Annotated in this window: 38 protein-coding genes (1 of these 38 running past the window's edge); 17 read left to right on the top strand and 21 right to left on the bottom strand. The window is 55.5% G+C overall.

The annotated features are described in order from the left end of the window. Both Pla100_RS18520 and Pla100_RS18525 read right to left on the bottom strand, forming a co-directional pair. Positions 1–97, bottom strand: partial view of a TatD family hydrolase gene (locus tag Pla100_RS18520; RefSeq protein ID WP_146579180.1) — the 5' portion only. Its footprint begins 713 nt before the window's first position; the window shows 97 of its 810 coding nt (coding positions 1–97); the start codon lies at positions 95–97; its stop codon lies off the left edge, out of view. A 1-nt stretch (position 98) separates the two neighbouring features. Next, entirely contained in the window at positions 99–383 is a 285-nt protein-coding gene (locus tag Pla100_RS18525) for a hypothetical protein (RefSeq protein WP_146579181.1), read from the bottom strand. Between the two features lie 521 nt (positions 384–904). Here Pla100_RS18525 and Pla100_RS18530 point away from each other — a divergent pair. From Pla100_RS18530 to Pla100_RS18540, 3 genes are read left to right on the top strand one after another with little or no spacing between them, the layout of a single operon-like run. Beyond that, a complete protein-coding gene (locus Pla100_RS18530) occupies positions 905–2233 on the top strand; it encodes a metallophosphoesterase family protein (RefSeq protein WP_146579182.1) in 1329 nt (442 codons plus the stop codon). Continuing rightward, positions 2230–6198 carry an AAA family ATPase gene (locus tag Pla100_RS18535; protein WP_146579183.1) on the top strand — a complete coding sequence of 1323 codons (3969 nt, stop codon included), beginning with the start codon at positions 2230–2232 and terminating at the stop codon, positions 6196–6198. Before Pla100_RS18530 ends, Pla100_RS18535 begins: the two co-directional genes overlap by 4 nt. An 11-nt stretch (positions 6199–6209) precedes the next feature. Further along, entirely contained in the window at positions 6210–6695 is a 486-nt protein-coding gene (locus Pla100_RS18540; protein WP_146579184.1) for a DUF1569 domain-containing protein, read from the top strand. A 314-nt stretch (positions 6696–7009) separates the two neighbouring features. On the opposite strand, the gene Pla100_RS18545 is transcribed toward Pla100_RS18540, so the two are convergent. From Pla100_RS18545 to epmA, 3 genes are read right to left on the bottom strand one after another with little or no spacing between them, the layout of a single operon-like run. Then, positions 7010–9373, bottom strand: a complete 2364-nt coding sequence (locus Pla100_RS18545) for a S9 family peptidase (RefSeq protein WP_146579185.1) — start codon at positions 9371–9373, stop codon at positions 7010–7012. Between the two features lie 27 nt (positions 9374–9400). After that, entirely contained in the window at positions 9401–10678 is a 1278-nt protein-coding gene (locus Pla100_RS18550) for a nucleotide pyrophosphatase/phosphodiesterase family protein (protein ID WP_146579186.1), read from the bottom strand. A gap of 18 nt (positions 10679–10696) precedes the next feature. After that, complete coding sequence (gene epmA / locus Pla100_RS18555) at positions 10697–11677, bottom strand: EF-P lysine aminoacylase EpmA (RefSeq protein WP_146579187.1); 981 nt, start codon at positions 11675–11677, stop codon at positions 10697–10699. Between the two features lie 189 nt (positions 11678–11866). Between epmA and Pla100_RS18560 the strand changes: the two genes are divergently transcribed. The 5 genes from Pla100_RS18560 (at position 11867) to Pla100_RS18585 (ending at position 18740) form a co-directional block, all read left to right on the top strand. After that, on the top strand, positions 11867–13003 hold the full coding sequence (locus Pla100_RS18560) for an acyl-CoA desaturase (protein ID WP_146579188.1): 1137 nt from the start codon (positions 11867–11869) through the stop codon (positions 13001–13003). A gap of 751 nt (positions 13004–13754) precedes the next feature. Continuing rightward, entirely contained in the window at positions 13755–14828 is a 1074-nt protein-coding gene (locus Pla100_RS18565) for a hypothetical protein (RefSeq protein WP_231603201.1), read from the top strand. Between the two features lie 105 nt (positions 14829–14933). Next, entirely contained in the window at positions 14934–15785 is an 852-nt protein-coding gene (locus Pla100_RS30935) for a DUF952 domain-containing protein (protein ID WP_197168062.1), read from the top strand. Continuing rightward, a complete protein-coding gene (locus tag Pla100_RS18580; RefSeq protein ID WP_146579189.1) occupies positions 15782–17101 on the top strand; it encodes an APC family permease in 1320 nt (439 codons plus the stop codon). Before Pla100_RS30935 ends, Pla100_RS18580 begins: the two co-directional genes overlap by 4 nt. Before the next feature lie 523 nt (positions 17102–17624). Continuing rightward, positions 17625–18740, top strand: coding sequence for a DUF1570 domain-containing protein (locus Pla100_RS18585; protein ID WP_390620627.1), 1116 nt, complete (start codon positions 17625–17627; stop codon positions 18738–18740). 3 nt (positions 18741–18743) lie between these two features. Here the strand turns inward: Pla100_RS18585 and Pla100_RS18590 are convergent, their stop codons facing one another. From Pla100_RS18590 to Pla100_RS18595, 3 genes are all read right to left on the bottom strand, one after another. After that, on the bottom strand, positions 18744–20270 hold the full coding sequence (locus Pla100_RS18590) for a hypothetical protein (protein ID WP_231603241.1): 1527 nt from the start codon (positions 20268–20270) through the stop codon (positions 18744–18746). Further along, complete coding sequence (locus Pla100_RS31705; RefSeq protein ID WP_231603203.1) at positions 20248–20385, bottom strand: hypothetical protein; 138 nt, start codon at positions 20383–20385, stop codon at positions 20248–20250. The genes Pla100_RS18590 and Pla100_RS31705 overlap by 23 nt, the downstream gene beginning before the upstream one ends. Positions 20386–20474: 89 nt before the next feature. Then, on the bottom strand, positions 20475–22427 hold the full coding sequence (locus Pla100_RS18595; protein ID WP_231603204.1) for a multiheme c-type cytochrome: 1953 nt from the start codon (positions 22425–22427) through the stop codon (positions 20475–20477). 409 nt (positions 22428–22836) lie between these two features. Here Pla100_RS18595 and Pla100_RS18600 point away from each other — a divergent pair, with 409 nt between their 5' ends. Then, positions 22837–23274 carry a hypothetical protein gene (locus Pla100_RS18600; RefSeq protein WP_231603205.1) on the top strand — a complete coding sequence of 146 codons (438 nt, stop codon included), beginning with the start codon at positions 22837–22839 and terminating at the stop codon, positions 23272–23274. A gap of 26 nt (positions 23275–23300) precedes the next feature. Here Pla100_RS18600 and Pla100_RS18605 read toward each other — a convergent pair whose 3' ends face one another. The 4 genes from Pla100_RS18605 to Pla100_RS18620 all read right to left on the bottom strand — a co-directional run bounded on the left by Pla100_RS18605 (position 23301) and on the right by Pla100_RS18620 (position 28300). Then, a complete protein-coding gene (locus Pla100_RS18605) occupies positions 23301–23894 on the bottom strand; it encodes a DNA-3-methyladenine glycosylase I (RefSeq protein WP_146579191.1) in 594 nt (197 codons plus the stop codon). Between the two features lie 6 nt (positions 23895–23900). Further along, a complete protein-coding gene (locus Pla100_RS18610; RefSeq protein WP_146579192.1) occupies positions 23901–26225 on the bottom strand; it encodes a multiheme c-type cytochrome in 2325 nt (774 codons plus the stop codon). A gap of 33 nt (positions 26226–26258) precedes the next feature. Continuing rightward, entirely contained in the window at positions 26259–27548 is a 1290-nt protein-coding gene (locus Pla100_RS18615; protein ID WP_146579193.1) for a DUF1573 domain-containing protein, read from the bottom strand. A 92-nt stretch (positions 27549–27640) separates the two neighbouring features. After that, on the bottom strand, positions 27641–28300 hold the full coding sequence (locus Pla100_RS18620) for a metallophosphoesterase family protein (RefSeq protein ID WP_146579194.1): 660 nt from the start codon (positions 28298–28300) through the stop codon (positions 27641–27643). A gap of 309 nt (positions 28301–28609) precedes the next feature. Between Pla100_RS18620 and Pla100_RS18625 the strand changes: the two genes are divergently transcribed. The 5 genes from Pla100_RS18625 (at position 28610) to Pla100_RS18645 (ending at position 37547) form a co-directional block, all read left to right on the top strand. Beyond that, positions 28610–30613: a VWA domain-containing protein gene (locus tag Pla100_RS18625; RefSeq protein ID WP_315853487.1), complete on the top strand. Its 2004-nt coding sequence runs from the start codon at positions 28610–28612 to the stop codon at positions 30611–30613. Between the two features lie 50 nt (positions 30614–30663). Continuing rightward, entirely contained in the window at positions 30664–31128 is a 465-nt protein-coding gene (locus Pla100_RS18630) for a putative molybdenum carrier protein (protein WP_231603206.1), read from the top strand. A gap of 10 nt (positions 31129–31138) precedes the next feature. Continuing rightward, a complete protein-coding gene (locus tag Pla100_RS18635) occupies positions 31139–32530 on the top strand; it encodes a sulfatase (RefSeq protein WP_146579196.1) in 1392 nt (463 codons plus the stop codon). 155 nt (positions 32531–32685) lie between these two features. Beyond that, complete coding sequence (gene amt, locus Pla100_RS18640) at positions 32686–36519, top strand: ammonium transporter (RefSeq protein ID WP_146579197.1); 3834 nt, start codon at positions 32686–32688, stop codon at positions 36517–36519. Next, positions 36516–37547 carry an HD-GYP domain-containing protein gene (locus Pla100_RS18645; protein ID WP_197168063.1) on the top strand — a complete coding sequence of 344 codons (1032 nt, stop codon included), beginning with the start codon at positions 36516–36518 and terminating at the stop codon, positions 37545–37547. The genes amt and Pla100_RS18645 overlap by 4 nt, the downstream gene beginning before the upstream one ends. Before the next feature lie 156 nt (positions 37548–37703). On the opposite strand, the gene Pla100_RS18650 is transcribed toward Pla100_RS18645, so the two are convergent. The 9 genes from Pla100_RS18650 to Pla100_RS18685 form a co-directional block, all read right to left on the bottom strand. Beyond that, positions 37704–39086, bottom strand: a complete 1383-nt coding sequence (locus Pla100_RS18650) for a sulfatase-like hydrolase/transferase (RefSeq protein WP_390620628.1) — start codon at positions 39084–39086, stop codon at positions 37704–37706. Positions 39087–39314: 228 nt separating this feature from the next. Beyond that, positions 39315–40304 (bottom strand): gas vesicle protein GvpG, encoded by a 990-nt coding sequence (locus Pla100_RS18655; protein WP_146579198.1) that lies wholly within the window; start codon positions 40302–40304, stop codon positions 39315–39317. Next, a complete protein-coding gene (locus tag Pla100_RS18660) occupies positions 40301–42715 on the bottom strand; it encodes a glutamine amidotransferase (protein ID WP_231603208.1) in 2415 nt (804 codons plus the stop codon). The genes Pla100_RS18655 and Pla100_RS18660 overlap by 4 nt, the downstream gene beginning before the upstream one ends. A gap of 8 nt (positions 42716–42723) precedes the next feature. Beyond that, positions 42724–46431: a hypothetical protein gene (locus Pla100_RS31710; protein ID WP_231603209.1), complete on the bottom strand. Its 3708-nt coding sequence runs from the start codon at positions 46429–46431 to the stop codon at positions 42724–42726. After that, positions 46412–48496 (bottom strand): BatA domain-containing protein, encoded by a 2085-nt coding sequence (locus tag Pla100_RS18665; protein WP_146579200.1) that lies wholly within the window; start codon positions 48494–48496, stop codon positions 46412–46414. Before Pla100_RS18665 ends, Pla100_RS31710 begins: the two co-directional genes overlap by 20 nt. Then, entirely contained in the window at positions 48493–49407 is a 915-nt protein-coding gene (locus Pla100_RS18670; RefSeq protein WP_146579201.1) for a DUF58 domain-containing protein, read from the bottom strand. Before Pla100_RS18670 ends, Pla100_RS18665 begins: the two co-directional genes overlap by 4 nt. Beyond that, positions 49400–50395 carry an AAA family ATPase gene (locus tag Pla100_RS18675; RefSeq protein WP_146579202.1) on the bottom strand — a complete coding sequence of 332 codons (996 nt, stop codon included), beginning with the start codon at positions 50393–50395 and terminating at the stop codon, positions 49400–49402. The genes Pla100_RS18670 and Pla100_RS18675 overlap by 8 nt, the downstream gene beginning before the upstream one ends. Before the next feature lie 345 nt (positions 50396–50740). Further along, positions 50741–51568 carry a DUF4159 domain-containing protein gene (locus tag Pla100_RS18680; protein WP_231603210.1) on the bottom strand — a complete coding sequence of 276 codons (828 nt, stop codon included), beginning with the start codon at positions 51566–51568 and terminating at the stop codon, positions 50741–50743. A 29-nt stretch (positions 51569–51597) separates the two neighbouring features. Continuing rightward, complete coding sequence (locus tag Pla100_RS18685) at positions 51598–54201, bottom strand: tetratricopeptide repeat protein (RefSeq protein WP_231603211.1); 2604 nt, start codon at positions 54199–54201, stop codon at positions 51598–51600. 1095 nt (positions 54202–55296) lie between these two features. On the opposite strand from Pla100_RS18685, the gene Pla100_RS18690 reads away from it, so the two are divergent. From Pla100_RS18690 to Pla100_RS18700, 3 genes are all read left to right on the top strand, one after another. After that, entirely contained in the window at positions 55297–55752 is a 456-nt protein-coding gene (locus tag Pla100_RS18690; RefSeq protein ID WP_146579204.1) for a hypothetical protein, read from the top strand. A 73-nt stretch (positions 55753–55825) separates the two neighbouring features. Continuing rightward, positions 55826–56293, top strand: a complete 468-nt coding sequence (locus Pla100_RS18695) for a hypothetical protein (protein WP_146579205.1) — start codon at positions 55826–55828, stop codon at positions 56291–56293. Positions 56294–56427: 134 nt separating this feature from the next. Beyond that, positions 56428–56676 carry a hypothetical protein gene (locus tag Pla100_RS18700; protein WP_146579206.1) on the top strand — a complete coding sequence of 83 codons (249 nt, stop codon included), beginning with the start codon at positions 56428–56430 and terminating at the stop codon, positions 56674–56676. The last annotated feature ends 201 nt before the right edge of the window (positions 56677–56877 follow it).

Below are 56877 nucleotides of genomic sequence, written 5' to 3' on the forward strand. Positions count from 1 at the left end.
CGGGTTCGCTGATCGCGACACAACCCATCCGGGCGAGCGTGGCGTAGTCATCGGTCGTGCGGCTGACCATGTGGATGTGCGGGTCGATGAAGTCCATCTTAATTGCCTCCTTTTTCAAGCCCGAACTGCGAGCGCCAATCCGATGCGTAAGGGCGCGAAAACAATTGCTGAATTCGCTCGGCCCGATCGGGTTCATTTTGCAACAAAATCTCGATCGCTCCGATCAGTTTTTGGCGTGCTTGGACCGAATCCGCCGGCAGCGAACCGCGTGAAGTGCTCGCTGCCCGATCGATCCGGTCCAAAACCGCAGCGACTTCGAGCAGTTTGGCACGGGTTTCCAGATACGACTCTTGCAGAACGGCTTCGGCGGGACGCGAATTCATGAGCGATGGGGTGAGGTTGTCGGGCGGGTCGGGGTGTTGATTAAATTAGCCGTACCGCGTTAGCGGCGTGTTGATTTAATCGTAACCCGAAGCATGAGCGAGGGATTCAGCGCCATTAAGGCCTCTGTATGTATCCCTCGCTCACGCTTCGGGTTTCGATGAGGACTAAATCAACACGCCGTTAGCGGCGGTTTGCACGGCCGTTAACCGGGGCTAACGCCCATCGGCTAATTGTTGTCATTCGGTAGACGATTAAATCAACATCCCGCTAGGCAAGTTCGAGATCGACTCAGGTAACTATAGAAGCCCAGCGCCCCCGCTTGAAGACCTTTAAGGCGGGAATCTTTTCATCCAGTTTCACTTTTCTTGCAAATTGATTTTGCGAGAAACTCTTAGATTCGTTAAAGTTTCACGGCACGACGCAAATCCATATCCCGCCAAGCGGCCTATTCGACGATCCGTCGAAACGACTCGAAGTCACCAGGACGTGAACGCGGACATCGGTTTTCAGGGAAGATACGATGCCGGGAGAATCATTCCGCTTTATCCACGCCAGCGATTTCCATTTGGAAACGCCGCTCGGGGATCTCGACCAATTGCCGCCCAACCTTCGCGACGCGATGGCGACGGCCCCAAGGGACGCTGCGGCAGCGGTTTTCGAAGCCGCGTTAGCGGACAATATCGATTTCTTGGTGCTCAGCGGTGATTTGCTGCATCCGGTCGCCGCCGGTCCTCACGGCATGTCGCTACTGTTGGATAATTTCGAAAAACTCAACGACGCAGGGACGCCCGTCTATTGGGCCGCCGGCATTGCGGATGATGCGAAGCAATGGCCTGAGGCTGTGCCACTGCCCCCGAACGTGACCCTATTTCCCCGCGATCGAGTACTGTCGGTTCCGTATGAGCGAGCGGGCCGCGTCGTTTGCCGGATCGTCGGACGCAGTAGCGAAGGTCGGGCCTCGCTGCACGTTCCCGGATTCCAAACCGAGGCCACCGACGAGTTTACCGTCGGCGTCGGCTACGGGACCGCCGATGCCGGTGCGCTCGCATCGGGTCGAATGGATTACTGGGCCTTGGGTGGACCTCACAACCACACCGATTTTGACGGTGGGGCATCTGCAGGAGCCTTCGCACCCGGGTCGACCCAAGGGCGATGTTTGGACGAAACCGGGCCGCACGGCTATCTCGTCGTCGACGTCGATGCCGATCAAACCGCTCGGGTTCGCCGCGTCGAAGCGGACCGTTTTCGATACGCCCATGTCTCAATCGACGCGGCCGAAATTCGTGCCGTCGGCAGCCTGAGAAATCTTCTGGGCCAAAAGATCACGTCGTTGGCCAATGAGAACGGCGGTCGACATCTGTTGATCGCTTGGGACGTGACCCTAACCGATCCAGAAATGCTATCGATGGTCGGTGACCCGATCGAACTGCTTCGTCACCTTCGCCGAGACCACGGTAACGGCAATCCGGCCGCTTGGACGACCCGCCTGACGGTGCGTCCGCCGCGCAACTATCCCAAATCATGGCGAGACGAAGACACCATTTTGGGCGACTTTTTGCGGGCGTCCGAAAAGTTCCGCAAGTTCGCCGCCGGGGTACCTGTCGAATCGGTATCCAACGCCGGAACCAATGACTCCGGTGCTGCGGCTGGTAAGCCCGCCGCAACCGCCCGTCTCGGTGGGTTGCGTTTGATGCCCTACACCGAAGAGCATTCCGATCTTTCCAGCACAGCGGCCACGTTGCTCGGCGAATTGCCGGCCGGCGACCGCGACGCCACACTCGATGAAGCGACCCTCTTGGGGGCTCAGTTGTTGCGCGGCGACAAACCGTCTTGGGGACGCAAATCATGAAGATCAAAGACATTCAAATCGACGGCTTCGGAGTTTGGACTGGCCTTTCGGTCGATTCGATGAACGAAGGCATGACGTTGTTCTACGGCCCCAACGAAGCGGGCAAGACGACGTTGATGCAATTTCTCCGAGCGATGCTTTACGGATTCACTCCCGAACGACGTTCGCGATACCTGCCACCGGTTTACGGTGGCACTCCGGGCGGCGCGATCCGAGTGACCGGCCCGGGCGGCGGCTATGAAATCCGACGACACAGCCAACTGACCGATGTGGACACGACCGGGCGATTGTCCGTCACCGGTTCGGACGGACTGAGCCAAGGTCAGCACCGCTTGCAAAGCTTATTGGGCGGAATCGACGAGGCGATTTTCTCGAACGTCTTCGCGATCGGCATCCGAGAACTTCAGGAACTCAGCACACTCGACGACACTTCGGCCGCCGACGAACTTTACAAACTCAGCAGTGGATTGGATCGCGTTTCACTCGTCGACGTGCTTCGCAGTTTGCGGGCCGGCCGGGGCGAAGTTGTCGGTCGTGGCGCGGCGTCGGCCGATGAAGAAGATGCGGCGGTCAACAAGCTCGCAGGCATGATGACCAAACGCGAGAAATTACGCGATGAAATTCAACGACTCAGCGGTCAGACGCGGCGATGGAGCGAGTTGGCCACCCAGCGACGCACCCAAAGTCAAGAGATCGATAACCTTCGCGAGCGAATGACCGCTTGGGAACGCGAAGCCCGATGTGTCGAAATTGCAACGGGTGTTTTCGAGCCATGGCAAGAGCGCGAGGCGATCCGAGAAGAGATCGCGGCGATCCAAAACGAAGCCCATCTTCCCGATGAGGCACCGTCGCAACTTGTTCAGATCGAAGCGATGATCGAAGAGCGACGCGGCAAGGTCGAGGAGATCAAAAACCGTCGCCGAGGCCTGCGTGACAAGGCCGAACAATTGCCGGTCAACAAACGATTGTTCGACTTGCAAGGACGCATCGAAGCGGCAACCCAACAAGCGACCTGGGTGGAGGCATTGCAGGAACAGATCGACCGTTTGGACGTACAGATCGAAAAAGCACGTAAACAAGTCGAAGCCGACGCCGACCGTTTGGGCCTCGATGAGAGCGAGCGCGAACAAATCACGAAGGGCGACCTTGTCGGAATGCCCGACCTTTCCAAACAAACGCTTGCGGCCCTGAGTTCACCAGCCAAGCATTGCAAAGAGCAATTGTTCTTGCTCAAGCAATACCGCGCTGAAGGCAAGACCCACAAAGTTCGCGCCGAAAAGTATGGCGAGAAGTTACAAGAGATCTTGCAGCGCGCCCACGCAAGTGATCTGCAGCTTGCGATCAAGCGCGAAAACGATCACATCGCGTCGCTGCGTCAACGTATCCAGCTCGGCCAGCATCTTGAGAAGCTGACTCGCCACTATCGCGACTTGGAGCGTGAATCGATCGAACTGACAACCGATGAGGCGTTGCCGATCGATCGTTTGTTCGTGCTCGGTTTGCCGTTCATCTTCGGCGGCATGGCCGTGCTATACGGCATGTTCAACGTCTTTCAGATCACGACCTTTGTCGCTCGCCCCAACCCGACGACGGGGATGATGTTCATTTTGTTCGGTGCGATGGCGCTGTTGGTTTACTACCTCAGTCGCGAACGTGGCCAACGCAGCACGGTCCTGGATCTGGAAGATTGCGAGCGACAAATCGAAAGCGTTCGTCGTCAGATCCGCGAAGTCGAATCGGAGCGTCAGGACATCGATTCGCATTTGCCGACGAGCAACGAATCGCTCGAAGCCCGTTTGCGTGAATCCGAGTCGTTGCTCGCCGAACTCGAAGAGTCGCTGCCGACTTACCACGCACACGAGGCCGCCAACCAATCCTACAAAGCCTCCTACGTTCGCGCCACGAAGGCTGCGGAAGGTCTCAAAGCCGCACGTCGAGAATGGACCGCGACGCTGGACCGTTTGGGTTTGTCGACGACGTTGTCACCAAAGAGTGTTCGCACACTCGGCGACGGATACGAGACGTTGCAGGCGAGTTTGCGACGACTAAGTGATTTGCGTGAGGAACGTGAGCAGCGTCGCCGTGAACGACAAACCATCTCCAAGCGAATCGAAACGCTGTACCTCGAAGCACTCGATGCGTCGGGCGAAGACACGCTTCCGCTGGTGTCCGGACACGATCCAGAACGGCTTTCCGCTCGCAATTCCGAACGAGAACGAGCGCGTCGGGATCCACGGGACTCCAAACGAGATGCAAAAAGCCGCAAAGAGTCCTATCGAACCCACGGGCCCAACGGATACGAAGACGATTATACCGACTACGACGTGGACGCTTACGACGACGTCAACGCCGACGCGATTTCATCACGAGTGAAAGTGAACGTCTCCAGTCAAGCACAAAAGCTTCTCAGTTCCCGCGCCAATCCGCTCGATCAACTCAATCACCTTCATGAAGAATTGGCCCGTCAACAGCACTGGATCAAGCAGCGTCGCGACCTGAAGCTACAAGACGCCCAATACAAAAAACAACAGGCGATGCACGCCCAAGCGATCGAACGCGGTGAACAACAGCGTCGTGCTCTATGGGCGAAATGTGGCGTGGCAACGCCGGAACAGTTCTACCAGTTAGTCGATCGAAAATCCTTGCTTGCTGAGCATGAACAGCATCTTGATAAACTGAACAAGCAGATCAAAACGATGATCGGCAACTCCGTCCAGTACGACGACGTGGCTCGAGAAATCGATGGTGCCAAGGCGACCGACCTGGAACGACGCTGGGACGCACTGACAACTCGGATGAGCGAAACCGAAAATCGGATTGCTCAGTTGCAAACCGCCCAAGGTGAACTCGCCGCGAGCATGAAGCAACTCGGGGACGATGATCGCTTGATGACCGCCCGGCTGGAACTCGGTTGCGTCGAACGTCAGCTCAATCAACTCGCCCGACGTTGGCAAATACTCGCCACGGCGAGCTGCCTGCTCGAGGACGTTTGCAATACCGTCGAGAATGAACGCCAACCCGAAACGTTGCGGGAGGCGTCATCGTTCCTGAATCAATTGACCGATGGAAAGTACGTGCGAATCTGGACGCCGCTCGGATCGAACCAATTGAAGATCGACGATCACGACGGCAAGTCATTGCCACTGGAAGTTCTGAGCCGTGGTACGGGCGAAGCCGTCTTCATCGCGTTGCGACTATCGCTCGCTGCGGCATACTCCCGACGCGGGGTGATGTTGCCATTGATCTTGGACGACGTGTTGGTCAACTTCGACGGGTCCCGCGCCGAACACGCCGCTCAAACCCTCAAAACGTTCGCCGAACTCGGGCACCAAGTCATGATGTTCACCTGTCACGATCACATCGTGGACATTTTCCACCAAATCGGCGTGGAAGTTCGAGAGATGCCGACACAAGGGGTTCCAGGTCGCGCCGGAATCCTAAGCCCGCCGGAGGAAACGTACGAAGAGGAATACGAGGAAGAGTACGACGAACCTGAATACGAAGAAGAGGCCGCGCAAGCGGAGCCAGAACCGGTCGTCATCGCCGCTCCGGTACCGCAGCCCTTACCGGTCGTCCCCGCCGCAGCATTGGTCATCGATGATCGTCGAGTGATCCCATCGCGCCCCACGCCGCCGAAGTCGAAATACCGATTCGCGTTTCAGCGTTTGGCTCGCCAACACCGTCGCAAACGGGCTCCCAAAATTTCGATCGAAGAGCGGGTCGCGCCCAAACCGACCCCGGTTGCACGCGTCGTGATGGAGAAGAAGCCCAAGCGGAAACCCGTTGAAGAAGTGCTGGAGACTCGCGAAGTCGAAGATTCGATCCAGTGGGCATGGTTCCAACGCGAGCCCGCCGATGGTCGGATTGATGCCGAAGAGGCCGCCGCCGAAGCTGCCCGGAACCAATGGCTACCCGAAGAAGAACGTGATCCAAATCTCACCGCTGCAGACCCGTCTTGGTGGTAGGAGCCACGATCATGTCCAAAATTACCGGGAACCGCTCGCTCCGTTTCGACACCCTCGCCGAGGGAGTGTCCGAGGCGGAACGGCTGGCAAACTTACCGACGACCACGGCCGGACAGTTCTCGCATGCCCAGAATGTCGATCACTTGGCGAAGACATTGCGGATCGTTGTCGGTGACGAGTCAATCCCGAAGTTCCCACGTTGGTTGAAGTGGCTCGTTCGTTTGCGTTTGAACGCGATCTTGACGCAACCAGCGAAGCCGGGCATCCGATTACCCGCGAGTGTCCAGCCGCGTTTTTGGACCGAGGATGACATCAGCATGAACGAGGCGATGGACTCTCTGCGTGAAGCTTACCAGCGTTTTGAAGAAACCAAATCCAGTGGATTCCCCACTCACCCGCTCTTCGGCAAGCTCACCAACTTGCAACACGAACAGCTGCAGTGCCGCCATTTCGAGTTGCACCTGGGAATGATCATCCCTCATCCAAACCGACCGTAGGCAGTAGGCAGTAGGCTGGGTGGAGGAGGCTCGGCGACGAACACCCGGCACCTTCCCGTTTGTTCCAAACTTAAGCTTAAACCTAAACCTAAACCTAAACTTCTGAAGCAAGAAACGTTCGTCAGCTGTCCTCATCCTACGGGAACGCTAAGGCGAGTTTAGGTTTAAGTTTAAGTTTAAGTTTAAGTTTAAGTTTAAGTTTAAGTTTAAGTTTAAGTTTAAGTTTAAGTTTGCGCAGAAATTGCTTCGTTTGCCGGGTCTCCGCTATCGCTGCGACCCAGCCTACTTTTGACCCGGCCTACATTTGAGGGCGGTTACTTGGGGAGGAGGTTTCGTAGGAGGAAATTCGTCATCGTTTTTCTCAGGTGCATGACCGTTCCGCTGCCTTCGGTGATCGAGTGCGAACGTCCGGGGTAGGCCATCATCTCGAAAAGCTTTCCTTGCGCGACCAACTCGTTGATCAATCGCTGCGTTGACGCGTAATGAACGTTGTCGTCGGCGGTTCCGTGGATGATCAACAGAGACCCTTCCAAGTTCTTCGCATAGGTGATCGGCGATCCTTCGGTGAACTTCTCGCGGCCGTCGTCGATCAGCCCCATGTATCGCTCTTGGTAGATCGTGTCATAATCCAATTGATCCGAAACCGGTGCCACCGAAACGGCGGTCTTGAACAGATCCGGATAGCGGAAGATCGCATGAAGCGAACTCGAACCTCCACCGCTCCATCCCCAAACGCCGACGCGAGAGGAATCCAAGATCGGAAAACGTTCGAGCAAGCGGCGGACAGCGGCGGCTTGATCGGCGGGAGGCAGGATACCGATCTTGCCGTAAACCGCTTGGCGAAACGCTCGCCCTCGCGGCGACGCGGTTCCTCGGTTGTCGATGCTCGCCACCGCGATGCCGTTTTGAACCATCATTCGATTCCACAGATATCCTTTGCCGCCGTAAACGTCACGGACCGTTTGCCCGGCGGGCTCGCCGTAAACGTAGACCAACAAGGGAACACTCCCTTGGCTAACACGCTCGCCGTCAACGTCGGCAGGAAACATCACCCAAGCATCCAACGCGACTCCGTCATCGATCGTCAGTTGGATGAACTCTTCACGTACTGGTTTGAGCTCTTTCAATGCTTCTCGGACCGACTGATTATCATCGATCGTTTCGATGATCTCGTAAGTATCGATGTTCACCAAACGCTTCACCGGAGGCGTTTGGAAGTCTGACCAAGTTTCGATCGCGTACCGCCCCGACGGACTGATTTCATACTGATACGTCCCGCCAGTTTCCGGAGACACTCGCGATTCTTGCGGGTCTGGTGAGTTCGCCTCGACGCTGTAAAGACCTCGCGTTGTCGGATTGTTCGGCGAAGCGGTCAGGAAAATGCGAGCGGTCTGCGAATCGACATGATCGATTTCGATCACATCCCAATCACCACGCGTGATCGGCGTGAGCGTCGTTTCGGTCAACGACTCGTTGAACGACAACCGGTAGAGTTGATTCCAGCCGGTCTGTTCGCTTTGCCAAACATAATCAATCGTTGAAGGATTCGACTCCAACGATGGAATGCGGTGAAGTTCCGCTTGATGCATTACCCAACCAGGACTGGTTTCGGTGTGAACAACGTGCGCCGATCCGGATTGTGGATCAGCGATCCACAAGCGGTTCTGGTTTTGACGTCGATTGAGTTGTTGGATCATCAAACGTTCGCCCTCCGTTGGGCTAGCGTCTGTTTGTTGCTCCGACGGTTCGATCCACTGTAATGCCGCGAGATAGTTTTCTCGAGGATCACCGTCGATGTTCATCCAAACGGTCTGGTCGGTCGCCAAATCGTGGACTCCGATTCGGACCGCCGAATTCGTTTGGCCTACCTTGGGATAGGCGAACTCTTTCAGCGTCGGATAACGCTGCGATGCGTTGTCGATCAGCGTTTGAATCGGAACACCGGATTGATCGGTTTGCCAAAAAGCAACCTTGGTCCCGTCGTGATTGAATTGAAATCCTTTGGTCAGCCCGAGTTCTTCTTCGTAAACCCAATCGAACGTTCCGTGAATCGTGTCGACTTGGTCGCTCGACGCGATCGTCTGTTCCTGGCCGGTCGAAATGTTTTCGATCATCAGATCGCCGCCTCGAGCATACGCCACTGATTCACTATCGGGTGACAACGTCGCATACATGATCGCTTGTCCGCCCGCGATCGCCCGCCAGGACTTCAAGTTCAGGTCGTAGATCCAGTACTGCGCCAACGAAAAGTGACGCCAAACACGTTGTGACCGGGTTTTCACCATCAGCCACCGCCCGTCGTGGGAAAACTCGTAATGATCGACCGATCCGATCGGATCGGCGGGAATCAAAAGTGTGGTTTCCCCAGCCGCATCGGACGGACCGACCGGGCGACGGACGATTTGGACGGTTTTGCTTTGGTTTTCGTCTTCGGAGTTCGGCTCTTGTCTTAACAGCACATCGTCGACGTCGTCCCACTTCAGCGAAGTATTCTCCGTATCAAAATCCTCGCCCTGGTAGATGCGAGATAATGTCAGCGTTGTGCGATCGTGCACCGCCGGCGGTGGCGGTCCTTGATCAGCCGCAGGCGGATAGGCATGGCAATGATTCGACGATGAAATGGCCCCTGCCGCAAACGTACAAACGAAGGTGAGCGAGATCGTCAATCGCGTTTTCATGAAATGACTTTGTCTTGGCGAAATTGTCTACAGAAGTGAATGAACGTAATCGGGGAAATCTGTCATCATTTCGGGTGGATGACCAGGACCGATCACGAGCGGGCCACGTTCAGGTTGATCGGCGAGTAACCCATGGCTGCCGCGGACTAACGTGGCGTCGAGCGGAATGACGTCCATTTTGTATCGCATCCCGAGCTTCTTTTGCAGCAGACGCCCGCCCGCCCGCAGTTTGCTGGTCATGAACAGTTCGCACGGGTCGTAGCCTGGTTTGCGGTGGATATCGACCGTGCGGGCGAAATCAGGAGCCAAAGCGTCATCCAGCCAATAATAATAAGTGAACCAAGCATCCGCTTCCGAAAGTGCAATCAATTGACCGCTGCGAGGATGGTCCAAGCCCAGCTCGCGCGGGCGAACGACGGCGGCCACGCCTGGCGTTTCGCCGAGCAGCTTAGCAACGACATCGATTTGTTTGGGATCACGAACATAAACATGGGCGACTTGATGATCGGCCACGACGAACGCGTCGCAGTCGGTCGGCAATAACATCTCGCCAAAGGGGCCCTGTCGGACTTTGAGATGACCGCTTTGACGCAGCACACGGTTGAGGTGCACGGGTTGATCAACGGACGTCAATCCGTACTCGCTCACCACAACGACCTGCGCATCGATTTCGCCGGCCGCCTCGATCACCCGACCGGCCGCCGCATCGACTTCGGCGACCCGCTCGGCAGATTGAACGGGAAACCGTTGGAAGTCGTAATCGAGGTGGGGCAAATAAGCCATCGTCAATTGCGGTTGCACGCGTCGCATCACCAACGCCGTCGCATCAGCAATCCAGTCGCTCGACGCGATGCCCGCCGCCGGTCCCCAAAATGCAAAGAACGGGAACGGCCCCAAGTGCCGGGTTAATTCGCATCCGGTCCAGTCGAGCACGTCGAACGCTTTGGAACCATCGCAACCATAGTGAGGTTTAGGCGTGGCGCCGTACTTCGCCGTCGATGCTTGGTTGAACCACCAAAACATCTTGGCCGTTTCATAGCGATCATAAAAAATATCGCCTTGAATCAACGTGCGAGCCTGTTGCCAAAACCGAACTTCTTGAGTGTCGGGATATAGCCAGCCGTTGCCGACGATTCCGTGCTCGCGAGGCATCGTTCCGGTCAGCATGGTCGCTTGGCTGGTGCAAGTCACTGCCGGCACGGGGCTTGCCCAAGCCTGTGCCTTGCCGACCGCCGCCAAATGTGGAGAGTGGGGCAACCATTCCGGTGTCAAACCCACAACATTGAGGATGCATAAACGTTTCATGAGCACCGCACCTTATTCCTAGGCAACGTCGATCGTCAACGGAGCGACTTCGCGAATGTGGGCGGCTCCGCATTGCAACATGGCGAGTCGGTCGACCCCCACGGCCACACCGCTGCATTTGGGCAATCCTTTCCTCATCGCCCCGACCAACGTGGTCTGTGTTGGCAAAGGGTCACGACCGTTCTGTCTTCGCGTTGCGTTGTTGATCTCGAAGCGTCGGACGAGTTCGTCGGCGTCGAGCAATTCGTCGTATCCGTTGGCCAACTCCATCCCGCGATAAAACAATTCGAAACGTTCGGCAAACCGAGGATCGTCAGCACAGGGCCGTGCCAAGGCCGCTTGAGTGACCGGATAGCGAGTCAAAATAGCGGGGACAGTTTGCCCGAGGGTGGGTTCAACGTGATGGGAAATCAAGACATCGAGCAACGCGTCCCGGTCTCCTGCCATCGATTCAGCCAGCCCCGCGTCGATCTCGGCAACCCGGTCTCCCAGTTGTTCGACCGCGCAGGTGACCGGATCGAGATCCAAGACTCGCACAAACGCGTCTAGGTAGCTAACCGTTTCAAATCGATCGGTTTCGAAAACCGTTTGGGCGAGTCGTCCTAGCAACTCGATCGCCGACGCCGCGTTTCCGCCGACTTCGTACCATTCCAACATGGTGAACTCGACATTATGTCGCACCCCGATCTCCGCACGCCGAAAAACTGGGACGATCGCGAAGACTGACGGGGCTCCATCGGCAAGCAGTCGCTTCATCGCGGACTCAGGCGAGGTTTGCAAAAAGTAACGATCGCTCGAAAAATCCTCCGCGCCGCCCCCCACTGCAAGCCCAATTTCACTTCGGGGGATCGAAATCGGATCTAAAAACGCGTCCACGACACAGTCCCGGCTCAGGCACGGGGGTTGGACTTCGATGAAGCCTCGCTCGTGAAAAAAACAGCGGATTTGACGCAACAATCGGTCTCTTTGGATCAGACGGCTGGCTAGTTCCGAGGACATCAAATGGGCTCAATCGCGGGGACATCGGGGTGTCGCAAAAAACAATTACAAATCCGTTACATGTCCGTGTCCAGGCGGTGACATGAATTGCTCGGGCGTTTGATACGATTCGGGCGGAAAGACGGCACTTCGGTGGCGTTTAGGATTGTCACCCATTTTTGTCACCACGAGACTAGGACCCGTTCTCTGATGTCGACTGTTATCGAACCTTCCCGCTCACGCGGCGGAACCACCCATACTCACCCCGCCCCCGCCGACGTTGACGCCAACGTTGAAACGCTCGACCCCAAGGACGCTGAGATTTGGAATCGTCCTGGACTGGAGGGTTATACGAGCCCCGAAAGCGAATCTGAAACTTCCTTGGATCATCCGGCCGATGAAGACGCGGACGCTTTGTCCTCGCTCGTCGCCCAGAAAGCAGCCAAGAAGCTGGACATGGCTCGCCCGACCGTTGCCGATCGCAAACGAATGGACAACCTAAGCTACTGGGCAATCGGATGGCTTGTCGTTGCCCACGTGGTTTGTCTGGCGGCTCCGTCGTATTTCACTTGGTCGGCGCTAGGCGTCGCGTTAGTGATGCACTGGATTGCCGGTAGCCTCGGGATTTGCCTGGGTTATCACCGCATGCTGACGCACAGCGGAATGAAGACGTACAACTGGGTCCGTTATCTGTTCGCCGGAATCGGATGTTTCGCCGGCGAAGGCTCGCCGTTGGACTGGGTCGCCGACCACCGCAAGCACCACGCGCACAGCGATCAAGAAGGCGATCCGCACTCGCCCAACGACGGAAGCATCTGGAGCCACATGTTCTGGTTGGCGTTCCACACCCACGGTGGCGATCGCAAAACATACTTGGAACGTTGGGCACCGGACCTGTACAAAGATCCGATGATGCGTGCGTTCGACATGTTGTTCTTGCCGATTCACATCCTTGTCTCGGTCGCGCTGTTCGGAATCGGCTACGCGATCGCCGGTTTCGACTATGGCATGTCGTTACTGTTGTGGGGCATGTTCGTCCGTTTGGTCGCCGTGTTGCACGCGACTTGGATGGTCAACAGTGCCTCGCACATGTTCGGCTATAAGAACTACGAAACGACCGATGACAGCCGAAATAACTGGCTGGTCGCGATCGTCGCCTACGGCGAAGGTTGGCACAACAACCACCACGCCTACCCACGGATGGCCAAGCACGGCCACAAGTGGTGGGAGTTCGACATCACTTGGCAAGCGATCCGCTTGCTGCGTGCCGTCGGATTGGTTTGGGACGTAGTCGATTACCGAACCGCCGCCGAAAAACGAGCTGCCGCCGCCGCCAAGCAGGCCTAACGCGTTCTGAACCATCGGCTGGGGCGCAGCCGCTCAAGTAGGCTGGGTCGCCGCCGCTTCGGCGGAGACCCGGCATCGCGCACCGATTAACCCGCCCGCAACTTAGCGAGCGTCGCTACATCGTTCATCGCCGCGTTTCGTGTTATTTGAACCCGGTTGATACAAGCCCGAAGGGCAAGGGCGTGTTGATTTGATCGTAACCCGCTGCGTGAGCGAAGGATTCATCTCCTTGAAGTCCTTTGTATGTATCCCTCGCTCACGCTTCGGGTTGCGATGAGGACTCAATGTACAGCCCTTTGCGCATCGGGCTTGTATGGTTGTTGCAGAGCCGCATTAAGGCTCAGATCAGGCCGAGGAAAACGAAAAAAGGCGAGGCCGGCTCCGAAGAACCGACCCCGCCTCGCACGGGGGGACGCTTAATATCTTGGTGTAGTTTTCATGTTGTCGTTGGCGTTCCCTCGACAAACTAACCATAGTCCGAATCCCGGCCGGTTCGAGCCGCTCGGTCCGATTTCTTAACGAATCGCGCTCCCCTCTTCCCCAACGCTTCCGGTCGTGGCACTGGTAGCGGTTTTGTGTGCGCGGATGAAACACCTGGACACTATCTTCGGGTTTTTCATGAAGATGTGCTCGGCTTTGGATTGAGTCCTGGCGAACTTATGCCGATTGAAACGGTTGGAGGGGGGCCTCCGTCACAAAGGGATCATCCTTTGTGTCCATTTCATCGAATACTGAAACGGAAGCGACGGATATGTCACGGACAAACAGGAACGGGAATCAGGTGGATTGGGTTCGAGCCGGAGTATTCCGGGTCGGCCGCTGCTCAGCATTGGTCGCTGCTTGTGCCGCGTGGCTGGTCACGACCGTGACGGCCGATCAAGCGGTCGCTCAGCGGCCTGTTGTACCTGGAACGGGCGTGGAGCTTTTGGGCGTGTCGGATGATTTCGAAGACCCGAATTGGCGATACATCCCCAACAATCCCAAAAGTACCGAGGACATCGACGATAACCAACGAGCTCCGTTGGGAAAAAGTAGCAATGGTCGTTGGTACGAGGGCGTCAAACGGGGCCACCCTGATGTTGTTCAACGGGTACCAACACCCGCCGGCGGTTTACCCGGAAGCCAAGGTTCGTTGTTGATGCGAAGCAAATTCACCGGCATTCCGGGGATGTCCAGCGGCACCATGCACCAAGACGATTTCATCTGCAACGTACAGTATCGGTTGAACCGACGTATCGACATCTCTGAAGTGCCCAGCGTCACGACGCGTGTGTTCTTACCGCCGGTCGCCGAATGGGAGAACCGATCCGGGCCGCATTTCGGATTCCGTCTCGCGTTGGAAACTACCGCAATGATCGAAGAGGAAGTCGGTTTCTTTAAAATGAAACGAGAAGAGCTGGGTAACGAAATCTATTGGCCGGGCATGTTCATCGAGTTCGAAAGCAAAGACCAAACTCGCAAGCCACACGATTATGCCTACTTGCGAATCCGCAGCAACAAGAATGGCGGCGACTTCCGTGGACCGCAGATCACGACGACCGGATGGTGGACGTTGGGACTTAGCTGCACCCCCGACGGAATGGTGCATTATTATGCGGCTCCTGGAATCGATGAACTGACCGAGGAAGATTACATTACCAGTCAATTCCCCTACAGTTACCAAGCCGAACGGATGCGAACGTTCTTCTACAATGTATGCAGTGCCGACGACGGTCAACGTTGGAGCACTTCGTTCATTGTGGATGATCCGAAGGTGTACGTCGTCCGTCCCAAAGGCAATATCCAAACCGCGGGACGACCGAAAACCACCAGTCGCAGTCGTTAGGTGTGTCAGCGTCTTGAGTAGCGGGAGTCGCAAGACTTCCGATTTAACTGGTGGAATCTGAATTCTTGCGAATCCAGCTACGATAGTCAGAGTTAGAAAGAACGCATGAACTCCACTTCCATCTGCAAGATCGTTTCTCGAGAACAACTCAACGCGGCAATCGCGAGCGGGCGGTTCGACGGATCAACGCACGATCAGGCTGACGGTTTTCTTCATTTTTCCACGCCGAGCCAACTCGCCGGCACGCTCGCGGCTCATTATGCCGACGCGCAGGAACTGTGGTTATTGCGGTGCGACGTAGTTGGATTCGGAGACGAACTCCGTTGGGAGGCGTCACGCGGGGGAGAACTGTTTCCGCATCTCTATGCGGACTTGGAGATGCAACGAGTCACATCCATCCAGCCGATCCGTTTGTCGCATTCTGGTGCGGCACATCCGCTTTCGATTCGGCGGCGGATTCTCTATCTACATGGATGGCAAAGTGTTGTCGGTGGCGTCAAGCCATCGAGCTTGCGAGCGGCCGGCCACGAAGTCATCGAACCGGAACTCGACGACGATGACTTTGAATCGGCATGGCAATCCGCGCAAGAAGCCTACGATCGACATCGGCCGGAACTCGTTGTCGGGTCTTCCCGCGGAGGCGCGTTAGCGGTCAACCTGAACTTGCCGGCTCGCGTTCCTCGAATCGTCCTCTGTCCGGCTTGGAAGAAGTGGGGCGTCGCCACCCGCGTACCGGTCAACACGTTGGTATTGCATTCCAGCCAAGACGATGTGATCGCGTTTGCCGATTCAATGATGTTGATAAAGAATAGTGAGATTCCGATGTCTCATTTGATCGAAACCGGCTCGGACCATCGCCTGGCGACACCGGATGCGATTGACCAGCTCAACGCCGCATGTATCGAATTTCCTGATCGGATGTTTCGCCCGTGGTCTTCGATCGAGTTGATCGAATGACCGAAACCGAACCATCTCGCGAGCGTCCACTGAACCAACTATCGTTGGTGGCAATCGTTGTCGCGAGCATGATCGGGGCGGGCGTTTTCACAACGAGCGGCTTTGCGGTTGCCGACTTGCGAAGTCCGCACTGGGTCATGGCGGCATGGTGCATCGGCGGCCTTATCGCCTGCTGCGGGGCCGTTAGCTATGGACATTTGGCTAGGTTGCTGATCGATAACGGCGGCGAGTACTTATTCTTGACTCGCTTCGTCCATCCTGCGGTCGGGTTCATCGCCGGTTGGGTATCGTTTCTCGCCGGTTTTACCGGCGCAGGAGCGCTCGCCGCGATCGCTTTGGAAGGTTACGCGCTGCCGCCGGATCAACGACCAGACTGGCTGCCTACGGGATCGATTGCCATGGCAGCGGTCTTGATCGGGACCTTGGCACACGCATTTCATACCCAACGGGGAGCTGGCACTCACAACTTGCTCGTGTTCGGCAAGTTGATTTTGGTCGGCTTGTTCATCGTGATCGCGTTATCGTCGTTGCGAAGTTGGACCGGATCGATCGGTCGGTTCGATGAACAACCCACGCCGACGGTCTTTGCGTTGGCAACGTCAGTGATGTGGATCTCGCTAAGCTATTGCGGATTCAACGCGGCGATCTATGTCGCGGCCGAAGCTGAGGGCGGTTGGACGGTGGTCGCCGGTTCAATGATCAAGAGCACCGTCGGAGTCACGATCATCTATTTGTTGCTCAACGCGATCTTCCTCTACGGCCCACCAGTCGATGCGATCGCCGGGGAGCAAAATATCGCGGTGATCGCGGCTCGCTCGATCAGTGGTGAGCCGCTGGCGATGTTGGTTCGTGTGGCGATTTGTTTGGCACTCGCGTCGAGCGTTTCGTCAACGATCATGGCCGGGCCAAGAGTATACGCAAAGATGGCTCAAGACGGCGTCTTTCCCGCTTGGTTCGAGTCATCCGTCTCGCCGCCGACTCGATCGGTGTGGTTGCAAGGCATTGCGATGGCGATGGTCGTTTCCGTCTCGCAATTGCAGGACCTGCTCGGGTATCTCGGATTAACGTTGTCGTTATGTTCAGCCGCCACGGTGGCGATACTGGTCACGCGATCGCACGGCGATTTTCGAATCGGTCGTATCGGATCGATCGCGGCGTGGATTTATGTTTTGGCGACGTGCGTGATTGCGGGTTTGGCCGCGTGGCACCGCCCTGGGCAAGCCACCGCAACCATCATGACGCTCGTTTCCGGCGGACTCGTTTACTGGATCATCGTTCAGGTCCGCCAACGTCGTCAGCCGAATGAGCTACAATAGCGGAAGTCCTGATTTTCGGTTTTCGCTAATTCAGTTATCGCCGCATTCGGTTTTCACTCGTTTGCCGGCGTGTTGATTTAGTGCGTTCGTCATTTTTTGTGAGCCGATGGCGCTAGCGGCGTGTTGATTTAATCGTAACCCGAAGCGTGAGCGAGGGATTAAACGCCATTAATTCCTTTGTATGTATCCCTCGCTCACGCTTCGGGTTACGATGCAAACTAAATCAACAGCCCGCTAGCCACGGGTTCCGAATGGTGGCTTATTTGCCGTAAAGCCTGCGTCTAGCGGTCTGTTGATTTAATCGTAACCCGAAGCGTGAGCGAGGGATTAAACGCCATTAAGTCCTTTGTATGTATCCCTCGCTCACGCTTCGGGTTTCGATGAGGACTAAATCAACAGCCCGCTAGCGCCGTCGGCTCACTAAATCAACACGCCGTTGCGCGTTGGGCCTGTATGTTTGCGGCGTAGCCGCCTTAAAGAAACTCGATTGCAATCACAATCATTAAAGCGTCTGTTGACAAAAATGCCCCGTCGATCGTTCCCATTCAGTTGCCTGGTCATCAGCGCCATGATCGGATTGCTCGGAAGCGTCGTATTAACTACGACACCGAGGTTACTCGCCGACCAAGTCGTCTTTCGCAGTTTGCGCGAAGGGCAACCGATCGGGCCAAAGCGATCCGTCAACGGTGAGGTCTTGGTCGAAGCCGCCGACGGGGGTCTGTTGTTACGTGGCGATGACGGACGAATTTGGTTGATTCAGCCTGACGAGATTCTTAACCGTGAACCTGGACCGCCGCCCCCTCCGGTCGATCAAGAAACGATCACGCGACGGATGCTCGAAGAGTTCCCAGAGGGTTTTGAAGCCTTTCAAACGGCACACTATGTGTTGCTGTATCAGGGCGACGACGCTTATGCTCGGGACGTCGCGACGCTATTTGAAGCTTTGCACCGAGCGTTCTTTGCCTATTGGAAGAATCAGCGGGTCGACATCGACGAACCGACCTACCCTCTTGTCGCATTGGTGCTCGCCGATCGTTCTTCATTCTTACAACATGCTGGACAAGAGATCGGTGAAACGGCAGCGAATGTGATCGGTTACTACCATTTGGAAAGCAACCGGATGACGACGTTTCGTGTCGGGAACATCGAACGCAACATCGCCACAATCATTCACGAAGCGACCCATCAACTCGCTTACAATTGTGGTTTACAAACCCGGTTCGCTGACAACCCGATGTGGCTCAGCGAGGGATTGGCGATGTTCTTCGAATCGCCCGATTTGAGTAACCCGCGTGGATGGCGGGGTGTCGGTCGTGTCAACCAAGTCAATCTGAATCGATGGCGACGATACCTGCCAAGTCGCCCTGATGACTCGTTGCTGACATTGCTATCCGATGACACGCGATTTCGGTCCTCGGCCACAGCCGAGGCGGCCTATGGCGAATCCTGGGCGTTGACCTATTTTTTGATCCGGACGATGAAGCAGGAATACATCGACTATCTCAAGAGACTCGGTGAATCCAAACCCTTGCGGGAGTATTCCGGTCGAGAACGAATCGAAATCATGGAATCGGCAATGGGCATGACGATCGGCGAGTTGGATGCCAAGTTCGTCGCCTACATGCGGCGAGTTCGATGATCGTCAGAACTTCCAACGGTATTCCATTCGCGTTCCATAAACGTTGTCGAGTTCGCCACGCCAACCGTGCATGACGTCGAAACGAAGCAAACGAGCGTTCGAAATCGGGAATTGATACCGAGCGCCGACACCATATTGGTCCCCTTTGACCTGCGGGTTCAAGTCGCCATGTTCGGTCAGGTAGGAAACCTCGAGCAGTAGTTGTCGGTCCAGATCACGACCGAGCAAATCGACGCCCAAGGAACCACCCGTGGTGTCGAATCCGTTGGGGTCGAGCGTTGCAAAACCGTTGATTCCATCGGTGTCAAAGTTGATGCCGGTGTTTCGAAGGATTCCCCCACTGCCGCCTGCTCGGGCGACCGATTGCGGACGTCCCCATCCGTAGAACATGTTCAGGTAGGGCACGACCGTCAGCGGTGCCGCCGTGATCAAGCTATTTTCCCAGAGGAAGATGCCGCCGTCGGCGGTTCGATCGTCCTTGGCGAGATCCTGACCCGCGTTGATGATCACTCGCAACGAATTGCTGATGCGATCGAAGTACCGTCGCGTGTAACTGATCGTCATGTTGTGATAGCTTCGCTCGGATTGATTGCGATCGCGAAGATATGCATAGCCTGCCTCGATGTATCCGTCGTATGCCTCGATGAACCACGCGTTGCCGAACGCTTGTGCGGCGTGCTGGTCATTACCAAACGCGTTGCTGTTGAGCTGGTCGACGATGGCGAAGAATGTCGTATCGAAGTTAGACCAATTCAATAGCCGGCTGTGTTTGGCCGGGATTGCGAACGCGGCTCCCGTCACGGCGTCTTCCATCCAGATTCCGTTTTGGAACAGCAACGGGATCAATCCGGCCGTGAATGGCATTTCGGCCGGAGAGGACTTGTTGTGAAAACCGCCCCACATGGCGCCCAAATCGCCTTCGAAGAATCCGGTGACCAAGTTCGGGTTGAAGACCTGTTGATAGTTCAGCTCTCCGTTTTCGAGTCGAACGCCGGTCACGTCACCGCCACGAGCTAAGGGCCCGACGAAAGCATGGAAACGCTCGCTGTCGGTCAGTCGTAAGTCCAGATCCAGGTTCAGAATCGTGCCCAAGTTATCCGTTCGTCCGGCGGCATTGCGGCCGCCGATGATACCGGTTCGCTGATCACCGTAGACATAAAATTGAGGCCGAACCATATTCATCGGCCCGAACCAATCGCGACCTCGGGGGGTGATTCCACCGCCGTAGAACTCTCGACCCCACTCAACCCAGGGGCTCTGTGTTTTGACGTATTGCTTAGAGTCATAAACCCACTGCGCCGCAAGCGGGTCGTGATACTCCGACATCGGCGGCAAGGGAGTCGGCGAGAAATCATCGATCGTGTGGGCCAACGAAGTATTGGCTAACGATGGCATGCCGGCGGATTGGGAGAACGCCAGCGGCGATTGATCGACGAACGCATTGCTTTCCCACGACGGAAAGCCATACGAGACGGGCTGCGCCGTCCAAGAAGGTCCGCCGATAAAATCAGTTGACGGTGGCGTCTGCATCGGTAACGACGACGGTGTTGCCGTGGAAGTAGGCATCGCCTCCATCGAATCGACCGGCGGTAAACGTCGTGGACGAAGCGGTGCTTGTGCTGTGACGATCGATGTGATCAAACACGACGTGGCAACCGTAACAAGGCAAACTACGTAGATGATCCTGAACTGACGCTGCAACACGCGAACAGGTTTGCGATAATCACTCATCGGTTAACGCACCTCGAACGTGTGGGTGTCGCGACAAATATCGATCATGTTTTCGTTCATGCGACGGATCATGTCGGGAGTCGCCTTGACCAGTCGCATGAAGTACATCGGCTCGGTTCGACTGCGCATTCGGACGGATAAGCGATAGGTTCCGGGGATTCGCATGGCGGACGCGGGGACGGTGTACTTGGCCATCCGATGATCCAAGGGGGCAATGCTATGCGCTTCCATGCGGATCAAGGGCGGATGGTTCAACACGCTCACCGGCACCGCACCGGGTCGTAGGAACGGAATTTGGTCGACACTGATATTGACCGGTAACGCGACTTCGCGGTCGGTACCTCGGACGTTGCTGATTAAGAATTTAGTTTGAAGGTTGAACAGGTCTTTGTCTCGGGGAACGCGTCCCAAGGCGACGTCGATACTGTGCATATCGGCCAAGTCGGCGTTCGTGTCCAAGTAGCCGGATTCCCATACCCGCCGGCCGGTCGGATCGATCAAGACTGTGTTGAGCCAAAGCTGGGGTTGAGCCCCAAGCGATCCGGTGGGCAAGTTGTGCCCGTCGCTAACATTGTCGACCCGATAGGCGAACTTCAATGGCGTTCCCGCCCGAGGCGTATTCATGAAAATCGGCTTACTCACTTTTGCGCCGGCCTCCAAAGTCATTGCCGACATGCCACGCTTGTACTGCGCCTTTTCAATGTTTTCGTCAATGATTCGTCTCGCTTCGATCCGGTCGTCGCGTTCGGTCCAAGGTTCGGGAAACCGAAACCCCGGTGGGACGGAATCCTCGAACGCCTTCGTACCCCATCCGGCGCGGTCGTCAAACGTCAGCCACTGGCGCGGCGAATACTTGCGAGCCTTGGGATTGTGAGGAAAAATTCCGGGATGGGCGATCGAATATCCCGGCCCCCAAAACGTGTGATTGGAATGTTTGCGCGGCGTCCCGTACGGTTTGCCTCCGAGTTCGGCGCAGTGGCACTCCTCGTAACCGAGGTCCTTGCCGGGAACCGCGCCCATGTGGCAATCCTGACACGAGACGCCTCGCTTGGCGGCTGGTCCGGCGCGGTATTGCCCGTGCACGACCTCCAACCAAATTCCAGGATGGACCGCGACTTGGTGGCATGAAGCGCAGATGTCGGATTTAGTCAATGGTTCAAAGAAGTAAGAACCGTTGTGAATCTTTTGCCCGGTCCCGGTTTGGTCCACGTGCGTTTTGAGTTTGTACTTTTCCGCCTGCATAAGGGCTTCTTGCAAACCGTGCCCGTATCCACCGCTGCCGACGGGCGCGTGAATGTCACCTGGCTCGATCCGGCGGTCTCCGTTGGAGCGACCGTAGTGCTCGTTGATCCGGTGGCAGGCAATGCAGGTAACGCCTTCGCGTGCGATCGCGGGTTGGTCGAGCATGCTGACCGTTCGAGGGATGTTCATCTGCGTGCCGACGGGGGAATGACATCGCAAACAGAACACGCCGACCGTACCCATGGATAGTTCCGAGATCGTTTGCTCGAAACGATTGAACATCGGCGATACCGACGAGTAGGCGTGGCTGCTAACGCTCCATTCTTCGTAATGCTTGGGATGACAGGCGCGACAAGACTCTGCCGACGGGTAACAACCTTCGGTCCACAGACCGATATGCGGGTCGTCGGGATTGGGTTTCGAGGCACCACCGCCGGGGTCGGGAGGCGAGATCGGTTTGGTCGGGCCGATCGAACTTAGCGGATCGGCATCGCCTCCTCCCAACAACGAATTGCCTCCTAGGAGATCGGTACCGAGAAGATCGGAACCACCCAATACATCATTCGAAGGCGCGCCGGGGCCAGAATCAGGGTCCGCCGCTGTGATGCGTTGGCGTGTTTCGGACGCATGAAGCAGGATCAAACCCAAAAACAACAGAAAGCAGACTACCTTTCGGCTTCCCGCTTGAGCGGTGATCGTGGAGATAGAACGCATGAAACTTTTGACCGGAGGCGTGAAACCGAATGACGCAAACGCAACGGAGGTACCGCATTGAGGGCGTGATGAACCCCGGTTCATTGATCGGATCGTTAGAGGTGGAATCGACAGTACAAGCACGATTCCCCAAAAGGCTTGTTCAATCCGAATAGATTGACATGGCGATTCGCTGAACCGTTGTGATCGGAGTCGTTGCCGAAGTAGCTACCGAATCATTCATTAAAAATCAAAAAAAATCAGACTTCGGGATTCGATATGACCTACTTATTGCATTGGGCAACATTTGGTCGAAACGTTGCCGAACTTGGTCGAAAGGTTGCCGATGTCTCAATCGAACGCTTCTCACATTCAACACGGTGCTAATGAGAGTGAGTTTTTCCGCTGTCCGATCGCTGTTGAACGCTCGATGGCTGTCATTAAAATCGGCCGAAGCCCGATCAAAACACAGGTGCACGAAGCCTCGATTGATGGCTTCACGGTGCTGGTCGATTCCTCCGATGCGAGCCGATTGGTTCTCGGGAAGCCTTGGATTCTTTTACATGACAACGCAAAAATAGAAGTCCATGCGCAATGGTTTTTTCACGCCGATGACGGCAACGTGCAAATCGGACTACGACGACTACGCGACTTGACCAAACCACCTGTTATTGGCGGATGGTTTCCGAGTTTTTTCGCGACGCCTCGTGAAGACGGATCGAGTGGATCATTGTTGTTCGTCGGCGCGAGTTTAATCGTAATGGCGAGTCTCGCGATGCCCGGCGTCGGTGACGCTTTGGGAACTTCAGGCAAAATTCAACAGGCGTTCGGTGCAATCTACCACGGGATCTGTGGTTACTTCGATTAAGCCCTTCCAAGCGATATCCAACGCAGTCAGCGGTTGGTCGAACGGAAATCGCAATCGGCCAAATGATCGTTGACCATGCCCATCGCTTGCATGAACGCATAGCACGTCGTCGGACCGACAAACTTCCAGCCTCGTTTCTTGAGTTCTCGGCTCATCCGCGTCGACTCATCGGTAATCGCCGGAAGATCCGCAAGTCGTCCAGGGACAGGCGACTCATCAGGCAGGTATCGTGAAAAGAAGTTCAAAAGCGAACCTTCATCACGTCGCATTTCGATCGCCCGCGAGGCGTTATGAAGCGTCGCTGCGATTTTGCCGCGATGGCGAATGATCCCAGAATCTTTGACTAAACGGTTGACTTGACGTTGGTCCCACTGAGCGATCTCGTCAAAACGGAAGTCGGCAAACGCGCGGCGGAAACCCTCACGACGTTTTAGAATCGTCAACCACGACAACCCGCATTGGAATCCTTCGAGACAAATCTTTTCGAACAGTCGGTGATCGTCACTGACCGGGACGCCCCATTCGAGATCGTGGTAGCTCTGATAAAGCGGATCTCCGACACACCAGCGGCAGCGTTTTCGTCCGTCATCACCGGTGATCAAGTCTTCGTCGATGAGCACGTCGGATCAATCGAGTCCGTAGTGTTCGACTTGGGACCAATAGTCATCGAACGCGCCTTCCTCATGGAAGTCGGGGCTATTGTCCAAGTCGTGACACTCCATGCATTTTTCTCGCGCGTCAGCGAGAGGCAATTGCATGGCCTTTCGAAGTTCGTCGCGAACGGCATCGGTGACTTTCTCGTCACCGCTTTCGGCCGCTGCGTGGGCGGAGCCTGGACCGTGACAGTTTTCACATCCGTTGCCGTGCAAGTGCGAGTCGGCCTGCAAGTCCAAGTAACCCGTCTTGTAAGGGTAGTAATTTTGTGGATTCCAACCCGTTACGTGACAACTAATGCATTCGGGATCGAAATGACGCGGCACGTCGCTACGTTCGCCCGGATGCACCAAATGTTCGGTCGCATCGAAATGGGGCGAGCCTTGCCAGATCGCGAACGCAGTAGCATGGCATTCGCCGCACGTCTCGGACCCCACGAACTCCCGCCCCGACGGATGCGGGATCGGGCGGAGTCCGAGGTTTGCCAATCCTAAGTCCCGGAGTTGAAACTGATATTCAGCCATCAGTTGGCGCATTTTGGGAGCATCTTCAAAGTCGTGAGTCAGCGGCACGCGGGCGTACTTCAATGGTTCGTTTTCATAGAGGCCGACTAAACCGACATACATGCCTTTGTTGCCCGTCAAGATCATCTTCGTCGCGGTGCCTTCGATGTCGTCGGGTTGATAGGTCGGTTCGCCATAGCCACCCGCGACGACGACGAGGTCGAATCCAGGTACGGCGCGAACGAGTTCCTTGGCGGCTTTGTCTTCGCCATAGTACGTCAGTACGGTGAAGTCTGGTTGCTCGGCCTGAATCTGGGTGATGACTTGTTTGGCCGATTCGATCGGATTTCCCAAGATGATTTCTTCGCTGATCTGCGATTCAAGTGATTCGGGATCGAGAATGCTCGTAATGGCGACTTTCATGCCCGATCGATCGATCATCTGATAACTCGGCATCAACGATGGGTCGATCAGGACTACGTTCGCGGAGGCATAAATCATGTCTTCGGGTTTTTCGGCAGCGGCTTCTTGGATTAGATCGCCGACGCTAATGCGGACGTCATCCGGGCCGAATCCGACCGCAACGTAACCCATCGCGCGTAGCGCCTCGAGTGATCGGTGGAACTTGATCTCCGCTTGGCGTCCAAAACGGCGAATCAGATTTCCGGCGTCGATCGGCAACAGTTCCCAACCGGCGTCTCGCAATTGATTGGCGAACGTCATCCGGCGAGCAACACCGCCTTTTTGTTTATCCAGCCCCGTGCAGCCGCAAGGTTCGATGTAACCGTTCTGTTGACCGGTAATGAACAAAGTCACATTCGGCTTGGCCCACGACTTGTAATCAACCGGACCATCCGCTGTCAGACCGTCGGCGACAACTCCTCCGGCAGTCCCGAGAGTACCTAAGACCGGGCCGCCGACGAACGGAATGGGGATGGTGGTTTCGCCATCGGTAACGACGAGCGGTGTTTGCCGCAAAGGATTGTTCAACTCGGCCGGTGTTTCGCCTATCACGGTCATCTCAGGCGAGACCGGCGTGGCCAGACCGGACGAATCCAGCAGACCTTCGCTAGTCGAGTTCTTAATCGGAGTGATCGGAAGCCCCCCAGGAACGACCGGGGCCACCGCCACGACGTCCGAGCGACTCCGTAAAGTGATTGGTGGTTTGCGAGCGGACTGCATTTCCGCGATTGCTCGTTCAGGCATTCCCAAAGGCGTCGGCACGACCTCCGCGACAATTTCTTTCTGGGGAACGGGCGTGGGAACGACTTCGGCTTTTTCCCAATCCGAAGCCGAAGGTTCGACCGCTGCGTCTTCGTCCAAATTGATCTCATCGAGATCGATCGCCCCATCGAACTTTCCGGTCGCTGCGGGCATCACGGGTATTTCTGTTTCTGCGGATTCATCCTCGTCTGCAGGCTCATCGACCTGGGCAGTTTCTTCGACTTCATCGTCAGAGTGGGCGGCGATTAATCGTACCGCATCGAATCCCAATGACGGGGCCGAATGCTCCGAGTGCCCACGAAAAGCCAAGGAAATTCGACGCTCAACGTCGGCAGGCGACTTCGCCAAGGCCGCATGAGGGGTTGATTCGGGCACCGGCCCGTCGACGGATCGGTCGACCCGCCCGAACGCGGTCACCGCTGCCTTACCCGTCCCCGCCGGCCCGAGCCGTTCGCATCCGGTCAAGAACAGACCCATTATTCCGAGCATCCAAACTGATGCCATCGGAGTGAACTTCATGACGATGGCTGGGTGCATGACTTGCAGACGGTTCGGATGCAACGAAAACATAGGTTCCCTCGGGGCGGCGCGACGCTGGATAGTCTAACGCGCCGACAGCGAAAATTTCAGCCTCAATTTTAGAGGAGGCACTTTTGGATTGTTCGACTCAATGACCACATAACCATAGTCTTCATTGTTCATCCCCAGTCGCTCCACCTTTTCGGTTCCCGGCTTGAGCGTCAACGTTAAACCGTACAGCGCCATCTGTCCGCGTCCGATCGGTTTGGCAAGCGTGGCTTCGACAAGTTCGGCCGGGCTGATCTCGCCGATCGACAATTCCGTCGCATCCTTCTGTTGACCTTTTAACGAGACGAATGATTTAGCCGTCAGTTCATCCTCGGGACCGACTTTGCCAAAATCAAAGACGTACCCACCCCCACTGACGCCGCGAAGTTTTGAATTGGGCAACATGCTCAGTGCGCCGACAATGCGTCCGGTGACTGGGATGAAGACACGCTTATTTTCCGACTTGGCGGCATCGGTCACGTCTGCGGCGACAGAATCGTCCTTGTCGACTGTCGCATTGGCAGCCTCTTCATTTGCTTTGGCGGGCATCAATTCAACGGAGATATTTTGGTTGACGGGACCCTGTTTGAGTCCCGGCCGGATTTTAGCGGTAACTAGAAATCCTTGTCTGGCCGCCTCATTGACTCCATCGGCCGCAGATGGCTCAAACTCCTCAACCGCCAATTCCGCCAAACCGTTGACTTCGTCGTCAAGGAATTTGGCTTCGCCTGCGTTGACCTTTTCATCAAGAAAGCTGAAAACGCGGACCTCAAAATTCACGTCTTCGCCGGCCGCGACTTCCCCGAACGTTACCTCTTCGGGCGACAACTGAACCTCACGCACGACTTTCCCTTTGATTTCAAAGCGAATGGCGACGTTACTGGGATCGTTGGTCCGCAACTCAGCCGATTGGCCGAATGAGCTTTCGTTGGTTTTGACCGTCCAGCTCATTTTCACTTCGGTCTGCTCGCCAGGGGGCAAGGAGTCTTTTCCGAGTTCGCCGACAGTGCACTTGCAAGTCGAGGCCCCGACGCGGAGCGACAGGTCGGCGCTTCCGACGTTCTTGACAATGAAGATGTGTTCGCCTTCTTCACCGGGTTCCATCACGCCGAAATCGTGAGTCGTGCCGCCGACGACTTCAACCTTCGGATAAGTCGTGCCCCAATCTTTGCTGATCGTCGCGACGGCGGTTTTGGCGGTAACTTCGCCGCGATAGTCGATCGGCCCCAAGAAAGGTTCGTATCGGCCGTATCGATCATTATTGATGCTCAAACCGACCGCCGCGCCGATCGCGGCAAAGACCAAACAAGCCAAAAACGTCTTCATGAATGCGTACCTGGGCAGAGCTGATGGGCGAAAAAAAACGAAGAATAATCTGAGGTTATCTCGCTACGTCGATCGACCCGTCCGGGTTCGCCTCAGGCCACCAACTCGCCGTCCGGCTTCGCTTGCCAGACTCGCTTGGAAGGAAAATCCATCGCCGTCAACACACCGCCGCCGTAGCAATTTGTATCCAAGCAAATCAAATGTCCGATGTCCAGGATACTTCCGTCGTCACTAGCGGTGTGGCCGACGACGGCCGTCTTACCGCTAAAATGCGGATCAGGAATGCCTGCCCTTAATGAGTGCCAGCGTAGCAACTCGATCGGTTGTTGCTCGAGTTCAAGTTGCGGGTCGTAGGCGGCGTGCGTGAAAAAATAGTTGTCGTGAACGAAAAAATCGCCGAGCGAATCGAAAAACTCTCGATGTTCCGCCGGCAGGAAGTTCAAATCGCCGTCAAAATCGTAACTTTCGAGCGTTTCAACGCCTCCATAGCGTAACCAACCGTGGTGCGACTGTTCCCCTTGGATGACATTGAGCATCATCTCCTCGTGGTTGCCGATTAAAGCTACCAATTGTGTTTTTCGGCCCCACTGGATTAACAGGTCAATAACCCCCTTGGAGTCGGGGCCTCGGTCGATGTAATCTCCCAAAGTGACAATGATGTCATCCGCATCAGGTTGGATTTCGTTCAACAGGGTTTGCAAAGCGGCTCGATAGCCGTGTATATCGCCGATGGCGATCAAACGTCCGCTCAATCTGGTTGACTCCTTGTGAATGTTTTGGCGCTCTTGCGACGAACGCTCACGAACGTCGCAATCCCGGTCGGACTTTGGAAATGTGAGCCTGACGAGTTCTCAACGCCCACAAAATTGTTGAGTGATTCCCAGCCCGTTGGCAGATTCAGATATAATGAAGAGTCCAAATCGTCGCACAAAACGTTCTCCATATGAACCCATTGACGACCCGATGGCCGATTTTGTTTCGCCCATTCGCCGTTTAGCCCCGATTGTTCCCGACTGTCATCGACCATGAGCACCGCAGCGAACGACCCGATCGACCACGAAATGACCAACAAAGCGAACGAAAACACCGGCGAAACGCTTCAGGAAGCCCCCGAATCGTTGTGGGATTCCGATGAAACGGTCGCGATGATCGGCAGCCTCCAGGTACATTTAATTATTTTTCTGGCCTTGGCTCTTTTCCAACTCCACGGACCGATCGACGAAGAAGCAGTCGTGATCGTATCGAATCCGCCCGAATACGAAGAAACCTTCGAGATGGTCGAGCAGATCGTCGTCAGTGAAACACCTCAAACTCAAGTTGGTGCGGACGCGCTGGCCGAACTGGATATGGCTGAAGCCTCGGCGGAAGTATTCGCCGAAGTCGCCGACATTCCCAATCCGATCGATCTGACACCGACGGATTTGGGACAGATCATGGTCAATAAGATCTTCTCCCAACCGGTCGCTCCGCAAAAACGACTCGAAAATAAAAAGGGCAGCGTTGGCCAAGGCATCGCCGGTGCCGCAGGCGCCGTCGACCAGATTACGATGGAGATCATGCAGGCGGCCGAAGAACGCCCGACGCTCGTCGTGTGGTTGTTCGACCAGAGCGGTTCGTTGACCCGTCAAAGGGACGATATCCGTGATCGCTTTGATCGCATCTACAACGAACTGGGAATCCTCAATGGGGCCGACAAGGAAAACGAAACCGTTGAGCAAGATCAACGCGTGCTCACCTCAATCATCGGGTTCGGCGAAAAGGTCAACCTCTACACCGAGGAACCAACCGCCGACCTGAAAACCATCAAGTCGATCGTCAATAAAATCCCCGTCGATAACAGTGGCGTCGAGCGTGTCTTTACGGCGATCGAGTCCGCCGCCAAACAATACAAAAACCTTCGACGCGATGTCGGGCCGCTCGGTCCAAAACGTAATGTTCTGTTTGTCGTCGTGACCGACGAACGCGGCGACGATGTTGCCAACGTCGAATCTTCCATCGATTCTTGTCGAAAGCTAGGAATCCCAGTCTACGTGATCGGGGTGCCCGCTCCGTTCGGTCGCGAACACACGCTCGTAAAATACGTCGACCCAGATCCGAAATACGACCAATCGCCCCAATGGGCTCAAGTCGACCAGGGGCCGGAAACGTTTCTTCCTGAACGTATCAAACTTAGCTTTACGGGTAACTTCGAAGAAGAGCCGGTCATCGACAGCGGCTTCGGCCCGTACGGTTTGACACGATTGTGTTACGAAACCGGCGGCATCTACTTCACCGTTCACCCGTCTCGCAATGTCTCGAGAGAAGTTCGCAGAAACGAAATCGAAGCATTCACGTCGGACATGCGATTCTTTTTTGACCCTTCTGCGATGGTTCGCTATCGACCGGATTATCTGTCCCAACAGGACTACGTCAAAGCGGTTAAACGCAGTCCGATGCGGTCGGCCCTGATTCAAGCGGCCAGCATTTCCAACGTCTCGGGAATCCAACGTCCACAAACTCGTTTCGTCAAAACGAGCGAAGCACAACTCGCCGGAGACCTTACCAAGGCTCAACAGGACGCCGCCCCGCTCGAACCGATGTTGATCCAAATGGCTGCGACGTTGGAACAAGGTTTGGCAGCGCGGGAAAAAGAAGACAGTCCGCGATGGCTGGCGGGTTTCGACCTAGCCTACGGTCGTGTGCTTGCCCAAAAGGTTCGCACGGAGACCTACAACGCTGTACTCGCCGAAGCCAAACGTGGGATGCCCTTCAAAGAAAAGAAAAGTAATACTTGGGTGCTTGAACCGAGCGACGAAATCACCGTTGGTAGTAAATGGCAACGAGAAGCCGATAAGGCTCGCGAGTTCCTCGACGGAGTCGTCCAGCAGCACCCCGGAACACCTTGGGCGTTGCTTGCCAAACGTGAACTCGAGGTCCCCATCGGATGGAAATGGACCGAAACATTTACCGATTTGAATCCACCTCAAAACGGTAACGGTGGTGGGAACAATAACAACAATGTTCCTAAAGACGATCAAAAGAGAATGCTCGACCGCGCGCCCAAACGCCCCATCCCGAAGCTTTAAGCGTTGGGTTGATGGATCTTCAGCGACCTCTTTTCGAAATGGCATCGCCGATGGAACGATTTGTTCCTGCCCAAATCATCTCGGGTGGTCAAACCGGCGTCGACCAGGGTGCCCTCGATGCCGCGATCGCGTTGGGGATGAACCATGGGGGATGGTGCCCCGCAGGTCGGATGTCCGAGGTTGGTCCGATTCCCGATCGGTATACGCTCCAAGAACACGCGTCGGCACATTATCCCGATCGCACCGAACAGAACGTGATCGATTCCGATGCGACTTTGATTCTATACCGAGATACGCTGTCCGGGGGCACCGCGTTAACTCAACGACTGTGTCGACGTAACGGCAAACCGTTTCTCAGCGTATGCATCGACCACCCGACTAACGCACGCGAACAAGTCGTCAGTTGGTTGGGTCTAGTCCGCCCACAAGTTCTCAACGTTGCCGGGCCGCGTGAAAGCAACGCCGTGGGCATTCATGAACAAACCCGGGCCTTTTTAACCGCCATTTTTGGGTAGTGGATCTAGTATGAATCGTGTCGTCCTATCGGTTTTATTAGTCACCCTGGCAACGCTTAACACTTATGGAACCTCGATCGATGCGAAGAATATCGATCGCGTTGTGATGATCGTCGCCGATGATCTTCGTTGTGATGTACTGGGCTGTTACGGTGATCCGATCACACGAAGCCCCAACTTGGATCGATTCGCGCGACAATCAGTCGTTTTCGATCATGCCTATTGCCAGGCAACCTGGTGCGCGCCGTCGCGAACCTCGATGATGCGCAGCCGGTACATTGACAAAGCCGGACCGACGCTTGGTGAAGTCTTACAAGCGTCCGGTATTCGCACGACCCGCGTCGGTAAAATTTTTCATATGCGAGTTCCCGGTGATATTATCGCGGGAACCAACGGCCAGGATGTCGCCGAGTGCTGGACGGAGCGATACAACTCGCCGGGACAGGAAGCCCACAGTCCAGGTCACTACGCCTGTTTGAACCAAAACATCTTCACCGGGGATCTGGCTGACCGGGAAACCACTCAAACCAAACATCGTGCTTACGTTAGCGTGGAACTGGACAACGACGGACGCAATCAGCCTGATTATCGTTCGGCGTCCAAAGCAATCGAGTGGCTGGCCGAACACCGTGATGAACCGGGTTTTTTGGCCGTCGGCCTGGTGCGACCGCACTATCCGATGGTCGCTCCAAGGGAAATGTTTGACCACTATCCAATGCAGCAAATGTCGTTGCCGTTGGTACCAACGGGTGACCTTGATGACATCCCGTCCCCCGGTCGTTCTCCTAGTAATTCTGCGGCGAACGGTTTGGCAAACTATCCGGACAACCAACGCCGGATGTGGGCCGCGTATCGCGCCAGCGTGGAGTTCATGGACGAACAAGTCGGCCGGATTCTTGATTCACTCGACGACCTCGGGATGGCTGAGCGAACCATGGTCGTCTTCACGAGTGACCACGGATACCACTTGGGCGAGCACACATTTTGGCAAAAGAGCAATCTACACGAAGACGTCGCAAGAGTCCCGTTAATCGTGCGGGTTCCCGATGGGAAACCAACACGAACCAAGTCCATCGCTGAACTGGTGGATATCATGCCAACGGTTTGCGAGGCGTTGAGCGTGCCGATCCCCGACACGGTCGAGGGCACAAGCTTGTTTCCGATTCTGGCTGATCCCAGCACACAGACCAAACAATCGGCGCTAATCATTGATGGCAAAGGAAATCGCAAACATTTTTGCTTGAGGTCGGAAGACTGGGCCTATTTTCGATATCACGACGGATCGCAAGAGCTATACGACATGCGGATTGATCCTGAACAGTTTGATAATCTTGCAGGCGACTCGGATGTCGCCGACGTCCTGGATCTCCTGGAATCCACTCTCAAAACCAAGCGTCCATAAGAACGCTCTGCGTGAATTCACCGAGCCACTCCAGCGGGTGCCTAGCTGTCAAAATCCGCAACGATGTCGATTTATGTCGTCATTCTGAGCATTTTTAGGCCGTCGATGACGGTTTTCACCGGAATGCCACAGAAACGGTGCAAAGATAAAACGGTTTGGCAACCGTTCATGATTCGCCTCGTTCGGTGAATGGTGTGGGTTGTCCGCACGATTATCACGGGTGGGCGATGGGCGACGTATCACGAATCGATCTTTTATGGGTGCTTTTGTGCGCCGGACAAGTGCTTTTCATGCAAGCGGGATTCTGCTTGCTTGAATCTGGACTCACTCGGGCCAAAAACAGCATCAACGTCGCGGCGAAGAATATTGCTGACTTTTGCATCGCGAGTCTTTGCTTTTGGCTTTGCGGCTTCGGGCTCATGTTTGGTCCGACTTACCATGGTTGGTTCGGCTCGACGCCGATGATGGCGACCGGATCGATGGACGGGCAGTTGCTCTCTTTCTTTCTATTTCAACTCGTGTTTTGTGGTACGGCCACCACGATCGTGGCGGGTGCTGCGGCAGAACGACTGAAGTTTCGCGGGTATCTCATCGTTTGCGTGCTGATGAGCGGCTGGATCTACCCGATCAGCGGACACTGGGTTTGGGGCGGTGCGGTCAGCCATTCTCAACCCGGATGGTTGGAAAATCTGGGCTTTGTGGATTTTGCCGGAAGCACGGTCGTCCACGGCGTCGGCGCGTGGGTGTCGCTTGCGGTGATCATGCTAATCGGTCCACGCTTGGGTCGATTCAGTCCACGACGCCAAACGATCCGCGCCAGCAGTTTGCCGAGCGCAGTGCTGGGTGTGATTGTATTGTGGTTCGGTTGGTTGGGATTCAATGGCGGTAGTACCTTGTCACTCAACGAAACCGTACCACTGATCTTGGTCAATACGTGCATGTCGGCAGCGGCCGGCGGTTCGATCTGTCTGGCACTCGCGGTCGTGGCCCGCAAGCAACTCGATATAGGACCCGCGATCAACGGCATTGTTTCGGGGTTGGTAGCGATCACCGCGTGCTGCCACGTCGTGATACCCGGCCAAGCGATCGTCATCGGCGCGTTCGCCGGTTTAGTATGCATTGCCGCAACCAAATTACTCGCTCGCGCTCGACTCGACGACGTCGTCGGCGCGATCGCCGCCCACGGTTTCGCGGGAATCTGGGGCACGATCTGTGTGGCGATTTTTGGCGATCCTGAAATGTTGCCTTGGGGACACGATCGTTACCACCAATTCGGAATCCAGTCCCTTGGAGTTCTTACCGTTTTTGCTTGGTCGTTCGGCGTCAGTTTGGCTCTTTTGTCGATCGTCAATCAATTCTCTCGACTACGCGTTTCTCACAAAGACGAATACCGTGGTTTGAATCTAACCGAACACGACGCGAGCACCGAGTTGATTGATTTGCTTGGTGGAATGGACCGCCATCATCGCTCGGGAACGTTCACGGGAAAGGTTGCGGAGGAACCGTTTACCGAGGTCGGACAGATTGCGGCGATGTACAACCGAGTCATCGCTCGTGTTGAAAGCGAGATGGAATCACGCTTGATCGCTGAAAAGCGTTACCGACAAATCTATGAAGACTGCGTCGAAGGAATCTACCAAACCAATCTCGACGGCACATTCTTAAATGCCAACGATGCGATGGTTCGATTGCTCGGCTACGAGCATCTGCAGTCGCTTCGGAACTGCGACGCCGCAACGGCCATTGCGCACTACGTCGATCCGACGCGCCGGGATCAATTCGTTGAGAGGATCTTGATCGAGAATGTCCTCAGTGATTTCCGCTCGAAGATCCAAACGTGCGAAGGCGACCAGCGGTGGATCAGCGAGAACGCGCGGATCGTACGGAACGAGCACGGGCAGCCTGCCTACATCGAAGGAATGGCGATCGACATCACGCAACGTATGACTGCGGATCAATTGCAACTCGAAAAGGAACAGGCCGAATCCGCCAACGAAGCCAAAAGTCAATTCTTGGCGAGTATGAGCCATGAGATACGAACCCCACTCAATGGGATCATCTCGATGCTTGGATTCTTGCAAGACATCTCGGAAATGAATGACCAAGCGGCCACTCGCAAACGCCAACAGTTTCTGCGGTTCGCCAAACAGTCCGCTGATAGTCTGCTCGAACTGATCAACGATGTGCTCGACTTCTCCAAAATCGAAGCCGGTAAAATCGAATTGGAGCGAGTGCCAGTGAACCTGCGCGATATCGTCGATGAAGCCATCGAATTACTCTTTCATGTCGGACGCCAAAAAGGACTACGGTTGGCCGCCGAGGTCGCCTCCGACGTTCCCAGTTTGATCATCGGAGACGCCGTTCGAATACGCCAGATTTTGGTGAACCTGGTTTCCAATGCAGTGAAGTTCACGTCCAAAGGCGAGGTCCGCATCGTTGTCGATGAGATCAACTCGGACATCCAAACAAACCATTCGACGGGCCAGGACGAGAACCGCTACCTGCGATTCCGTGTGATCGACAACGGAATCGGACTGCAAGAAGATCGTCGCGAAGCGATCTTTGAATCGTTCCAGCAGGCCGATGCCAGTACTACCCGCCAGCACGGCGGCACTGGACTCGGTCTGGCAATTTGTCGCCAGTTGGTTGAGGCGATGGAAGGTGAAATCGGTGTCGATAGCACGTTCGGGTTAGGGTCCACTTTTTGGTTTTGTATCCCTTCCCACGAGGCGTCCGAAGCTGATGGCGATTCCCGTAGTGATCTCATCATTGGTTCGCAATCAGCGTCAAGCCGATCGCCCGCGACTAGTCCGGCAATGACTTTGTTGAGTGACCTGAGTGTCTTGATGCTGGCGACGCGTCATGCCGAAAGCGAATCGTTGTTTGGCCATCTACAAACTTGGAACACGTCTATCCGGTGGATTGACAATGATCAGCCCGACTCGATTCTCGAAAACGAACAGCGGCAATTCAAGGTGTTGATCGTCGAGCAGCCTTGTTTGGAAAGCTATCACGCATCGCCATGGCTTCACAAGATCCACCACCGATTCTTGGTCGGTGAGCATCCCGACTCGATTCATTTTTCAGGCGTGATTGATGAACCGATCCGCGCATCAAGGTTGCTCGACCAGATCGTTTCGCAACTGTGTCTAAACTCTGAACCCGAACATGAAGTCGGTCCTAAAGCGTTCAACGACTCACAAGAGAACGACGGCCCGGAATCTCGCTTCGGCGCCGATCGCAAGATATTGATTGTCGACGACAATGAAATCAATCGCATCGTGGCGAGCGAGATGGTGCGTTCGATCGGGTTCGAACCGGTGTGCGTCGGTAGCGGTTCTGAAGCAATCGCCATAATGCGCCGTGATGCCATTGATGCCATTTTGATGGACTGCGAAATGCCGGAAATGGATGGTTTGGAAGCCACGCGTATCCTGCGAGATCAACATCGGTGCAATGAGTTGCAATTACCGGCTGACCGAGACCTGCACATCATCGCCCTGACCGCCCAAGCGGTTTCACAAGACCGAAGAAAATGCTTGGTATCTGGGATGGACGAGTACCTGACTAAACCAATCTCGCGGGATGCGTTTCGACGAGTTCTTTGGAAGCGACTCGGACCTGGCGAAACAATTCAATCTCCGGTCGGTCCGCCGATCGAGTTCTCGGTACTGGTCGATCGATGTGGCGGAAGCCGCGACGCCGCTCGAGAAGTCCTCGAGTTGTTCTCTCGCGAAGTCGCTCAACAAATCGATTTGATCAAGACAGCGGTGGCCAACGACGATCACGATAACCTGCGACGAACGGCCCATCGAATGAAGGGGATGGCCGCCAACGTTTCCGCAATGAGCGTCGCCGACGCATCTCAGCAAATCGAACAGATCGCGGGGACGGAAGTCGCCGCAATCGACGATCGAAAAATCAAACAACTGGAATCGTCCATCAATACAACGATTGATTGGATTGAACAGAACTTGGAGTCGCTATGATCCCTGAGATAAAGGTTCTTATCGTCGATGACGACAACATCACCAGGATGATGCTCCGACATTTACTGACCGGTGCAGGTTACCGGATCGACGAAGCATCCGACGGAGTCGAGGCGCTTCAGATGATTGCCGAACGTCGTTACCAAGTCGTGATCAGCGATTGGAACATGCCTGAAATGACGGGTGTCGAGCTATGTCGTCGAATCCGACACTACGACCAATCCGGGTACATCTATACAATCCTGTTGACATCCAATAATCAAGACGAAGACCGAATCGAGGGAATGCGAGCGGGGGCCGATGACTTTGTCGGAAAACCCTTCAACGAGCGTGAACTGCTTCAGCGAGTCGCCGCAGGGCAGCGAGTGTTGCAGCTCGAAACGAAAGAAGCGTTGATCTTTGCATTGGCGAAACTCGCTGAAAGCCGAGACTTCGAAACCGGCAATCACCTCGAACGGGTCCGCCGGTATGCACGGTTACTCGCATCAGAGTATCTAGCCCATCCGGATACATCGGAAGTCGATGAGGAGTTCGCCGAACTCGTCTTTCAAACCAGTCCACTTCATGACATCGGCAAAGTTGGAATTCCTGATTCGATCCTGTTGCATCCGGGCAAGCTAACCGCAGAGCAGTTCGACATCATGAAGACGCACACCACGATCGGCGCGGACTGCCTGGCCGGAGCGATCGAACGCTCCCCCCAAGCGAAGTTTTTGCAGATGGCTTACAAGATCGCCCTCTGCCATCATGAGAAGTACGACGGGAGCGGGTATCCCAATGGCCTCTCAGGCGAGGAGATCCCGATCGAAGCAAGGATCGTGGCGATCGCGGATGTCTATGACGCATTGCGAACGAAACGAGTTTATAAGCCAGCCTTCTCGCACGAGAAAACGCTCGAGATTATCGTTCAAGATTCAGGCACTCACTTTGATCCTCATCTCGTCGCTTTGTTTCAAAATGTCCACCGCCAGTTCGAAGCCATCGCGGACCGATTCGAGATCAAAGTTGACGTCGATGATCAACAATAAGTTTCAATGGGACGCACATAAATTTAGCACTCGTTCCCAGGCTCCCGCCTGGGAACGCACTGCCTCGGAGGCTCTGCCTCCCGATCTCGAGATACCGCACCTACTCCTCAGCCGAGAGCCTGACGTGCATCAGGTTGGCAGGCCCAAGCCGCTCGATCAGGAAGATTGATTCGGCCTCAGTTTGCTCAGGTCCAGCGAATCGTTCATTTCTAACTGTAAACGCACCAGTCGTTCAAATAGCTCGGTCACCAGGGACTTGTTTTTCGGCAAATCGGCAATGTCGACAAGTTCATTCGGATCACTTACAAGATCATAGAGCCGCATCACGCCGGCCTGTGGGTAAACGATTAACTTGTGTCGATCGGTTCGAATGCTGCGCTGTTTGTCGAGGTAACACCCGTAGATCTCGGGGTAGGGACTCGGTTCGCCCGCGAGCATCGGCAAGACGCTATTGAATTCCACATGTTCTGGCTGCGGAATGCCGGCAATCGCCAGCGCCGTCGGCATCGCGTCTTGCAAGTAAATCGGTTCATCGACGCGTTTACCCGCCTCTGCACCTGGGCCGACGATGAGGAAGGGAACTCGCACGCTGTGATCGTACATGTTTTGTTTTCCCATCAATCCGTGATGCCCGACGGCGAGTCCATGATCGGCGGTGAAGATGATCCAGGTGTTATCGGCCTTGCCGGTGGCCTGGATTTCATCGAGAATCCGACCGATCATCGCGTCCATGTGAGTCAAAATGGCATAGTACTCCTGCCGATGGACACGAACCGCGTACTCGGTTCGGGGAAACGGGGCGAGTTTTTCGTCACGTAATCCAGGTCCGCATCCGATTTCATCGGCATACGGATAAGTCGGCAAATAGCTTTCGGGAACGCGGATCTGATCGGGATCGTATTTGGCAAGGTACTCCGCCGGGGACTGGCGAGGATCATGAGTCGCGTTGAACGCCAAATACATAAAAAACGGATCGTCCTGCTCAGACGCGTCTTTTAAAAAATCGATCGAGTGGTTTGCGACGACCTCACTCCAATGCGTACCACCTTCCCAAAACCCGCCGAACTTAGGATCCGAAGGCGACCAAGGATCGACCTGCCCCTCGATAGGTCGGTTGTAACCCACTTTGACATCCTTGGGCATTCCCGGCCGGACGTCTCGGACGACGTCGAACGAGGATTCCGCGTTGGCACGGCAGTGCCATTTGCCGGTCATGTACGTGCGATAGCCGGCGGACTTCATGATCTCGCCCCACCAACGACCGGCCTTCCGTTCATTCTCGGATTGCGCGTAAATTCGATTAGCGTTCCAAACGAATCTTCCCGAGTTGAGCATCGTGCGGCTGGCGACACACACCGCGCCGCTCCACGAACCCATGTTGTAGGCGTGTGTGAACGTCGTGCCACGACGGGCGAGTTCGTCCAGGTGAGGTGTGATGACTTCGTCGTTGCCGAGTTCGGCGATCGTGTCAAAGCACTGATCGTCGGCAAAGATGAAAACAATATTCGGCTTTGACGGATTCCTCTCGGCAGCCCTCATGTTTGAAAAACTGGATGCGGTCAAATCGAAAGCGATCATGAGCAAGCAACCGAGTAAGATCGGGTTGCAAGGTTGATTGATCGCGTGGCGAACGGCGAGTGGACGAATGGAGGCCAAGGTGCGTTTCCTGTTCAAAAGAGGCGAGCAGTCTGGGACAACTTACTGTTAGGGTAGTGGATCTAAAAGAGTTTGTGGCTGTTAACATTCACCATGCCACGATGGCGGAATTTACCCTTGGGGCACACGTTGGGGCGAGCTGGTCGGCTCGTGAACCGAACGATACAGCTTCGCTATCTTCAGCAAAATTTGCTCAAGTTGCCGTTCGTATTCCGCTTCGTCCAAGTCTGCCTTTTGTTGCCGCAATTCTTCCAGATGACTCTCTAACTTCGCTCGTTCTGCCAATTGCTCTTCGGACCACTTTAGGCCGTCTAGCAGAGAGATCGAGATCCTGCGAGCCGAGCGTCCGTCGAGCTTCATGGGGTCAGTGGTCGACTCGTCGATCTTCAAAATCGGAGTGCCGAGCCCATCGCCGTTGTCGTCAATCAAGGCATGTTCGGTCGCCAAACGATCTTCGCGTTGATAGGACTGTTTCGTCTGAGACGCGGCGGCCAAGACAGATTCAAAAACCGAGATCGCGTCGTCGTGATCGAGGTCGCTCTTGGGATCCGCGATCGCTTTGGCAAAGAATTCCGCAAATCGGGTCGTGTTGACCTCGTTGCCGCTCTGAGTTGCCGTGACAATCGTGCGTCCTTTTTTGGATAGCGCATTGATGAACGGGGCGCTGGCCGAACTCGTGTTGATCAGCACGATCGGTCGCTCGATAGGTTCAAGCCAATCGTTGAGTTCGTCGGCGGAGACGTCTGGTCCGGTGAGGTTGAACTTGGCGACTCCACGCGTGAACGTCCCGTGACCGATCAGGACAATCCACAGCGGACGCTCGCCGTCTCGCTTGACCGAAACCATCACCTCTTGCAAACGATCCCGGATGGTTTTTTTGTCATCTTGCAAGTCGGACGCGCCGATTGTCTGCGAAACCATATCAGCCGTCTGGGCGACGTCTTCGAGTTGGGTCGCCACTTGCGAGAATTGTTTTTCGAACGAATCGGTTCCGCCTGCGCCGACGACGATGACCATCTGAGTTTCGGCATCATTCGGAGCCGACCGAGCGACTCCGCAAAGCAAGATCCCGGTCAGCGACAAAATGCTCAGACGAATCATGCTAGTCCCTTCCATCGACGTAGTCCCCATTCTCCACACAAACAGACGATCGCCGCTAGCATCCACCAGGGAGTGTGCCACAGCGGTTCGAATACCGTTTGCATCACCGGCACCTTGCGGTTGGGAAGATCATTGACGAACGAAGCGAGCCGATCGATCGTGATCACTTCACCGCCGGTCTGCGACGCAAGTTGATCGAGAAACGCGGTATTCGTCGCGATGTGACGTAGCTCATTTCCCGACGCGTGTGAGACCCAACCCGCCGTCGTTGTGTCGACGTGACTGCCGTCGGCCGCTTTGACATCGACGACGAACTCCGTTCCTTTTTCGTCTTCACCTCGCACGGCGAGCTCATAGACGCCTAGGGTTTGGGCATCAGGTTTCGCCAACATCACAAGATCGTCGGCGTCGGGTTGTGGTATACGGACTTCAACGATCGCGTTCTCGAGCGGCAGGAATGCCTCGTCTCGGACTTGAATACGCAGCGTCGCCATCGAATCCACGTCCGGGTGGGGAACGATTTCGGTTTCGACACGTCGCGGTGATTGACTAACGAGGTAACGAACGATCTGTCGCCACGCCTGCGACGGGTCGCTATCAACGTCCGCTTCGGATCGCATCGTCCATCGCCATAGATCACCGATCAACACGGCGGCGGTCAGGCCCTTGCCGAACCGCTGTGCGACGATCGCCGGTGCAACGCCTTGGGAGTCACCTTCGACGTGTGCGAGCGCGACGGCCCCGGGTTTGATTTGTTCGACGCGGTTGACGGTTTGAAAGGACGGCATTTTGGCGATTCGTTCGTCTTCGGCCACTTCGGTCTGACGCAACCGCACCCATGGTTCCAACAATCCTTCTCGGGTTAATCGCAGCCGGACCGGAGAGGCGAAACTTGCGTTTTGACGTCGGGCCGCATAAACCGGCGACAAGTCCCCCAGTGGGGTCTCGGCGAAAGGTTGTGAATCAAACGATTCCTGGCCACCGAGCATCAACAAGCCGCCTCCACGGGTGCTGACGAATTGACGCAGTAGCCGCATCTGATCGAGCGAGAAAAAGTTGGCCTCCACGTCGTCCAGAATGACCGCATGGTAGGCGAATAGTTCTTCGGCGGTTTTCGGGAATCCCGCACTGAGTTCCTCGGATTCTTTCACGCCCATGCGGATCAATACGGGCTCGTCGTACTGCTCGCGGGTTTCCTCTTCGTTATCGCCGAGTCCCGCGAACAACGGATTGCTGCCGTTGACACCTTTGGCTCGGAAGCTGAATTTGGGTTCTTTGTCAGCGATTCGCAGCAAGCCCACCAACTGCACTTCGGGATCGGCCGAGAGTGCCCGACGCAGGAACTTGAATTCCCAGTTCGGCCGTCCGGCGACATACAACACGCGAAACGGTCCAACACCCCGGTCAACCGAAACGACATAACGGTTGTTTATCAATGTTGCTTCGTGGAGCGAAGGATTGTCGGTCACGTTCCGCACCGCATCGGCATCATCGGTGTGATAGGCCACGACCGAATAAAACTGCAAACCGGCTGATTCGGGTCGAAACTGAAATCGAACCTCGTGCAGATAATCGTCGCCGTCGACGGTGATATCGATCTCCTCGACCGACTCACCGTCAGAATTCAATAACGCTGCGGTGAGTGATTCGCCTTTCATCCCGATCGCACGCAGCTTTCCGATGACCGTGACAGGCGCGGTCGCGAAGTTAGTCGTGGTGACACTCACGTCCGTGATCGCCGCGTCCGGTGTGACGCCACCATCGTCCAACAAGACCGGATAAATCGGAACGCCATACTCGGTCCAATCTTGGGCTTGGCGATCGACGGCGGACGTATCGTTGCCATCGGTTAGTAATAGGATTCCGCCGACAGGACGCCCGTCGAGTCGCTCGCGAATCGTCCCCAACGAACCCGCGATCGCTGATTGATTTCGTTGAAACGATAAGTCGGTTGCCGATCGGATCCGGCTGAGTTGCGAATCAAACCGGTAGGGACGCACGTCAAAGGTCTGTTCCAAGGTCGTCCGCCAATCCAATTCTGGATCGAGCAGCGATTGAACCGTCTCGCCTCGAGAGGGTTTCGGATTGCCCACCACCGCATCGCCAAAGCTCGCGTCGCCGGTATGCAGGTTCATGCTACGACTGTCATCGACCAAGATCGGAAACAGGTTCGCCATCGGACTGGCACGGTCAATCCGGCGCATCGGCTTGAGGGCGCACAGCAGCATCAATCCGATCGCGATAATTTTCAACGTCACCGCGAGAACCTTCAGCCCCGTCGGTAAACGAATCTTTCGGTAGGAAAGAATCACCAAGATCGAAAGCACGACCGCCGCCAAACAAGCAGGCGCGAGCCACTGAGAGTTTTCCCAGTAGATGGAATCGATCGTCGTTGAAATGTATTCGAACAAGAGAAGACTTACGGGGTACTTTGTGAGCTGAGATTTTCGTAATACTGCCGAACGCTGTCGGAGTAAACTTCCGGCACGGGGTCGCGGTCGATCGGTACGAGCGTGTCTCGGTCGCCCGAACGGAGCATCCATTCTTCGGAAACGTCCCGCCGCAATTCGCGTAGTGGAGTGGCAATCATTTCTTCCACCAAATCCCACTGCGGCGTTTTGGAGTTGCGTTGAAACTCCGCTCGAACCTCGCGAGCGCGTTGGCGAATCTGCGCCGCCCGCGATCTCAATTCGGGGTCCTGAACCATTTCTTCGACGTCACGCAAACCATCGGAGAACTCACGGAATCCATCGCCGGTCAAAGGCCCGCCCGCGAACGCACCGCCCTGACCTGGTAGAGCACCAGCGGCAGTACCCATGCTGAGCCCCTGAGAAGTAGGACCAGATTGCGAACCAGGCGAAGGTTGCCCCCCCGTCGGTTGCCCGCCAGGCTGCTCTCCACGTGGTTCTTGTCCATCTGGCTGCTGTCCACTTGGCTGCTGTCTGCTTGATTGTTGTCCACCTGGTTTTTGCCCACTTGGTTCTTGTCCACTTGGTTCTTGCCCATCTGGTTTTTGCCCACCGGATTGCTGTTCACCGGATTGCTGTTCACCGGCTTGTTGCCCATTAGGTTGTTGCTCACCTTTTTCCTGTCGACCTGTCTCCTGTCGACCTGTCTCCTGTCCTCCTGTCTCCTGCCCACCTTCTTGCCCCAACTCCGCATCCAAGGATTCTTGCAGCGACTCGAGCTGTCGCATCGCCTCCCGCAGGCTTTCGGTTTCACTTGCGAGGATATTCTCCGCTGCGGAATCGATCTGACTCTTGAGTTTGTCGATCGCCTCGGTTGCCGATTCATTCATTTCATTGGCTTGGACATCGAAGCCACGTTTCCACAACTGTTCGGCTTGATCGAGTCTTTGAGAAGTTTGACGCTGCTGCGTTTCGCGGAATGATTCATAAAGTTTTTCAGCGAGCAACGGCTCGGCGGTTTCCGACTGCGACACGGTTTCCTGCATTTGCTCGAGCAGGTTCTCGAGTCGTTGTTGCTGTGCTTGCAAATCCTCCGCCGTTTGATCGCGTGATTGGTCCGCACGCAGTCCGGGGGTTTTCTCCGGTGCAGAAGGCTGTTGCATTTGTTCGGAGATTTCTTGTTGTTGTTCGGCGAGTTCATTGGCGTCGAACTGCATTTGCCGCATCGCCTCTTGGAACTGATCGGCCGCCTGGGTTCGAACTTCGTCGCGCAGTTCCTTCAGCTCTCGTTCGGCCCGCTTGCCTTGGCTCAGTGCGGTCGCGGCGTCCTGTTGGTCCATGGCTTCGCCCGCTTGTCGGAGATTTTCGCGAGTTTCCTGCAGTTGCTCGCTCGCCTGTCGCATGGTCTCCGAGTTTTCGGCGGACTGCATTCGTTCTTGAGTTTCGTCCGCCTGACGTAGAATCTCCTCCTGTTGTTCGCGGAGTCGTTTCAGAAGTCGCTGGACTTCTTCCTTTTCTTCTTCCGTTTTGGCGAGCTGCAATGCCGACTGCAGTTGGGCGATCTCTTTGTTGAGATCTTGTTGGCGTTGGGCGAGTTCTCGAAGTCGGCTGAGGATCTGTCGCGTTTCGCGCTGCTCGCTTTGCCCCGCAGATTGTTCGGCCGTTGCTTGAGTTTCGTACCGGTTCTCGTCCTCGTCGAGTTCAAGTTCGTCGAGCTGTCGCTGACGATTTTGTGCACCGGCACGGCTACTGCTGGATTGTTGAGATTGCGACTTCGACACTTCGAACTCGCGTGCTCGCAGCTTGAGCAAGCTGGAGTACGCATTTTGCTCGGCCGTCAAAGCTTTCTTCAGCGAATTATTCAGCTGGTCCGCATCGGTTCCAGCCTTGAAGTTGTCAAGCACCTGCACAGCGTCGTTCATCGCCTTGCCGGCGGCATCGATATGTTCGATCGATTCGGGATCGCGTACTTCTGCTTTGAGTTCATCCAACTGTGCGATCGCATCGTTTTGCGACTCCGCGATGACGGCTACATCCTCGATCATTTTGTCTGTAGGCTTGCTCGTCAGTGTTCTCGCTTGGTTCCAAGTCGCTTGAATGATCTGTTTCTGAAGTTCGAGCAGTTTCTCAGCCTTCTGAGTGTTTTCGGATTGCTCGCCGGGCTGTCCCGAACTCGGCGGTTGTTGGCCTTGGCGGTAGATCTCCTCGAACGGCCGCACCTCTGCGAAGAACAGGTCACTGTCGACGTGTCGAACTTCTCCGTCGGGTCCGATGTCTTCGGCCCAAAACGAATAGGCCAGCAGTTGGTCAGGGACGGCGTCGAATCGTTCAAATTCAAACAGATGCGAAACCTCGATCTTGCGTTGCGGTGGATCGGACGAGGATTCACCGAGTGAGAGTTCCTGTTCCGGCATTCTGTCGAACGTGTATCGAACGCCCGAACGAATGACCCCAAAGTCATCGGTCACTTTGGCGGCGACGGGGAATTCTTCAAGCGCCGAAACGATCGCGTCGCCGGCTCCGGTCAGATCAAACTTGGGCGGTTGGTTGGCCAAAACCTTGCACGTTAGCTCGATCGTGTACTGGTTCTCGCGACCTGCCGTGTCGATCAAGCGAACGGCAAACACATTGCTTTGTCGCATCGTCATGTTAGCCGACCAAACTAGCGGGTCAGTATCATGCGGCGTCATCGGGATACTCGCTCCATCCTGATCGAGCATAACGGCGGACTCGAGCGGTTGATTGACGGTGCACAACCACGTGACATCGGTTCCTTCGGCGACGGTGACACGGACGGTATCGTTCACGGTCGTGGGTTCTTGATGCGTGTAGGCGGGAAACGTGAGTGCCGCATCGGTCCTCGTGACCTTGGGATACTCAAACACGTCGATCCGATAGACTTCGCTTTGGAAAGCCGAGGTGCCGGAAACGGACTCGACGCGATAGTCGAACGATTCCCTCACGTCAGTCATCGCGACCGCCCATACCGGGTCGGCCAAATTGCGGCGCATCGCCATGCGGCTCGGCGATTGATCTCCAACGGATGTCAATAATTCAGGATCGAGTGCCGGTAAACGCGATGGATCGGTTTGCCCCCAATCCGCCGTAACAACCAAACTCGAACCGCGTTCCAGTTCGATCGATCCGGGTTCGATCACGATATCGGGGTTGGTCATCGGTAGATTCGACGCGAACGAATTCGACGGCGGCAACGGTTTGAAGATCAAGAACGCCACCAAGACAACTAGCACGAATGCCAACGCGGAATTTGCCAAACGACCGACTCGTAGCTTGCTCTCGGCGACCGTATTCCGCCAAGGATTCTTCGTTGCGTGGAGGTATGCTTGCTCGACGACGCGTTGTTGCAAGAACCCGAGCGGACGGCCGGATTGAGTTTGTTCCACCGCAGTGAGCAGCTTTTGCCCCAGATCTGGGAAAGCCCGTTCAACTTCTCTAGCGATCAGGTTCGGCGTTTGAAAACTGCGATAAGCGACGATGCGAACGATCATCAACCCGATGAACGTGAACGCAACAATCCCAATGACAAGCGGAATCGGTTCGAACGTCGTTCGCATCAACCAGCCACGGTCCGACGCGATCGCAACGATCACCGCGAGCAAAACGCCGATCGCGATCACCGCCGCGGACCACTTCAGCATCCTGAGTTTGCGATAACGATTCGCGATGGTCTCAATCTGTTCAAGCAATTTGTCTTGCACGACGACTTCCCCATAAGGTTTCCACGGCGATCAACACGAGTGCGACGAGCAGCAGAATCTGCCACCACCGCTGTCGGTTCTCGAGTTCACGATGTCTTAATTGTCTTTCGTAGTCCACCTGAACGGTGCGACTGATTTGTGTCTTCAACGGAACGCCCAACTGCTCCAAACGTTCCTCATCAACAACGGCGACTCGGCTTTCGGACTCGTCGAGGTTGGCGACGAAGTCAAACGACCGATCATCCTCGGTAAGCCGGTAGTAGCCCGGTTCCGTAATCCCCGATTCCGGATCGATCGGTCCGATCGGATTCAATTGTTCGTCGAGTCGCGTTAATGCCGCTTTCGGGTTGCTCAGCCCTTCAATGGTATCGCCGACGGTCACCGCTGAGGCGATCGGACGCGACGCGATCCCGCTTTCGAACAACTGAGTCATCATCGGAACGAACTTGCTCGACAACGCGAACTGGCTGGCCGACGGCTGCCAACCCGCCGTCATCAACCAAATGTGGCCGTTTCCTAAACGCTTCTTTAATAACAACGGGTCGCCGCCATCGAACGACACCACCGTTTTCCAAGAATCGGGCATAAGGCTCAACCGCCGGTAAGACCAAAATCGAATCTTGGTGAAATCGCTAAATTGAGGCAACGCAAACGGCTCGAACACCGGATCACGAAAGTCGACGTAAGAGATCATTGCGTAGTCGGATACCGAGGCTTCGTCGATCTGCATCTCAAGTAGGTCGTTCCATTGATCTTTATCGCCGGCAGCCTTGCGACCCTCCATCGGATTACCCAGAACCAACAGACACGTCCCGCCGGATTGCACATAGGATTTCAGACGATCCGTTCTCGATCGATCGGACACTTCAGTAGGATCCACAACGATCACGAGCGGACATACGGCGGGGTCCAATTCCTCGTCGATTGTTTCGGCGGTCCATGATGTCACCTCGACCCTCCGGCCATCGTCATCAAAGGGAACCTTCCGCAGAAAGAACTCGGCGTCGTTGGAACGTTCATCGGCTGACCCGCCAAGGTAAACAAGATCCAGCTTTAAAGGTTCAGGTGTCAAGAAATGCCGCGTGTTGTCGAACGATTGCTCATCCCCTCGGAGTGTCAATCTCGCCGTTTTCGCCTCCGGGAGTTCGAGCTGAATCGTCTGGGTTTGACCGCTCGATAAATCGATCGTCCGCCATTGGCTTTCATCAGGTTCTAGCGATTCGCTTTGCCAACGAATACTGATCGGCGATGTCGTGCCCGATGCGTCTCGGGTAACCCGAATCGGAATACGTCCGTCTTGCCCAACGCCCGCCATCACGACCGCAGAAGCGTTTCCCTCGGAGATTGGCTCCAGTCTCTCAACCGAAACCGACACGTTGTCCGGCCACGGGTACGCCTGAAGACTTTCGATGCCCTTTCCGGTTTGCATGTCCGAGACCAACACGATGTGGACCGGGGAGGCTTCCGCTCCCGATGACGAGTCATCTCCCCACGATTGAGTCCACTGAGCGACGTCTTTGAGCGCAGCTGCAAAATCAGTCGCATGCCAAGTGGGATTCAGTTCATTGATCGCTTCCACGGCGAGTTCGGTATCGCGATCGGTCGGAGCGGACTCGGCGGCACCATCCAACGAAGTGGCGAAACGCAATTGGATTTTGCGATCGAACGAAAACACCGCGATCGCGTCGTTGGACGCTAACTGATGGATCGCATCGATCGCCACGGTTTTGGCATCCGTCCAAATTTCCTCGCGTCGCATACTCGCGCTGGTATCGATCAAGACAACCACGCGGCGGTTGACACCCGCTTCCATCGTTGTGGCCGACTCGTTCAGAAACGGGCGGGCGAAAGCTGCCGCGATCAACAATAGGATCAGTCCACGAAGAATCAGCAAAGGCCAATCATCGAGTCGACTGCGTCGGGTCAATCGCGGTGGCGTTGGTCGCAAGAACATCAACGAACTAACCGGAATCGCACCCTTGGGTTGCCGGCGGATCAGATGAAACACGATCGGAGCCAAAACCGATAACGCGCCGAGCAGATAAAAAGGTGCCAAAAAGCTCATCGTCGATTTCGATTCGTCAGAACCCTCCGTTGATGAGCCAACACAAATCCGGATAACGCATCCTTGAGCGGTTCATCCGTCAAGCATCGATAGTAATGAACACCCAAACGGTCGCATGTTTCAACCAACGACGTTTGATGCTCCTCGAACGCACGAACATAGTCCTCCCGGGCCGATTGCGGATCGACGTAAAACCTCCGCCCCGTTTCCATGTCGACCAGTTCACTCGGTTGGTCCATCGACAAGGTAGTTTCGGCCGGGTCGAGCACTCGCAGAATGATCACCTCGTGCCCGCGTGAGCGAAGCAATTTCAATCCTTCTTCGAGCGGTGGGATCGGCGTCAAACAATCGCTCAACAAAACGACCATACCGCGTCGACGCGTCAATGCCGCCACTTGACCGAGCGGCGTTCGCAAATCCGTCTCGTTGCCCGACACCTCTCGAGACAAACAAGCCAATAAACGTCGCAGGTGCCCGGTTCGGTTCCCACACGGGACGACGTCTCCGATCGACGAATCCAACGTCATCAAGCCCACGCGATCGCGATGCAAAAGCAGGTAGTAAGCCAGCGAAGCGGCGAGCGATTGGGCGAACTGCATCTTGGTGTAGCCGAGGCTACCGAAACCCATCGAACGACTCTGGTCAACGATCAGATGGCAATCCCGGTTCGTTTCATCTTCAAACTTCTTGATGAAATAACGATCACTCCGTGCGAACAATTTCCAGTCCACCCCACGGACATCATCGCCGGGTGAATACGCGCGGTATTCACTGAACTCGACCGATGCGCCGTGCAACGGACTGCGGTGCAGACCACTGAAAAATCCCTCGACGATCACTTTGGCGCGTAGCTGCAGATTTTTGATCTGCATCACCGCCGATGGATCGATCATCAGGTCGATACTATCCATGGCGAACGGTTTGCAAGAGTTGATCGATCACGTTCTCAACGGTCAGTCCCTCGGCCTCGGCCTTGTAGCTGAGCAGCAAGCGATGGCGAAGCGTCGGATGAGCCAGTCGCGCGATGTCGTCGTATTGCACGTGAGCGTTCCCGTTGAGCAGCGCCCGAGCCTTGCCGCCCAGAACCAACGTCTGCGCCGCCCGCAATCCCGCGCCCCAGCTAGCGTACTGATTAATGAAATCCGGCGTGCCTTCGCGACCGGGCCGCGTCGCACCGACTAGCTTCACCGCATACTCGGCAACCTCACGAGCAATCGGAACGCGACGAACGGCAGCATGGAATTTCAAGACATCTTCCCCGGTGAAAATCGGTTCGATCGGCTCGGGACGCTGGGCCGTCGTCTGCATTACCACCGACAACTCATCTTCAGGCGACAAGTAATCGATCAAGACATTGAACAGAAACCGGTCTAATTGAGCTTCGGGCAGCGGGTAAGTGCCTTCCATCTCGATCGGGTTTTGCGTCGCGAGGACAAAGAAAGGTTCTTCGAGTTCGTAGCGTTTCCCGCCGGCGGTTACTTGGTGTTCTTGCATCGCTTCAAGCAAAGCGGCCTGTGTTTTTGGAGGCGTTCGGTTGATCTCGTCGGCCAAGATCACATTGGCAAATATCGGACCTTTGACGAACTGCAAGGCACGATGCCCCGATTCGGTCTGTTCCAGAATTTCGGTCCCAGTGATATCCGCCGGCATCAAGTCGGGCGTGAATTGGATGCGTTGGAAATTCAGGTGGAAGATTTTTGAAACGCTGCTAACCAGCAACGTCTTGGCCAGTCCCGGAGCACCGGTGATTAAACAGTGACCACCGGCAAACAGACAAATCAACAATTGCTCGATCACGTCGTGTTGTCCAACGATGACTTTCGACAACTCGGCTTCGATTCGTTTCCGCCCTTCGGCGATCTGCTGGACGACTTGGCCTTCTTCTTCGACGGTGAGCATAGGATCTTTTCGAAGTGAGTTCGGAAAATGATGTAGCGTAGTGAACTGGAATCTTTAAAACTTCGCGTGACATTAGTAGCTGGACTCGCGAGAGTTCAGGGTAGCTCCTCACCAAAAACCGAAGTCTTGCGACTCCGGCTACTCAAATGTTTAGCTTTCCCCGTCCGCTAGCGGGCAGTTGATCTAATCGTAACCCGAAGCGTGAGCGAGGGATTTGATTTATGGGCGAGGGATTTGACTTAATCGTAACCCGAAGCGTAAGCGAGGGATTCAACGCAATTCAATCCTCTGTATATATCCCTCGCTTACGCTTCGGGTTACGATGCAAACTAAATCAACGCGCCGCTAGTGAGTCATGGCATAGGTAACAATGTTGATCCCCATCGGGTAGGCCTTCTTGACGCTGAACTCGTCGAAGTACCATTGGTCTTCGCCTTCGCGTTCCCAACCGTCGCCCAAATCCGTGTTATGGCAAATCAGAATCATGATGCGTCCCTCGTCGTCGTTGATCGCGCGGTAGTGTGGCGTACTCGTGTCGCTTCCATCCCGAGCCCACTCCCACGAACCGACCTCGCCATTAAAGCCTCGCCGCGCGGCATTGATCGCGGGGACTTGCGGCTTTTCCTTAAGATCGTAAACACAGTGAAAAATCTCATGCGAGAGTGGGAGTTCGACAGGATCGCGATCGGGGAACACGCGTTTCAATTCGTCACGTAGGTTCTCGTACTCGGAATCGCCCCAAAAGTCGTCCACCATTAGAAACCCGCCGCGAAGGCAATAGTTCCGTAACGCCTCCACTTCCGCCTCGCTGAAAACCAACGAACCCGGTTCGATCATGTAGAGAAATGGATAATCAAACAGGCTTTCGTCGGTCAAACGCAGTGTGATCGGATCGGGGTTCACCTTCATGGTTGTCAATTGTTGCAACCGCAACGAGAAGTTCAGATCGCTGTCGGGGTAATCCGTCCAGCACCCGCCGCCTCCACCGCGGCCTCCGTAAGAGTCGTACTCAACTCGCACAAACGTGAACAGGTCGTGCGGGAACCTGGGGTCGACGTCCCAAGTGGGCACGCCGTTTCGATCCGCCGGCAACATCCCCGACGATCGCCACCTCGAACGCTGAGCCACCACCGTCGCCGCCAGGGCCAAGACCACCGTGGCAACGATCCCCATTCGTATTACTCTCGTTGAAATTCGAAACATTATGGTTCGACCTTTTCTTCATTTTGCGTTGGGGCGTTCGCCGCTGGGACGCCATCCGCTTGGACGATCTCCAACAACAACTGCAATGCATCGCGATAACGTGGGGCCTGTTCCAACGCACGCAACACGTGCCGCTTGGCGGCTGACTCTTCGCCCGCCAGATGGTGGGCCTGCGCCAATCGGTAATCATGAGCGATCGGATCGAGCGGCTTGAGGGCCGTCATCGACTCCAACGCCGCGATCGCCCGGTCAGGCTGGCCGGATTTCATCGCGGCGGTCGCCATCGCGTCATGAAGTTCGATCCGAAGTGGCTGAACGCCGATCGCCTGGTCGGCCAAATCGACGACGCTTTCCCAGCGTTCCTCCTCCAAGTCCATCGCGATCATATCCGTCATCAAAGCCAACGCATCGCTGGATCGACGCAAGATTCCTGACAGAACTTGACGCCGAGATTCCTTGTCGCCGATCTCTTGCTCGATCGTCGCCATCCATTCCATCGGTCCATTTCGCTCGTTCGTCATCCCACCGAGCAACTCGATCGTCTGCAACGAACGCTTAGCTTCGGCAAACTCTTTCTTCGCGATCGCCAACTCGGCATGACGCCGCAACCCCCAATAATTGGTCGGATGCATTCGCAACCATCCTCGCCACGTCGCTAAATCCGTCGACTCGGGTAAGTCCTCTCGATCCCACTTCATCACCGGACCAAGGTCGTTGGCGACTTCGATCGCGAACTCGTCGAACTGCTGATCCAGTTTCGCGAGCGAACCGACGTGTCGAGTCAACGCATCGTTGATAAGCAGCCCTGCGGCCAGATCATCCAAAATCGCGAGCAAGGCATCCATCGAGTATCGATCGACGATGAACTCGATGACCAACGAACTGTGGTAGTACGCAAACTGAAGATGCATCGGAGAAGCGGGATTGAGAAACGACGCGCTCAAGTCACTCACCGGCGTCCGCTGCTCATTCAAGAGCATCTGACGGTAGGTCGGCGTCATCGACTCACCCCACGTCGGATCACGCAAGCGTTCTTCGTAGACCGATATCCCTTCGCTGAGCCAACGGGGCATCCGGTTGCGAGTTTTCTCCAAGGTCACGGTATGGCACAACTCGTGCCACAACACGCTACGCCAATTCGCCGGTCGTTCGCCCTGGGAGGCGGGACTGTTCGCCGTGATGACGCGGCCGAAACACACACCGAGATAACCGGCACCGCCCGGCAAACCGAACGTGCGAATCGCGAAATCCGATTGACGCGGATAGATCTCGACGGAGATCGTATTGGTCAGGTTGACCTTGTACTTTTCGCACAACGTCGCTTTGGCTTCGGACAACAGCTTCAACACCACTTCCCCATAGACGTTCGCTTCGACCCGTTCCATCCGAACACGAATACCGTCTTGTTCGAGGATCACGTATCCGTCGATCTCGTCTTTGAGAGTCAAAAGGTTGTAAGCGACGACGTTGTACGGATCGAGCTCAACCACTTCGTTGGCCAATTCCCAGCCGACGGCCTCGTCCCCGAGTCGCAATAGGTCCTGTGAGAGTGCGAGAATCGCCGCAGAATACTTCGGTTCCATCTCCAGCGCACGGTTTTGATACTCGGCTGCTTCGGCGAATCGGTACTTGCGAGAAAGCTTCTTACCGATCAAATGGTCCACATGGGGATTCTTTTCCCATGTCGACAAAGCGGCCGCACGCATCAGCTTTTCGATCTCGTAATCACCGCGAATGTGCGCCAGCACCGCTAACAGGGCCCAGGCCTTCTGGTCATGAAGGTTGACCTTGAGCATTTCTGTGATCGCATCCTCCGCCTCATCATACCGTTCCCCATCGATCGCCAGCTCGGCCAACATTTGCTGGGCTTGCGGAAGTCGCGGGTTGATCTTCAGTGCGCGATTCAATGCCTCGATCGCGGCGGCCAAATCAGACGACAAGAGAGACTTTGCCAACAGCCAGTCGATCCGCGGATCGGACTCGCCAAGCTTGGCCGCGTCACTGAGTGTTTTTGCGGCGACGGAGTCGTCGCCTTTCTCGATCGCGAGCTCCGCCGTCGCGAGATACGCTTCGAGATAATCCGGGTCACGGTCCCGGACACGGTCGTAAAACAGTTCCAAAATCTTGCGGGCGTCTTCGCCCTTGTCGGCGAGGTAGCGGCCGGCGGCGACCATGTTGTCCCGCGAAATGTATCCTAACAACGAGCGTTGCAAGACCGCCTGCAGTTGCAGTTCGGCAACGTCCGCGTCTTCGAGAAGCCCATTGAGTCGCAGCACGTCGAGCCCCAACCGCCGCAGCACGATGCTCGACGAATACCGCGTGATCGCGTCGCGATAGGTTTGCAGTGCGTCGGCATATTTTCCGGTCGTCAATTGACACTCGATCAACAACACCGGCCATCGTTCCAACCAAACTCCCTGCTCGACTCTTTCCGATGCGATCCGAGTCGCTTCCGCGTATCGACCGTGATTGAACGCCTCGATCGCGTCGTCCAATTCAGCCGCGTGGCACGAGCCTGAGCCGAGTGAACTGGCGAACGTCGCGAGCAAACACAGCATCACGGCGAGGATCGACGATCCGAATCGGTCGGGACTCTTTGACACGGCAAAAGACTCATGGGCGAAAAACGTCGTCGGCGCTGCGAGCGCCCCCGTGGGAAATTGTATTGGACAGCCGAGTGCCCCGCTGACGCAACCGACTCAAACACAAAAATCGGCTCGCGTTGGCGAACTATCCGCCCACAGAACCGTCCAGCGTCAGGTTGCCTGATTAACGTCGAATCGATACCGGAATCCATTGCCGGACCATCTCGCCCACCGAATCGGTACCATCCGCCGAAGAAACTCATCATTCGTCTGAGCAAACCCCCACGGTGAAGGCAAGACTCCTTAATCGCCCAGCCAACCCAGACCCACAGATCGCCTTCGCAGCCTAGTGGTTTCTGGCTAGCTCTCCAGGCATCAGCGGGATATATTGGCAAGATAAAGCCCGGTATATGAGCATATACCGGTTCAAACCTGTATAATTATGTTGTTATCCGACTGAATTCACGACAGTAAGACGTGTGGAGTCCCGACCCAAGTTGATTTTCAAGTTCTTTGGCGCGGCGACCGTCAATCGACACCGCCCACAAAGTCCGCCCTACGAGCCAGTTTGATACTATGTGGCACTCCGCCGCGCTTTCAGGTCCCTGTGCTGCTAGCCTGAACGCACCGACCGCCGCACCAGCAACCCCATATTGGACAAAGAACAATGGCCGATTCCAATGGCAACAAACTCGTCGTGGTCAACCTGCTAATTTGGCTTGCCGCCTTTCTTGTTCCTGCAATGATCGAGCTCATCCCTGTCTCGCATCCCCCGAAGATTTACCCGCTGATCTTTTTTGTGTTTCGTCTTTCGCTAGCCGCCTTATCAACCTACTTGATACACGCTGCAATTTCACGATCCAATACGGAACCAACGAACGGCGGATAACCATGCCGTGCACCGGAGCGGCGTCAACGCGTTTTCTGATGGTTAGTTTAACACTCGCCGCCCGGTGACGGCGGACGTTCTGTCAAATACGAGGTCGAACCATATTTCGCTGTTTCGCACTCGCCGCGTTTTTCGCTTTATCTGCGTGTTGGGCTTTTTACACAGTGGCAAACTGGCCTCGTCGCGTCCTGAATGAATCGGTAATTCAATACACGACTCCGAACATGCCGTCTGAGTTTGATCGCGACATCACCTATTTTTCAATGGTAGAAAAACGAGACGTCACGGTCGACGGACATGCGGAATATCTGCGTGACCACTTTTGGGGCTGGGAGGAATGTCGGGATTACTTCGTCGATGACATCAGCTTCGAGGGTCAGAAGCTTTGGAATGCACCTGAAGAGAATCCGATGGTTCCGTCAAACATCATCCACGCCCCCGGTCATGTAATCGATGCTTATCGCGATGGGTGGAGGCAGTGTCAGTTGCAAATCAGATTAAAATTGAAGACAATTTCTGAACGGAATCTGCGAGAAGAATTCCTTGTTCCACAAACACTTGCGCTCGCAGTTCTTTACGGACTTGGTTTTGGGCTTGGAGCCGCTTCTATTGTTACGTTGGTTTGGCGATGCACTGGAAGAATGACAGAACCAGCGGATGCACGTGAGTCGCCGAGTTGAGTTTATTGGAGTGGTTGGTCGTTCGCGGCGACCACGTGATCCGTATCGTTATCGGAATAAGAACCGTCCTGAAATGCACAGGCCTCCCTACGGTATCACGGGGTTTCACTACTATCTCGATCCGCCACCACCGTCGACCGACGAAGCCGAGTTCCTAAACCACTGTTACGCATTTGCAAGACATATAGGCGCGAATGTCGTCGCAATCGACCGCAAGGCGGGGGCGACAGAAAAGAACTTCACCAGCGCAACGTTTGAGACTCGTACCGAAACATTCGTGATTCTGTTCAATGCCCACTATCCGGTCCTCGCCTTCGCGGAAAAGATGCCCATTGGTGATTTGATTCACAAGTTCATTGAGCGACCTGACTATGCCACTTACTGGAACGCGGTTGATGGTTACACGCTACTGCGTGTTGCTGACCTAAACATTTCGCCGCACGATATGGAGCTTGTTGATGTTTCGGACACAGAATACGATCAAATCATCGTGCATAAACCACGCGTGTCCGGCGAGATCATCTTCAACTACTGGGACTGAACAAGAATCCGATAACAAAGCCATGCACGCCGAGCACGCGATTGGCCGTTTTTTGACATGGAAGCCTTTCTCGCGCGTGCCGGGTGATGGCTGCCGTTCGTCGACTAAACACAGATGAAACTCTACGACGCCCTATGACAGAAGCTGATGACTCATCGCCTGCAAGCTGCCCACGCTACCTGAGCTTGGTGCGTTTCAATTTTGATTCTCTGCCCAATGACTACCACGCAAAATATCCATTCGTTGATGGCCGCACGTATATCTACTTCGGCGAGATCCCGAACATGCCGGGCCATTGTGTCGTTGCAGACCACCAGACGGGCCAATTGTATTCCGGCTACCATACCGAAAACTTCATCGAGCTAACGGAGGATGAAGCATGATCAAATGCGCCTGCGAGTAGGCGCGTATACAAAGCCGATCGGTCATTCTGATTACCGGATGAGAATGAACGCGACGAACCAATAAGGATTTGACTTCGCGGCGAGGCGTGGTTTGAGTTCGAATCTTTTTCTTGGCTGGTCCGTAAGTCGCTGCCCGAAGCCAGTGCCACTAGCCGAAGCTCAAGTCCTCTGTTCAAGAAG

This window comes from Neorhodopirellula pilleata (assembly GCF_007859915.1).
Lineage (GTDB): Bacteria > Planctomycetota > Planctomycetia > Pirellulales > Pirellulaceae > Rhodopirellula > Rhodopirellula pilleata.

Coding starts and splice junctions, on each gene's coding strand:
- Pla100_RS18525 (WP_146579181.1), bottom strand. CDS start 383: ATGAATTCGCGTCCCGCCGAAGCCGTTCTGCAAGAGTCGTATCTGGAA.
- Pla100_RS18530 (WP_146579182.1), top strand. CDS start 905: ATGCCGGGAGAATCATTCCGCTTTATCCACGCCAGCGATTTCCATTTG.
- Pla100_RS18535 (WP_146579183.1), top strand. CDS start 2,230: ATGAAGATCAAAGACATTCAAATCGACGGCTTCGGAGTTTGGACTGGC.
- Pla100_RS18540 (WP_146579184.1), top strand. CDS start 6,210: ATGTCCAAAATTACCGGGAACCGCTCGCTCCGTTTCGACACCCTCGCC.
- Pla100_RS18545 (WP_146579185.1), bottom strand. CDS start 9,373: ATGAAAACGCGATTGACGATCTCGCTCACCTTCGTTTGTACGTTTGCG.
- Pla100_RS18550 (WP_146579186.1), bottom strand. CDS start 10,678: ATGAAACGTTTATGCATCCTCAATGTTGTGGGTTTGACACCGGAATGG.
- epmA (WP_146579187.1), bottom strand. CDS start 11,677: ATGTCCTCGGAACTAGCCAGCCGTCTGATCCAAAGAGACCGATTGTTG.
- Pla100_RS18560 (WP_146579188.1), top strand. CDS start 11,867: ATGTCGACTGTTATCGAACCTTCCCGCTCACGCGGCGGAACCACCCAT.
- Pla100_RS18565 (WP_231603201.1), top strand. CDS start 13,755: ATGTCACGGACAAACAGGAACGGGAATCAGGTGGATTGGGTTCGAGCC.
- Pla100_RS30935 (WP_197168062.1), top strand. CDS start 14,934: ATGAACTCCACTTCCATCTGCAAGATCGTTTCTCGAGAACAACTCAAC.
- Pla100_RS18580 (WP_146579189.1), top strand. CDS start 15,782: ATGACCGAAACCGAACCATCTCGCGAGCGTCCACTGAACCAACTATCG.
- Pla100_RS18585 (WP_390620627.1), top strand. CDS start 17,625: ATGCCCCGTCGATCGTTCCCATTCAGTTGCCTGGTCATCAGCGCCATG.
- Pla100_RS18590 (WP_231603241.1), bottom strand. CDS start 20,270: ATGCAGACGCCACCGTCAACTGATTTTATCGGCGGACCTTCTTGGACG.
- Pla100_RS18595 (WP_231603204.1), bottom strand. CDS start 22,427: ATGCGTTCTATCTCCACGATCACCGCTCAAGCGGGAAGCCGAAAGGTA.
- Pla100_RS18600 (WP_231603205.1), top strand. CDS start 22,837: ATGGCTGTCATTAAAATCGGCCGAAGCCCGATCAAAACACAGGTGCAC.
- Pla100_RS18610 (WP_146579192.1), bottom strand. CDS start 26,225: ATGTTTTCGTTGCATCCGAACCGTCTGCAAGTCATGCACCCAGCCATC.
- Pla100_RS18615 (WP_146579193.1), bottom strand. CDS start 27,548: ATGAAGACGTTTTTGGCTTGTTTGGTCTTTGCCGCGATCGGCGCGGCG.
- Pla100_RS18625 (WP_315853487.1), top strand. CDS start 28,610: ATGACCAACAAAGCGAACGAAAACACCGGCGAAACGCTTCAGGAAGCC.
- Pla100_RS18630 (WP_231603206.1), top strand. CDS start 30,664: ATGGAACGATTTGTTCCTGCCCAAATCATCTCGGGTGGTCAAACCGGC.
- Pla100_RS18635 (WP_146579196.1), top strand. CDS start 31,139: ATGAATCGTGTCGTCCTATCGGTTTTATTAGTCACCCTGGCAACGCTT.
- Pla100_RS18645 (WP_197168063.1), top strand. CDS start 36,516: ATGATCCCTGAGATAAAGGTTCTTATCGTCGATGACGACAACATCACC.
- Pla100_RS18650 (WP_390620628.1), bottom strand. CDS start 39,086: ATGAGGGCTGCCGAGAGGAATCCGTCAAAGCCGAATATTGTTTTCATC.
- Pla100_RS18655 (WP_146579198.1), bottom strand. CDS start 40,304: ATGATTCGTCTGAGCATTTTGTCGCTGACCGGGATCTTGCTTTGCGGA.
- Pla100_RS18665 (WP_146579200.1), bottom strand. CDS start 48,496: ATGAGCTTTTTGGCACCTTTTTATCTGCTCGGCGCGTTATCGGTTTTG.
- Pla100_RS18670 (WP_146579201.1), bottom strand. CDS start 49,407: ATGGATAGTATCGACCTGATGATCGATCCATCGGCGGTGATGCAGATC.
- Pla100_RS18675 (WP_146579202.1), bottom strand. CDS start 50,395: ATGCTCACCGTCGAAGAAGAAGGCCAAGTCGTCCAGCAGATCGCCGAA.
- Pla100_RS18680 (WP_231603210.1), bottom strand. CDS start 51,568: ATGGGGATCGTTGCCACGGTGGTCTTGGCCCTGGCGGCGACGGTGGTG.
- Pla100_RS18690 (WP_146579204.1), top strand. CDS start 55,297: ATGCCGTCTGAGTTTGATCGCGACATCACCTATTTTTCAATGGTAGAA.
- Pla100_RS18695 (WP_146579205.1), top strand. CDS start 55,826: ATGCACAGGCCTCCCTACGGTATCACGGGGTTTCACTACTATCTCGAT.
- Pla100_RS18700 (WP_146579206.1), top strand. CDS start 56,428: ATGACAGAAGCTGATGACTCATCGCCTGCAAGCTGCCCACGCTACCTG.